49 protein-coding genes and 3 pseudogenes (2 of these 52 cut by a window edge) are annotated in these 57,671 nt (G+C 35.9%); 16 read left to right on the top strand and 36 right to left on the bottom strand.

The window, feature by feature from the left end:
- On the bottom strand, nt 1–642 hold the 5' portion of the coding sequence (locus MKX65_RS09925) for a phosphatidylglycerol lysyltransferase domain-containing protein (RefSeq protein ID WP_160548824.1). It extends 414 nt beyond the left edge of the window; 642 of the gene's 1,056 nt are visible here — the first part of the coding sequence; it begins with the start codon at nt 640–642; its stop codon lies beyond the left edge, outside the window.
- A gap of 178 nt (nt 643–820) precedes the next feature.
- Here MKX65_RS09925 and MKX65_RS09920 point away from each other — a divergent pair, with 178 nt between their 5' ends.
- Entirely contained in the window at nt 821–991 is a 171-nt protein-coding gene (locus MKX65_RS09920) for a hypothetical protein (protein ID WP_340903460.1), read from the top strand.
- A 91-nt stretch (nt 992–1,082) separates the two neighbouring features.
- Here MKX65_RS09920 and MKX65_RS09915 read toward each other — a convergent pair whose 3' ends face one another.
- Nucleotides 1,083–1,769 (bottom strand): ATP-binding protein, encoded by a 687-nt coding sequence (locus MKX65_RS09915; protein ID WP_160548825.1) that lies wholly within the window; start codon nt 1,767–1,769, stop codon nt 1,083–1,085.
- A 131-nt stretch (nt 1,770–1,900) separates the two neighbouring features.
- On the bottom strand, nt 1,901–2,488 hold the full coding sequence (gene plsY, locus MKX65_RS09910) for a glycerol-3-phosphate 1-O-acyltransferase PlsY (protein WP_160548841.1): 588 nt from the start codon (nt 2,486–2,488) through the stop codon (nt 1,901–1,903).
- A 211-nt stretch (nt 2,489–2,699) separates the two neighbouring features.
- On the opposite strand from plsY, the gene MKX65_RS09905 reads away from it, so the two are divergent.
- The 8 genes from MKX65_RS09905 to MKX65_RS09870 all read left to right on the top strand — a co-directional run bounded on the left by MKX65_RS09905 (nt 2,700) and on the right by MKX65_RS09870 (nt 12,854).
- Nucleotides 2,700–4,421, top strand: coding sequence for a glycosyl hydrolase family 18 protein (locus MKX65_RS09905; protein WP_340903458.1), 1,722 nt, complete (start codon nt 2,700–2,702; stop codon nt 4,419–4,421).
- A gap of 98 nt (nt 4,422–4,519) precedes the next feature.
- On the top strand, nt 4,520–4,933 hold the full coding sequence (locus tag MKX65_RS09900; protein WP_340903457.1) for a CoA-binding protein: 414 nt from the start codon (nt 4,520–4,522) through the stop codon (nt 4,931–4,933).
- Nucleotides 4,934–5,261: 328 nt separating this feature from the next.
- The gene (gene parE, locus MKX65_RS09895; RefSeq protein WP_340903456.1) at nt 5,262–7,241 is read left to right on the top strand and encodes a DNA topoisomerase IV subunit B; all 1,980 of its coding nucleotides are present in this window, start codon (nt 5,262–5,264) and stop codon (nt 7,239–7,241) included.
- Nucleotides 7,238–9,685, top strand: a complete 2,448-nt coding sequence (gene parC / locus MKX65_RS09890; protein ID WP_340903455.1) for a DNA topoisomerase IV subunit A — start codon at nt 7,238–7,240, stop codon at nt 9,683–9,685. The genes parE and parC overlap by 4 nt, the downstream gene beginning before the upstream one ends.
- Before the next feature lie 145 nt (nt 9,686–9,830).
- A complete protein-coding gene (locus MKX65_RS09885; RefSeq protein ID WP_340903453.1) occupies nt 9,831–10,700 on the top strand; it encodes an NAD-dependent epimerase/dehydratase family protein in 870 nt (289 codons plus the stop codon).
- A gap of 85 nt (nt 10,701–10,785) precedes the next feature.
- The gene (locus MKX65_RS09880; protein ID WP_340903451.1) at nt 10,786–11,565 is read left to right on the top strand and encodes a hypothetical protein; all 780 of its coding nucleotides are present in this window, start codon (nt 10,786–10,788) and stop codon (nt 11,563–11,565) included.
- 79 nt (nt 11,566–11,644) lie between these two features.
- The gene (locus tag MKX65_RS09875) at nt 11,645–12,124 is read left to right on the top strand and encodes a staygreen family protein (RefSeq protein ID WP_160548830.1); all 480 of its coding nucleotides are present in this window, start codon (nt 11,645–11,647) and stop codon (nt 12,122–12,124) included.
- 100 nt (nt 12,125–12,224) lie between these two features.
- Nucleotides 12,225–12,854, top strand: coding sequence for a hypothetical protein (locus MKX65_RS09870; protein ID WP_340903449.1), 630 nt, complete (start codon nt 12,225–12,227; stop codon nt 12,852–12,854).
- A 471-nt stretch (nt 12,855–13,325) separates the two neighbouring features.
- Here the strand turns inward: MKX65_RS09870 and MKX65_RS09865 are convergent, their stop codons facing one another.
- Genes MKX65_RS09865 through MKX65_RS09850 form a run of 4 tightly spaced genes read right to left on the bottom strand, consistent with a single transcriptional unit; the run spans nt 13,326 to nt 18,480 of the window.
- Complete coding sequence (locus MKX65_RS09865; RefSeq protein WP_340903447.1) at nt 13,326–14,840, bottom strand: TniQ family protein; 1,515 nt, start codon at nt 14,838–14,840, stop codon at nt 13,326–13,328.
- A gap of 1 nt (nt 14,841) precedes the next feature.
- On the bottom strand, nt 14,842–15,840 hold the full coding sequence (locus MKX65_RS09860) for an AAA family ATPase (protein WP_121446691.1): 999 nt from the start codon (nt 15,838–15,840) through the stop codon (nt 14,842–14,844).
- Between the two features lie 26 nt (nt 15,841–15,866).
- On the bottom strand, nt 15,867–17,822 hold the full coding sequence (locus MKX65_RS09855) for a hypothetical protein (protein ID WP_340903444.1): 1,956 nt from the start codon (nt 17,820–17,822) through the stop codon (nt 15,867–15,869).
- Entirely contained in the window at nt 17,815–18,480 is a 666-nt protein-coding gene (locus tag MKX65_RS09850; protein ID WP_340903443.1) for a TnsA endonuclease N-terminal domain-containing protein, read from the bottom strand. The genes MKX65_RS09855 and MKX65_RS09850 overlap by 8 nt, the downstream gene beginning before the upstream one ends.
- 296 nt (nt 18,481–18,776) lie before the next feature.
- Between MKX65_RS09850 and MKX65_RS09845 the strand changes: the two genes are divergently transcribed.
- Nucleotides 18,777–19,583 (top strand): hypothetical protein, encoded by an 807-nt coding sequence (locus MKX65_RS09845; RefSeq protein ID WP_121446694.1) that lies wholly within the window; start codon nt 18,777–18,779, stop codon nt 19,581–19,583.
- A 93-nt stretch (nt 19,584–19,676) separates the two neighbouring features.
- On the opposite strand, the pseudogene MKX65_RS09840 reads toward MKX65_RS09845, so the two are convergent.
- The 11 genes and pseudogenes from MKX65_RS09840 to MKX65_RS09790 all read right to left on the bottom strand — a co-directional run.
- A pseudogene (locus tag MKX65_RS09840) lies at nt 19,677–19,875 on the bottom strand (Tn3 family transposase); the annotation flags it as partial.
- A gap of 58 nt (nt 19,876–19,933) precedes the next feature.
- Nucleotides 19,934–20,842 carry a DUF2268 domain-containing protein gene (locus MKX65_RS09835; RefSeq protein ID WP_445677912.1) on the bottom strand — a complete coding sequence of 303 codons (909 nt, stop codon included), beginning with the start codon at nt 20,840–20,842 and terminating at the stop codon, nt 19,934–19,936.
- Nucleotides 20,843–20,847: 5 nt separating this feature from the next.
- A complete protein-coding gene (locus MKX65_RS09830) occupies nt 20,848–21,204 on the bottom strand; it encodes a MerR family transcriptional regulator (protein ID WP_121446696.1) in 357 nt (118 codons plus the stop codon).
- Between the two features lie 550 nt (nt 21,205–21,754).
- Nucleotides 21,755–22,162, bottom strand: a complete 408-nt coding sequence (locus tag MKX65_RS09825; protein ID WP_340903440.1) for a hypothetical protein — start codon at nt 22,160–22,162, stop codon at nt 21,755–21,757.
- Nucleotides 22,163–22,627: 465 nt separating this feature from the next.
- Nucleotides 22,628–23,266, bottom strand: coding sequence for a hypothetical protein (locus tag MKX65_RS09820; RefSeq protein WP_340903438.1), 639 nt, complete (start codon nt 23,264–23,266; stop codon nt 22,628–22,630).
- 248 nt (nt 23,267–23,514) lie between these two features.
- On the bottom strand, nt 23,515–24,372 hold the full coding sequence (locus tag MKX65_RS09815; protein ID WP_000243342.1) for an HAD family hydrolase: 858 nt from the start codon (nt 24,370–24,372) through the stop codon (nt 23,515–23,517).
- A 108-nt stretch (nt 24,373–24,480) separates the two neighbouring features.
- The gene (gene lacD, locus MKX65_RS09810; protein WP_000949804.1) at nt 24,481–25,470 is read right to left on the bottom strand and encodes a tagatose-bisphosphate aldolase; all 990 of its coding nucleotides are present in this window, start codon (nt 25,468–25,470) and stop codon (nt 24,481–24,483) included.
- A gap of 17 nt (nt 25,471–25,487) precedes the next feature.
- Nucleotides 25,488–26,423 (bottom strand): hexose kinase, encoded by a 936-nt coding sequence (locus MKX65_RS09805; protein ID WP_000603954.1) that lies wholly within the window; start codon nt 26,421–26,423, stop codon nt 25,488–25,490.
- A 178-nt stretch (nt 26,424–26,601) separates the two neighbouring features.
- On the bottom strand, nt 26,602–27,120 hold the full coding sequence (gene lacB / locus MKX65_RS09800) for a galactose-6-phosphate isomerase subunit LacB (RefSeq protein WP_000587219.1): 519 nt from the start codon (nt 27,118–27,120) through the stop codon (nt 26,602–26,604).
- A gap of 53 nt (nt 27,121–27,173) precedes the next feature.
- A complete protein-coding gene (gene lacA / locus MKX65_RS09795; protein ID WP_340903432.1) occupies nt 27,174–27,602 on the bottom strand; it encodes a galactose-6-phosphate isomerase subunit LacA in 429 nt (142 codons plus the stop codon).
- Between the two features lie 17 nt (nt 27,603–27,619).
- Nucleotides 27,620–28,372, bottom strand: a complete 753-nt coding sequence (locus MKX65_RS09790) for a DeoR/GlpR family DNA-binding transcription regulator (protein WP_340903430.1) — start codon at nt 28,370–28,372, stop codon at nt 27,620–27,622.
- Nucleotides 28,373–28,641: 269 nt separating this feature from the next.
- Between MKX65_RS09790 and MKX65_RS09785 the strand changes: the two genes are divergently transcribed.
- The 4 genes from MKX65_RS09785 to MKX65_RS09770 all read left to right on the top strand — a co-directional run bounded on the left by MKX65_RS09785 (nt 28,642) and on the right by MKX65_RS09770 (nt 33,255).
- Entirely contained in the window at nt 28,642–28,953 is a 312-nt protein-coding gene (locus tag MKX65_RS09785; protein WP_340903428.1) for a PTS lactose/cellobiose transporter subunit IIA, read from the top strand.
- A gap of 18 nt (nt 28,954–28,971) precedes the next feature.
- The gene (locus tag MKX65_RS09780) at nt 28,972–30,636 is read left to right on the top strand and encodes a lactose-specific PTS transporter subunit EIIC (RefSeq protein WP_340906208.1); all 1,665 of its coding nucleotides are present in this window, start codon (nt 28,972–28,974) and stop codon (nt 30,634–30,636) included.
- Between the two features lie 15 nt (nt 30,637–30,651).
- Nucleotides 30,652–32,130, top strand: a complete 1,479-nt coding sequence (locus tag MKX65_RS09775; RefSeq protein ID WP_340903426.1) for a glycoside hydrolase family 1 protein — start codon at nt 30,652–30,654, stop codon at nt 32,128–32,130.
- A gap of 147 nt (nt 32,131–32,277) precedes the next feature.
- Nucleotides 32,278–33,255, top strand: a complete 978-nt coding sequence (locus MKX65_RS09770; RefSeq protein ID WP_000398674.1) for an ROK family glucokinase — start codon at nt 32,278–32,280, stop codon at nt 33,253–33,255.
- Nucleotides 33,256–34,512: 1,257 nt separating this feature from the next.
- Here MKX65_RS09770 and MKX65_RS09765 read toward each other — a convergent pair.
- From MKX65_RS09765 to MKX65_RS09720, 10 genes are all read right to left on the bottom strand, one after another.
- Nucleotides 34,513–34,767, bottom strand: coding sequence for a YetF domain-containing protein (locus MKX65_RS09765; RefSeq protein ID WP_223254541.1), 255 nt, complete (start codon nt 34,765–34,767; stop codon nt 34,513–34,515).
- A gap of 113 nt (nt 34,768–34,880) precedes the next feature.
- Nucleotides 34,881–35,318 carry a hypothetical protein gene (locus tag MKX65_RS09760; protein WP_160549868.1) on the bottom strand — a complete coding sequence of 146 codons (438 nt, stop codon included), beginning with the start codon at nt 35,316–35,318 and terminating at the stop codon, nt 34,881–34,883.
- Nucleotides 35,319–35,612: 294 nt separating this feature from the next.
- Nucleotides 35,613–36,200 carry a YitT family protein gene (locus MKX65_RS09755; protein ID WP_116354726.1) on the bottom strand — a complete coding sequence of 196 codons (588 nt, stop codon included), beginning with the start codon at nt 36,198–36,200 and terminating at the stop codon, nt 35,613–35,615.
- A gap of 614 nt (nt 36,201–36,814) precedes the next feature.
- A complete protein-coding gene (locus MKX65_RS09750; protein ID WP_340903424.1) occupies nt 36,815–37,675 on the bottom strand; it encodes a DUF421 domain-containing protein in 861 nt (286 codons plus the stop codon).
- Complete coding sequence (locus MKX65_RS09745; RefSeq protein ID WP_340903423.1) at nt 37,581–39,305, bottom strand: UvrD-helicase domain-containing protein; 1,725 nt, start codon at nt 39,303–39,305, stop codon at nt 37,581–37,583. Before MKX65_RS09745 ends, MKX65_RS09750 begins: the two co-directional genes overlap by 95 nt.
- Complete coding sequence (locus MKX65_RS09740; protein WP_340903422.1) at nt 39,298–41,187, bottom strand: ATP-dependent nuclease; 1,890 nt, start codon at nt 41,185–41,187, stop codon at nt 39,298–39,300. Before MKX65_RS09740 ends, MKX65_RS09745 begins: the two co-directional genes overlap by 8 nt.
- A gap of 1,485 nt (nt 41,188–42,672) precedes the next feature.
- Nucleotides 42,673–44,844, bottom strand: coding sequence for a family 78 glycoside hydrolase catalytic domain (locus tag MKX65_RS09735; RefSeq protein ID WP_340903421.1), 2,172 nt, complete (start codon nt 44,842–44,844; stop codon nt 42,673–42,675).
- Nucleotides 44,845–44,872: 28 nt separating this feature from the next.
- Nucleotides 44,873–45,457, bottom strand: coding sequence for a TetR/AcrR family transcriptional regulator (locus tag MKX65_RS09730; protein WP_340903420.1), 585 nt, complete (start codon nt 45,455–45,457; stop codon nt 44,873–44,875).
- Nucleotides 45,458–45,476: 19 nt separating this feature from the next.
- Nucleotides 45,477–46,622, bottom strand: coding sequence for an acyl-CoA dehydrogenase family protein (locus MKX65_RS09725; protein WP_340903419.1), 1,146 nt, complete (start codon nt 46,620–46,622; stop codon nt 45,477–45,479).
- Between the two features lie 304 nt (nt 46,623–46,926).
- Nucleotides 46,927–47,655, bottom strand: a complete 729-nt coding sequence (locus MKX65_RS09720; RefSeq protein ID WP_340903418.1) for a YwaF family protein — start codon at nt 47,653–47,655, stop codon at nt 46,927–46,929.
- A gap of 141 nt (nt 47,656–47,796) precedes the next feature.
- Here MKX65_RS09720 and MKX65_RS09715 point away from each other — a divergent pair, with 141 nt between their 5' ends.
- Complete coding sequence (locus MKX65_RS09715; protein ID WP_340903417.1) at nt 47,797–48,819, top strand: acyltransferase; 1,023 nt, start codon at nt 47,797–47,799, stop codon at nt 48,817–48,819.
- A 94-nt stretch (nt 48,820–48,913) separates the two neighbouring features.
- The gene (locus MKX65_RS09710; protein ID WP_340903415.1) at nt 48,914–49,456 is read left to right on the top strand and encodes a hypothetical protein; all 543 of its coding nucleotides are present in this window, start codon (nt 48,914–48,916) and stop codon (nt 49,454–49,456) included.
- 398 nt (nt 49,457–49,854) lie between these two features.
- Here MKX65_RS09710 and MKX65_RS09705 read toward each other — a convergent pair whose 3' ends face one another.
- The 8 genes and pseudogenes from MKX65_RS09705 to MKX65_RS09670 all read right to left on the bottom strand — a co-directional run.
- Nucleotides 49,855–51,036 carry an MFS transporter gene (locus MKX65_RS09705; RefSeq protein WP_340903414.1) on the bottom strand — a complete coding sequence of 394 codons (1,182 nt, stop codon included), beginning with the start codon at nt 51,034–51,036 and terminating at the stop codon, nt 49,855–49,857.
- A 290-nt stretch (nt 51,037–51,326) separates the two neighbouring features.
- Nucleotides 51,327–51,524: pseudogene (locus MKX65_RS09700) on the bottom strand (glycerate kinase); the annotation flags it as partial.
- 256 nt (nt 51,525–51,780) lie between these two features.
- The gene (gene tnpA, locus MKX65_RS09695) at nt 51,781–52,263 is read right to left on the bottom strand and encodes an IS200/IS605 family transposase (protein WP_160549971.1); all 483 of its coding nucleotides are present in this window, start codon (nt 52,261–52,263) and stop codon (nt 51,781–51,783) included.
- A gap of 206 nt (nt 52,264–52,469) precedes the next feature.
- Nucleotides 52,470–52,988 (bottom strand): gamma carbonic anhydrase family protein, encoded by a 519-nt coding sequence (locus tag MKX65_RS09690; protein ID WP_340903412.1) that lies wholly within the window; start codon nt 52,986–52,988, stop codon nt 52,470–52,472.
- 31 nt (nt 52,989–53,019) lie between these two features.
- Nucleotides 53,020–53,826: an enoyl-CoA hydratase gene (locus tag MKX65_RS09685; RefSeq protein WP_340903411.1), complete on the bottom strand. Its 807-nt coding sequence runs from the start codon at nt 53,824–53,826 to the stop codon at nt 53,020–53,022.
- A gap of 52 nt (nt 53,827–53,878) precedes the next feature.
- Nucleotides 53,879–55,096 (bottom strand): CaiB/BaiF CoA transferase family protein, encoded by a 1,218-nt coding sequence (locus tag MKX65_RS09680; RefSeq protein ID WP_340903410.1) that lies wholly within the window; start codon nt 55,094–55,096, stop codon nt 53,879–53,881.
- 325 nt (nt 55,097–55,421) lie between these two features.
- Nucleotides 55,422–56,699, bottom strand: a complete 1,278-nt coding sequence (locus MKX65_RS09675) for an SLC13 family permease (protein ID WP_340903409.1) — start codon at nt 56,697–56,699, stop codon at nt 55,422–55,424.
- A gap of 760 nt (nt 56,700–57,459) precedes the next feature.
- Nucleotides 57,460–57,671 (bottom strand): annotated as a pseudogene (locus MKX65_RS09670) (IS3 family transposase) (it continues 954 nt past the right edge of the window).

The following is a 57,671-nucleotide window of genomic DNA, read 5'->3' as shown; positions in this document are numbered from 1 at the left end:
ATCTGTTGCTAATGTAGCAAAAGCGACCACTCGACCTTCCGCATTCGTTAATAAAGCAACCGGATATGAAGAAACATATTCCTCACTGAAGGAGACAACCGAAAATCCTTTTTCCTTTTGGTCTCCTAACCACTCTTCAGAAATGGCACGAAGCTCTGCAAGGAATGAATGCGAATAGGGAGGAGTGATGACTCGAAAATGAAAGTTTTCTCTTGTAAACTTATTAAACTTTGTACGAAGTTTCGCTCCTTGTTTTCCAGCAAGAGAGAAGTTTGTCACATCCACAATACCTTCTTCGCCAAGCTTCATAAAGGAAAAACCAGTTTCGTGAAAATAGTGCATGTATTTAGCACTGATTTGATAAAAAACAGGAGTTAAACGTAGTTCATCACAGTATTCATGAAATTCTTTTATTGCATCCACTATATAAGTTTCATCACCGATGGGATCACCTAATACAACCAATTTATTCGCAATTTTTTTATAAGCAATTAACACCTTTTCATCTACAGCCCAAAACAACTCTTTATCGCGCAACAAAATTAAGTGAGAAGCATGATTTCCTCCGTTTTTTTCTAAGAAGGAAAGTACTCGCTCATCCTTATGCTCTGTTTTACTAAGAGAGAACATGTTATTCGTCATATCGTTCGTTCCTCCTGATAAAATTCACCTCCATAAAGATACCATATTCCACTTTGTTAGAGTGATAAAATTTTTACCAAACCATAAAAAACTGGATTTAAATAAATAGGACTGTCATAATTGAGTAATACTTAACTTTCTATGGATCAAAAATTAAAATATAAGACAGGATGAGAGAATGAAAAAGAATTTATATAACAGCGGAGAAGAAGTAAGCATAAAAGTGTCTGGTGAGTCTGTCGTCATCTCTAAATGTCAATATGTTAAAAATATGAAGAGGTATTCGTACATTGTTGAGGAATACCCAAATACCTTTTTCTTTGAAGATGAGTTAATCAAAGAGACCTAACACAAATAAAAGAAAGGCCCGATGAAAGCAGCTACACAAGCTCTTGTCGGGCCTTTCTTTTCTATATTTATTTAGGGGTTATCTATGACAATTAGTCTACATCTGTTGGAATAGGCAGAGCAATTTGAAAAGTGGTTCCTACGTTTTTTTGGCTCTCAACGGTGATTAAGCCATTATGCTTTTCAATCAGCTTTTTGCAAATCGATAATCCCAAGCCTGTACCATAAGATTTTTCGGTATAAAAGGGGGTAAACAGTCGCGCAAGGGTCGCTTGATCCATCCCAGAACCGTTATCTTTTACAACCACATGTATTCTGTTTTCTAGAACATTGGTTTCTAAAGTAATTTTTCGGACTCGGGCATCCTGGACCTCTATTAGTGATTCAACCGCATTTTTCACTAAATTGACGAGCACTTGTTTGAATTCATTACGACAAACATCTACCTTAAGAAGATCGGGATCGAATTGAGTATGAAATTGAATTCTATATACATTTGCTTCTCTTTCAAAAAGCAATTTCATTTCCTCTAATAACCTGTTCACACACACAAGCTTTTGCTGAGGAGAACTGGCTATATTTGAATTAGCATATGCGGTAAGTAACTCATCCGCACGGTTGATTTCACTTATGGCGAGATCCGCATATTGTTCTTTTTCTATCATCACCAAGTATGGTTTTAATAATTGCAGCAAACCTTTCACGGTTGTCAGAGGATTCTTCACTTCATGAACCATTTCAGCAACCATTGTTTCACACTTTTTCATCTCGTCCGTCATTTCTCTTATCTCCCATCTAGCGTAATTTCTACTCCATCTATATGGTGAATTTCATCGTAATATGTATGTTTTTCATTAAAAAAGTCAAAACCTGCAAAATTTTAGTCAAAAAAAAGACCCTTTGTCGGGTCTTACATCCATTTAATCTTTGGTTCTGTTTTATTGATAATTCGCTTGATATTCGCTCGATGTCGATAAATAACAAATAAAGAAAGTAATGAAACGACGATAATTAACAGTGGTTCCTTTGCAATCACTGCATAAATCACTGCTACAATGGATGCAATAATTGAAGAAAGTGATACGAACTTCGTTATGTATAAGCTAAGCAAGAATACAACGACCATCACCAGAAACATCACTGGAGCACATGCTAAAAGAACTCCACCTGACGTAGCCACCGCTTTTCCACCCTTAAAATTAGCGAACACAGGATACATATGCCCAACAACCGCAATCATCCCCGCTATTAAAGGATCAATTTGACCATCCACTCCGAACATAATCGGAAGGGCCGAGGCAAGTGTACCTTTTAAGATATCCGCAGCGGTAACAATCATCCCTGCTTTTTTCCCTAAAGTACGAAACGTATTGGTTCCACCTAAATTTCCACTTCCATGCTCACGGATATCAATACCGTAAAATGCTTTTCCAACAATTAACCCTGAGGGGATGGAACCAAGCAGGTAAGAAACAATAATTATTAATGCAATTTCCATCATACAAAGACTCCTTCACACTTCATATACCGTCTTATTATTGTACCATGTATCGCTTAAAAAACCATGTCCAATTGGTTTTTTCCATTATATTCTCGTAACTTTTTTGTTATTCAATCGTCATATTTAGAGGCTAAAATGAACGAATGTCGAAACCCTCTTTTCAAAAGATCATCTTTTCGGGTACGATGAAGGTAAGGGAGAGTGAAACATGGCACGTCTAGAAACATATAAGAAAAAACCGGTTGTATCAAAGGGATGGACCATCACAGGGCTCATTGCATCAATACTTGTGATTATCTCTAGTATTCTATTATTCTTCTATCCTTTTGCTTCAAGCGAAAAAACAAGCTACTTCACGGGAGAAAATCCTGTTCTATTTCAAGGGAAACAACAAGGAAATGCGATTATAGAAGGCGAAAGCGTCTATGTATCGTTAGACTTTTTGAAGGAGAATATTGATGATAGTATCGCGTTTGATGAAAAATCAAACTCAATCATCATTACTACCTCTAATAAAGTGGTACAAATGCCTACAGAGTCCTTAACCTATTTTATAAATGAGAAGCCGGTTGAACTCCAATTTGCTCCATTAGTAGATGAACAAGGCCAATTATATGTAGCGCTTGACCCAGTCATTCAGTTTTATCCTGTTACGTACCGTGTACTTGAAAACTCAAATGCCGTATGGATTGAAAAGGATGGAGATACTCTTCAAAATGCTGTGGTTACGAATGAGGATGTTCACGAGGAAAAACTTCGACTGCGTACAGACGCAACCTTACAATCTCCTTATGTTGCAGATGTATCAAACGGGGAAAAGATTTGGATTGAAGATGAGAAGGAAGAATTCTATTTTGTTAGAAAAATAGACGGAGTTGCTGGATTTATATCTAAGGACTTAATTGAAACACAGGATAAGGTAACCATCAATGTAGAATATGAAAAGGAAGCTGTAAATACTCCAACCTTTGAAGGACCGATCAACCTTACTTGGGAAGCAGTGTATACGAAAAACCCAGATACTACTATGATTCCTGTAATGAACGGAGTAAACGTTGTTTCACCAACCTGGTTCGAACTAAAGGACGAAACGGGAACCATCGGGAACCTTGCTTCTCTGGAGTACTCGAAATGGGCAAAGGCACAGGGCTATCAAGTCTGGGGACTATTCTCCAACGCGTTTGATCCTGACCTAACTCACGCAGCCTTTAAGGATTACGAGACGAGACAGAAGATGATTCGAGAGCTCCTACATTACAGTCAGTTATACGAGCTGAACGGAATCAATATTGATATTGAAAATGTAAGAGAAGAAGACGGGCCACTTGTGACACAATTTGTCCGAGAGGCAACACCCTACTTACATGAAGCAGGCTTAATTGTTTCCATGGACATTACATTTATGGCAGAAGGTAATTGGTCTGCTTTCTATGAACGTGATAAGCTTGCAGAAATTGTCGACTATCTTGCGATTATGGCCTATGATGAGCATTGGGGTTCCTCGCCAAAAGCCGGGAGCGTAGCAAGCCTACCATGGGTTGAAACCAACCTACAAAAGCTCTTGGAAATCGTTCCAAATGAAAAGCTGATTTTAGGTATTCCGCTTTACACAAGACTATGGGAAATCAAAGACAGCGGTGAAGTTTCCTCCAAATCCAAAAGCATGGCACAAATCAAAGAATGGTTAACCACTAATAACTTAACTCCTATCTATGATGCAGCTAGCGGACAAAATTATGCCGAGCTTTATGTTCCCGATCAGGCAACTACCTACAAGGTATGGCTTGAAGATGAACAGTCTCTTACCGCAAGAACCAATTTAGCGGTAAAGTATGATCTTGCTGGGGTGGCGAGCTGGTCCAGATATTTTGCGGATGAAACAGCGTGGACCGCTCTACAAACTTTTAATCAGCAAATAGTGAAAAAGTAAGGCGCGGCTAGGAGTTTCTCCTAGCCTTTTATCATTCAATTGGCTATGATTAAAGAATGTAAGGGCATACTAAACAAAAATTAAGAGGAGTGAGTTTGATGCCAATCGAGTATCCGGGCCGTGAAGAATTGGGGCAAATCTTAAAAAAGGCAAAGCGAATCGCTGTTGTTGGAATAAGCAATAATCCAGAGCGTACCTCTTACATGGTTTCTGAAGCTATGAAAAATGCTGGATATGAAATTATTCCAGTTAACCCTACCGTAGATGAAGTGTTTGGTATTAAAGCCGTAGCCAAATTGACTGATATTGAAGGACATGTAGACATTGTGAATGTGTTTAGACGATCTGAATTTCTCCCAGAAGTGGCAAGAGAGTTCGATCAAATCGATGCGGATGTATTTTGGGCACAATTAGGATTAGAAAATGAAGAAGCGTACGAATTTTTAAAAAGCAAAGGCTACACGGTGGTTATGAATCGATGCATTAAAGTAGAACATGCTTTGACAAAATAATTTTTTCTCCTTCACTCTAGTCATTAAGATTAGAGTGTTTTTCTTTTTATTATAGGCTTTATAAACATTTCTGTAATCGAAGAATATTCGTCTAAAATACTTTTGTTTTTAAAATATCCATTTGCCAAATCAAAAGAAATATATACAATAAAGCATAGGTGTCTTAAAAAATGTGATAAAATACGAGATAAGAACATTTGTTCTAAAGTCTTCGTTTCATAATATTTAAAGGATAATTTACTTGTAAGAACGAATAGGTATAAAGACGTTCGGGTCCATTACATAGATAGAGACATGTGGCTGGCACGGAAGGAAAGGGGTATTATACGTGGCAAAAAATCAAGGAACGTTTGAATACAACGATGATGCCATTCAGGTACTAGAGGGGTTAGATGCGGTTCGAAAACGCCCAGGAATGTACATTGGTAGTACAGATTCACGAGGGCTTCACCATTTGGTGTATGAAATTGTAGATAACTCTGTTGATGAAGCATTAGCAGGTCATGGAGACCATATAATCGTAAAAATTCACAAAGATAATTCCATTAGTGTGCAGGACAAAGGGCGTGGTATGCCAACGGGTATGCACAAAATGGGAAAACCCACTCCTGAGGTCATCTTAACTGTCCTTCACGCAGGGGGAAAATTCGGTCAAGGTGGGTATAAAACAAGTGGTGGGTTACACGGTGTAGGTGCATCGGTTGTAAATGCCTTGAGCGAGTGGCTCGTGGTAAAGATTAAGCGAGATGGCTTTGTCTACGAGCAGCGTTTTGAAAACGGCGGAAAAGCTGTGACTACTTTAGAGAAAGTAGGAAAAACGAATCAAACCGGAACGACAATTCACTTTAAGCCGGATGCGTCCATTTTTTCGACGACAACCTACAATTATGAAACATTGTGTGAACGCTTGAGAGAATCTGCCTTTCTTTTAAAAGGCATGAAAATAGAAATTATTGATGACCGTAATGACTTTCATGAGATTTTCCATTATGAAAATGGAATTGAGGCGTTTGTTCAATATTTGAACGAGGAAAAGGACGTCTTACACCCAGTTATCAGCTTCGAAGGGACGAGCGGTGGAATTGAAGTGGATTACGCTTTCCAATTCAATGATGGATATTCGGAAAATGTTCTATCCTTCGTCAATAATGTTCGTACAAAAGACGGTGGAACACATGAGGCTGGTGCTAAAACAGCCATGACTCGTGTATTTAACGAATACGCTCGTAAAATCGGCCTGTTAAAAGAAAAGGATAAAAACCTGGATGGAGCGGATATACGAGAAGGATTTGCAGCCATTATTTCCGTGCGTGTTCCAGAAGAACTTCTTCAATTTGAAGGACAAACAAAAGGAAAGCTAGGAACGAGCGAAGCACGTTCTGCTGTAGACTCGGTTGTTTCTGAGTATTTGTCTTACTTTTTAGAAGAAAACCCGGAGACCAGTACGTTATTGATACGTAAAGCAATAAAAGCGTATCAAGCTCGTGAAGCCGCTCGGAAAGCTAGAGAAGAAGCACGAAGCGGGAAGAAAAGGAAACGCTCTGAGGCTGTTTTGTCAGGGAAGTTAACGCCGGCCCAATCTAGAAATCCTCAGAAAAATGAGCTTTACTTAGTTGAGGGTGACTCTGCCGGAGGATCTGCTAAACAAGGTCGTGACCGTCGATTCCAAGCGATCCTTCCACTTCGAGGAAAAGTTATTAATACAGAAAAAGCAAAATTACAGGATATCTTTAAGAATGAAGAGATTAATACGATCATCCATGCTATCGGTGGTGGAATTGGAGCAGATTTTAATATTGACGATATCAACTACGATAAAGTTGTTATTATGACCGATGCCGATACCGACGGTGCTCATATTCAAGTTCTTCTCCTTACATTCTTTTACCGTTACATGAAACCTCTTCTTGAAGCTGGAAGAATATTCATCGCCCTTCCACCGCTTTATAAAGTGAGTAAAGGAACAGGTAAGAAAGAAATTATTGAGTATGCATGGAGCGACGACGATTTACAATCAGCCATTAAAAAGGTTGGTAAGGGTTATATGATTCAACGGTACAAGGGACTAGGTGAGATGAACGCTGACCAGCTTTGGGATACAACGATGAATCCTGATACAAGAACATTAATTCGTGTGCGCATTGATGATGCTGCTCGAGCAGAACGTCGTGTGACTACATTAATGGGCGATAAGGTTGAGCCTCGCCGAAAGTGGATTGAAACACATGTAGCCTTCGGTTTAGAGGAAGACGGAAGTATTTTAGAAAATGAAAATATTTCTGTTGCTGAGGAGGTTACTGAACAGTGAGTTTGACAGAAAAATTTCGCGATTTACCACTTGAAGAGGTCATTGGTGATCGCTTCGGAAGATATAGTAAATATATTATTCAAGACCGTGCCTTGCCTGATGCAAGGGACGGTTTAAAACCAGTACAAAGACGAATTCTCTATGCGATGCATGTTGAAGGAAATACAAACGATAAAGGGTTTCGTAAATCGGCTAAAACAGTCGGTAACGTTATCGGTAACTATCACCCACACGGAGATTCCTCTGTGTACGATGCCATGGTACGTATGAGTCAAGACTGGAAGCTACGTAATCTTCTTGTTGAAATGCATGGAAACAACGGTAGCATCGATGGAGATCCACCAGCTGCGATGCGTTATACAGAGGCCCGTTTAAGTGCAATTTCGTCGGAATTATTGCGTGATATTGACAAAAGAACGGTCGATTTCATACCAAACTTCGATGATACAGCCAATGAACCGACCGTACTTCCAGCGATGTTTCCTAACCTTCTCGTTAATGGTTCTACAGGAATTTCTGCTGGATATGCCACAGAAATCCCTCCGCATCATTTGAATGAGATCATCGATGGTGTCTTCATGAGGATGGATCAGCCGAATTGTACCGTTGATGATTTAATGACTGTGATAAAAGGACCTGACTTTCCAACTGGTGGAATCATTCAAGGGGTAGACGGAATCAAAAAGGCTTACGAAACGGGTAAAGGAAAAATCATTGTTCGCGGAAAAGCAGAAATTGAAACGGTTCGTGGCGGTAAGCAGCAAATCGTTATTACCGAAATTCCTTTTGAAGTAAACAAAGCAAACCTTGTGAAAAAGATGGATGAATTCCGTTTAGACCGTAAAATAGAAGGTATGTCTGAGGTTCGTGACGAAACGGATCGTACAGGACTTCGTATCGTGATTGAATTGAAAAAAGAAGCGGATGCTGAAGGTGTACTAATGTATTTATACAAGAACACAGACCTTCAAATTGCCTACAACTTTAACATGGTTGCTATCCATCATCGTCGTCCGATGCTTATGGGCCTTACACAGCTTCTCGATGCGTATATTGAGCACCAAAAGGAAGTCGTCACTCGTCGCTCTCAATTTGATTTACAAAAGGCGAAAGACCGCCAACATATCGTAGCAGGATTAATGAAAGCTTTATCCATCTTAGATGAAGTTATCCAAACCATTCGTGGATCAAAAGATAAGCGTGATGCAAAAGACAACTTGATTATGAAATTTGGTTTTACCGAAGCACAATCCGAAGCAATCGTTTCTTTACAGCTTTATCGCTTAACAAACACAGATATTACCGCTCTTCAAAATGAAGCAGATGAACTTGCTAAGAAAATTGAGGAACTAACTGCTATTTTAGAAAGTGAAAGCAAGCTTCTTTCTGTGATTAAAAAAGAGTTAAAGGATGTTCGAAAACGCTTTGCCGATCAACGTCGTACCATAATTGAAGCGGAGATTGAGGAAATTAAGATCAATCTTGAGGTTATGGTAGCAAGCGAAGATGTGATTGTCACTGTAACGAAGGAAGGCTATATTAAGCGTACTAGCCCAAGGTCGTATGCTGCATCGAATGGTCAGGATTTCGGGATGAAAGATTCCGACCAATTACTCGCACAGCTTGATATGAACACAACCGATGTGGTTCTGTTATTTACGAATAAAGGGAATTACTTGTACTGTCCAGTGCATGAACTTCCTGATATTCGTTGGAAGGACCTCGGTCAACATATTGCAAATCTTGTTCCAATTGATCGTAACGAAACGATTATTAGGGTACTTCCTGTTAAAGACTTTGAGAAGGAAGCATTCTTGTTATTCATTACGAAAAATGGAATGGTTAAGAAAACCGAACTGAAGGCATATAAAGCTCAAAGATATTCAAAGCCACTCGTCGCCATTAATGTAAAGGATGACGACGAAGTACTTGATGTTCATGAAACGGATGGTACGAAGGAATTGCTATTAACGACTCATTTAGGATACGGTTTACGATTTGCTGAAGACGAGGTCAGTATCGTTGGCGCTAGAGCTGCAGGTGTGAAAGGAATGAACCTAAAGGATGGCGATTATTTAACAGCTGGTAAAATTGTCGATGATCCCCGTTCTCAAAGCATTGTGATTGTGACTCAGCGCGGTGCCATCAAAAAGATGAAGTTAGATGAATTTGAAATTACTTCACGTGCCAAGCGCGGCGTGGTCATGCTAAGAGAATTAAAGGCGAATCCACACCGAGTGATCGGTGCAGTTATCGTTAGCGAAGAAGACCAAATCTTTGTGAGTACAGAAAAAGGTCATGTCGAAGAAGTTCGTGCTTCTGATCTAAGACATAATGACCGTTACTCAAACGGATCCTTTATTATTGATGAAACCGATGCTGGCAAAGCAAAAACTGTATGGTCGGTTGCTCAAAAAGAAGTTAACGAAGCTACAAAAGACTAAAAAAGCTCATCATAAACGTGTAAAAGACCAAATCCCTACGATTTGGTCTTTTACTTTTTAACAAAAAGGGCAGAAAGGTGAATAGGCGGTAGTGATTGAATATATATAAATATGATTTAAGTAATCTTGAGGAGGAGGTAATCGAATGAAAACGGCTTTAGTATTTGGGGGAACTAGATTTTTCGGAGTCAATTTAGTTCAAGAGTTGCTTAACAAAGGGGTAAAAGTTACGGTGGCAACAAGACAAAACAGTGAGGTTCCATTTGAGAACAGAGTTGAAACACTCAAAGTTGACCGATTTGATTTAGATTCTGTGAAGGAAGCTGTTAGTGGGAGAACTTGGGATGTTGTATTTGATCAGATTTGCTTTAACGCTAGAGACGCGAGAATTGCCATTCAAGCACTTACTGACAAAATTCATACATACATTTTCACTTCCACGATGTCCGTTTATCATTTTGCTGAAAATGTGGTAGAAGCAGACTTTGATCCATATTCATATCCAATTTCTGATACACCACCAGACAAAGTTACCTATCAAGAAGGAAAACGACAGGCGGAGGCGGTATTTTTCCAAGAGGCAGATTTTCCTGTGATTGCTGTTAGAATTCCCATTGTTCTCGGAGAGCATGATTACACGGAACGTTTACTTCTACATATTAATCGAACAAAGGAAGGGTCTATGATCGGATTTCCGAACTTACAAGCCAAAATGGGATTCATTCATCAAAAGGAAGCAGGGAACTTTCTTGTCTGGGTAAGTGAGCAAAATTTCAATGGCCCCATCAATGCCTGTGCAAACGAGGAGATATCAATGGCAGAATTGATGATACTTATAGAAGGCGAGGTTGGCAAGAAGGCCATTCTGCCAAGTACTTTTGACTCGTCTGAACACTCACCATATGGTATTGAAAACAACTGGAATATGAGCAACGCTAAGGCAAGCGAGCTTGGGTTTCGTTTTAGTAATCTATCAGATTGGTTACCAGGACTTATTAAACATTTAGCAAACTAATTTTTTGTTATATTTGTTTTTTCTACATCTTTTTTCCACTTATGGGCAAAATAAAATACTGATATTGCTCAGGGAGGAATTATAAATGAAGAAAGAGCTATTGTTTGCTTTTGCTGCCTTCTTTTTTATGTCACTGTCCGCGATCACAGGCGTATATGCAGTAGAGGAAGCTAACATGCTTGAAAGTGTCATCGTAAAAGAACAAATGGATGTTACCGGAGATGGAAAACTTGATACGATATATGTGAAGGGGGAGCCCTTTGAGGAAGGAGCAATCTTCTTACGTTCTATAACATTGGAAATCCTTTCGGCAACTGGAAAAGACCATAAAATCAATCTTGAAGGTGGATACGAACCACGAATAGACTTCAAAGATCTGAACAATGATGGCGTAAAAGACTTATTTCTAGCGGTTAACACGGGCGGAAGTGGCGGATTATCTAATCATTATTTATATACAGTTAAGGATGATCGGTTAACCGATTTAACCGTACCTGCACCACTGGTTATTCAGACTTCTTTTCTAAATGGATATAAAGCCAATATGACTATAGAAAATACCAATGAGTCGTATCAGTTTGACTTAAGAAATAGAGCAAAAGATTACGAGCGGCTTGGATTATATCATAATGGCAAACTAAATGAACCTGCAGAGCTCATGGTCCTTCCGTTTGGAACGCTAAAACCTGTTAAAGTGACTGGGAATCAAATGGGCTTAAAAGGTTCCCAACGAATAAGTGGTGCCTATAATGCCGATTCGATTGCGTATGTGGAGTCATCTTGGGTGTATGAAAACGCACAATGGAAGCTCCTTGATACGAATGTTATGGAATTACGTAGGAATACAACGAAGAAGAAAAAATAGGCTGTTGTCACATTTAACATTCAATCACATAAAATACAGTAGGAAATACTACTTCTTCATCCAGGGGAGTGAGGCTTACATGAGTAAGTTTGATCCGGCTATGTTAAATGTGACATACTTTCCACCAGCAACACCCTTTAAACCTGTAGATGAGAGAAAATATACCTTAACGCATTCAGACGTAACAGGTGAGTTATTTTTAACAATTGGATATTGCTACGATTATGATGCGGTAAATAGCAAATTTCGAGATGAAGTGTTAGCAGAGTGGAAACCAGTTATGGGTCAATACACATTATTAGGGAAAGTGTATGTTACGAACGGAGAATTCGACGAAAATTATGCGTTGATTCGCTTTCATATTTTCCAAAAAGAGCTACCATTAGCACTCACAGCAATGGTATATGGTGACCAAAAATTCTATCAAAATTATCCATGGTTATTAGACTCACCGATATATATACAATTCGAGTCTTCCTACCCACAATATAACCAGTACATGTACTTCGGCACTCCTAGATATTACTTAACAACCGCCCTTAAACAGCGAGTTGTATAGCCTCAAACCTGACATTCCGTTAGGTTTTTTTGTTTTGGGAAGGACTTCTCACCAGTTAATCGAATATATAAGGGAAAGTTTATTGATGGGTGGGATAATGATGGATAAGAACGAGTTAATGCAAACACTTGAGAAGATCAGCATTGAGATTCGGTTAAGTGGTTTGCAAGTGGACTGGATGCTAGTAGGTTCTGCAGGTTCTGTACTTCAAGGCTGTGAATTGGAAGCAAATGATATCGACATATATACAAAAACTGAGAGTGGGGTAGAGCTATTCGCCAAAATCTTTGAAAAGTATGCCCACCAGGTAAAATGCAACCAATCTATAGATGATTTACATTGGAAATCATCTATAGAGGTGCCTACGTTTACGCAAACGTTTCCGTGGGGCTTTTCTTGGAAAAAAGGGAAATGGAAGATAAATGGTTGTGAGGTAGAGGCTGTTCATATCATGAACTCGGCTGGAATACCCGATTCAAAGGATGGAGAAGGAATTTGGGAAGGTGGGCAATATATATGGGAACTGGCAAAACCGATAACGTTAAATGATTTTACGTTTCAAACCGTACCATTAGAAGTTCAGTTAGAATCCAACTTACGCAGAGAACGTACCGATCGTGTAGCAGCTATCATACAGGCTCTAAATCGGAATGGCACAAATCAAACATTTTTACAGCAAGCGTTATCAACCAAGCACTATGAACAAGTTAAAAATCAATTGGAATTATAAGTTGTGTATGATGCGCTTAGTCATTTTTGACTGAGCGTGTATTCAAAAGATAAGTTTTATATAATAATATTATGTAAACTTAATTAATAATATTAAGATCTGGATAGATCGAATATAGATCGTTAGTATTTTGCTTAGAGTTATAAAACACTTAGTAGACGCTAAATAACTAAATCAAATTATTATCTAGATTACTAACAATTTGATTTACTGTAGCGCAGATTAACATTATAACAGTAGTCTCAGATTAAAAATTCAAATTCCGTCTCACTATTTTAAGTATACTTAGTTATTGAGACCCCTTCCGTCTCTCTTCATAGAACTGTGTATAATAGATATTATGTAAACTATAAAAAAACTTAAACAGAACGATATCATCAGGGCTCCCCTTGTCTGGCGACACAAATATACCCTTCTTTGGCGACACAAACTTCCCCGCCATAAGCAAATAAAAAAATGTCCAAACAATTTTTATGAATTATTTGGGCATTTCAACTTCTTAAGTATATTTTCAATAGTTTTGTCTTTGTTTGGCCATATGTGAAATTCGGCAGCTTCATTATCTTTAAATGGATATACAATAGTGTAAAATGGTAAATTCTTGTATTTCATAAATGGTCTAGAATAAAAGTAATGAACACTTTTACCCATATCATTGTGTGCTACTATCAACCAATTTAATAAGTAATTATGTAACAGATGTGCAAAAAGCCTATTGAAAGTATATTTCGTTATAGTCAAATTATCTGGGCTTACATAATGAAGAATGGATGGTTCATTACCATATATCGTTTCATCTTTCTCGTTATACAATCCAGTCATTAATTCAATATAAATATTAAAAAAGTAATCGGAATCAGATCTAGTATAAAAATCCACTTGATTTTCAGCGATTTTTCTTTTTCTATAAGTGTGCACATGCCAATTAATCTCATGGTCTTCTATATGTCCTCTCCAATGGGCATATGCGGAAACAAAAGGACAAATAGATTCACTATACGTAAAGCTTCTATTATAAGATTTTATACATTTTTTGTGATCTTTAAGAATGGTTTTTCTAAAATGTCTTGCAATGGATTTATAGGTAGCCTTTAATGTGAAGTACAATTCTTTATTGGGTCTTTTATGTCGGGGTGTAAATATATATTTAGAAAGCAATTTCTTATCAAGACATTTTATTTTGTTGATATTCTTACTTGACTTATAAACTATATGCTTTGTGTTTTCTTCTTTTGAATTAACAGTGAGGTATAAATATTCAAAGGGATTCTCATAATTCGTTAAATCTATACAATCACTTATATGAATGCGCTTTGTCTTTTCGCTGTGAGCATTTAATTCAAACAATCTGGTAACTAGACTAGAATCTCTTATATCATGTGAATTGGAGCTCCAGGTCTTTGCAAACATTCTAGCCATATCTTCGTTTATGAATAAAAATCCGCACTGACATTGAAAAGGATGCTTGATTTCATTTTTTATGAGATTATATTCATTTTTCCAACCCCCGCCACAACTGGGGCATATTGATGATAGTGGCTTATTATGAAGTGGACAAGTATTAAATAGTTTAAATTGATGAAAAGTACTATGATATCCTATTTTTATACATTCAGGGCAAAACCTAAACGTGTCAATATAGAAAACCTTATAATGATGTTTTTGAATTAAAATTTTTAATATTGTTGCGCTTTCTTCAATTATATTTGCTTTCAAATTAAAACCAAGTATATCTTGTAATCTCTTTTCATCAAAACCTTCTAAAGTAAATAAATCTCCATCTTTTTTACTCCAAACATTGCTTCTTTTATTCTGGATAGATTCTGAACCAAATATCTTAAATAAATCATTAATTGTAACCTTGTTTGCAAACATAAACTTATGAAATATGCTCCAAGCTGATTCATAGGGATGGTACCAACTACTACTCCAGGCAAAAGTTCTCTTGAGATTTTCTTCGGTATGATTGTAAATTAATTTTTTCATCTTAGCCCCCTTTATTTAAAAGATCACTATAAATTTCTGATTCAATGTAACCCGAATATTTCACTGCTTCTTTAAAATGGTTTTTTGTCAAAACCTCTACATTTTTACCATCAACTCCATAGTGAATTAATATATACTCTATAGTCCTTGTAAAATATTGCATAGGAATTTCAAGACCTTTTCGTATATTATGTTTTTGTCGGATTTCAGTAAAAATATCCATTAATTCTTGAGTATAGGTTGATAATCGTAATCCATTCGAAAATGCTTCTGGAAAGTAATATCTAGTAAACGAGAATCCGCTGTTATCAGGAAATTCTGACTCCTCATCATACCCTAAGAGACAAGCATGTATATCGTCATAACTCTTTATTCCAACAAACTTATATTCGTGCACCATAAACCGACCAATGATTTGGGCCTTTTTTAATTTTATAAAAGACGATCTTTGGCCTAATAATTCTTTTTGCCCTACTAATATAACGGTTAAATCTATTTCCGCTCTATCTAATTCATTGTGGATATCCATTAACCAACCATACTGAATCTCATGAAGCTCCTGCGCATCATCAATAATTAAGATTACTCTGTTTTCTTGTGATGTTTGTCCCTTTTCAATTAGATAGCTATACAATCTCTCTCTTTTTGCATTAGTTTTATTACTAAAAGGATCTGAATGTCCAACATCCTTAAGTAAATCTTCAAAAAAAGTATTTTCACTAGCAATTTTTTTATGTCTACAATTGAATTTAAAAACAGGAAGCTTTTCACCCAATTCATCTGGTAAGGCTTTTAATATAAATTGAATTGCTCTTGTTTTTCCAAGCCTGGGCCGTCCATAAACAATTCCACCAGGTGCTCTACTAAAAATCCACCTAGAAATAGTTTCATATAATCGATGTATTTCATTTGTTGCTAGTAAATATCTTCCTGTTTTTATGGGATGGACTTTATTTTGTGTTAAAGGCCTTTTTATAATATTATTTACTTGTTCGGACACATCTTTTTCCCCTCTCTAGTTTTATTTTAGTATGTTATTGTCTTTTTGAACCTTCTGTTAAGATTCTTTTTATTTGATACCAAATTGTTATTATTGATTATTTCTTCATTTTTACCGGTATCTTCATCTCCGTAACTTACATAAACATCTGGTGTTGGAATATCATCTATTTCTCTTCGTAACTGAGCAAGCTTATTTTTGCTACCGTTTTTATTATTAGCTGCTTCTTTTTCGAGGTGTCTAAAATATATCTCTATTGGATTATCGAAGCTTGTAAAATGTAATATCTTTCTATTTTTAAGACTATTGATAGCCTTTCTTGTTTTGAGAGAATGTTTTTGGAGACTCCATTTACCATTTGCGTTTAGAATTCCAAACTCACTGCCATCAGGTAGAAAAGCTCTTACCGTCCTCAAATCCTCTACATCGACAAAAAGATCGAGTTTTGTACCAATTAAACCTGGTGTTCGTGATAATAAGTCACTTCTATACGTTACACCTTCATATTCAATATAAGGTCTTTGGCCAGATACAATATTTCCTCTTACAACACGTTGGGCTTTCATAGTAAAAAACGCTAATTCACTTCTCTTTTCTTCCGACATTTTTCGAATAATAGCTCCTTTCATTATTCTTTGTTGGAGTGCTTCAAGAGGTGTAAGATTGCTGATACCACTATGCGGAGTTCCGTTATATTCAGCAATTAGTGTATCAGCTAATTCGATAATATGTTGTTCAGATATTTTATATTTAATTGCATTACTTTCTGCATTTTTTCGTCTGGGATCATTTGGGTTACTTCCTGTTGTACTTGGAAGACGATGAAATCCATTTTCTTCAAGAATTCCAAAAAACCTCTCTACTAAGCCTCTTCTTTCAGGCATGCTGACTGGACCAGCATTTGTGAAACAACCCACAATTTCACTTAGTCTATCATTTACAATAGTTGACAAGTTAGCTCGAGCGTTATCATATAAAAACTCATCCCAAAGCCCCCATTCACATTCAGGTATAATCTGGGAAGGAAATCCACCAGATGGTGAGTATGAAAGGCCAGAAATAGTAAAGTTAGGTTGTTCCTTTGGGGTTATAGCATTTTTTACACAATGTAATACATCGGTTGAAGAATATTCTCTATTTAGACAAATATGATGTCCTAATATCGCCCTTGTTGCTTCATCAATAATAACCAAAAGCCAAATCCGATCCATTGTCTTTGTTACTTCATATCCTTCAGGAGTCGTAAATGTAATTGCCACAGCAGAATCAATTCTATGACCATCAAATTGTACCCGTTGATATGGTCTGGTAATTACTGGGTTATTTTTATTGCCAATTCCTGTAGAACGGGCATGTTGAGCTGCTTGATCCCCATGCCTTTTTGAAGCTTCTGAAAAGTAGGTAGAATGTAGTTTCTTTACATATCGTTCCAGAGATCGCTTTCCTAAATCTTTTGTAATAAAAGGATATTGATTCAACTTTATTCCAGCTTTTCGGCAGGAATCTATAAACTTTTTGTGTAAGTTTTTAATGCTAATTACGGGTTCCTCTATTGAATATTTATTTCTTTTTAAATAATGGTTATCAATTGTATCTTTAATAGTTGGGTAAGTTTCTAGAAGGAGTTTAAATGCACCGGTCATTTTTGTTGTGTCGTTTAATTGTGGCAAGCTTTTTCTGTGATATCCATTGACTTTTTTATGAGGTATTAAAGCTCTGTAACCATAGATTAATCCGTTATCATCCTCTGTAAGACATCTTCTTACAAAATTGTTTAACTCTTTGGGTTGGATTCTTGTTTTTTCAACAATTGTTTTAATTAAAACTTCTGAATTGAGGTATAGTTCCACAGCCTGTTTTCTTCTATAAAATATCTCCTTATGTTCATCTGTTAGTTGGTCGACATTAACTAAGGGCCAATTTTTAGTATCCAATGATTCTGGTGGAAAATTCTCACTTTCTATGATTTTACGTTTAGTCATTCAACCACACCTCCGTAAAGGGACCAATGATTTCACAATCAATATTAGCATTCACTTTGCCATGATAGATTAAATAAAATAGGCTTGTATATATTTGTTGATTAGAAAGGAAAGATAGTTTTTCAAATAGTTGTTTCACTGTACTCTTCCCACTTTTAAGAACCGCTAATATCGGTTCGTGATCTTGTAAATTATATGAATTAAATTCTCTTGTGTAAGGAATGATTTGTCTCTTATTATCTAATAAGACTTGGTTTTTTCGAATGACCAACTCGGTTAAAACTTCATGTGAGTAACCATTCATTTTGCACCAATCCTCTTGTACTTGAATTTGTTTAAGGGTTCTTTCGTATTTTTTATTTTCTTTGTCAAGTTCTGTTGAATATTTAATCTCGCAAAAGGATTGTTTCCCATCTTTCCATTTAATCCACATATCAAAAACTGACTCAACCTTTTTCCCTTCTAGTAAATATTGAATTCTTAGAGGTTGTTCGCAAAAAGCTTCAACTTCAGGGTTGGTTTCAACTAAGATCCAATTCTCATATTCTAAATCACTATAAAAATGAACATACCTTTGTTGCTTATAACTGAAGCCAACCCAATAATTGCTGCCATACTTCATACTTCTGCGCATTTTGACAGGTGAATACTCCAGCATACATCATCCTTTCAATTTTTATATTTTAAAATCGACACTATTTCCTATTTTTTTATTTTCTTTCTTCTACTTTTGGTGTGTCGAATCCTTTATCGAAAAAGCACTAGTTTTAATAGTTTTTAAATTTATTTAGTTGCATTTGTCGAAAATGGTTTATTAATAGTATCAAAATAAACAAATTTTATTTTAAAACAACCAAATGACGATCGTTTGTTCTATAATAAAAGTAATCACTTAATGACAGGACAACAATATGACAGCATCGCTTCTAGTGTAAATTTAAAGGAGGACTTTGAATGAGACTAAAGTTTAAAGAAAAACACGTAACAGTTCAACCAATGGACCTGGAATTTTTCACTTCACCTTTTACTGGACATCAACTAAAGAGATTCCAAGTAACTGTTTCAGTTACGGAGCAACAATTATCTGTCTTTGAAGATGAATTAGATTATGTAAAAGTATATGGTATAACTGAAGTAGATGGTGATGGAACAGGAATAAGAAAATACAAAATAAGTAATACTTCATACAGCTATAGCAATAATTCTGATGGTAGAATGTATTTCTTTACAATATCTGAAGAAGAAAATGTCAAAATTGATAGGCTTTTGATTAAGGATATAGAACTAACTCCATATGAATACGAAGAGACTTTGAGTGATGATGCTATTATAATAAATGCCAAAGTTATTGTTACTAAAGACATTGCGGATCGAATTGAAGGCTTGAATGAGAATGAAGAGAAATACTTTACGGTCATTCGTGAGGGTATTAACGAGAATCCTATAAAAATGCGTTTTGGTTTAAATATTTGGTCTGAACATGAGGACGGTTCAATTAAGTATCGATTAGTCATTGTGGAAGATAAGTATGATACTGAAGATGATGTTCGAAGACCACTTAATTATCCTGAAGCACAAAATATTCGATCTTTGACTTTGTACCACAAAAGCTATATTGAGTTATTAGCCGATTTATTTGTAGACAAAGGCTTATTGACGAAAGAAGAAATAGAAGGGTTAAAAGAAAAAGCTAAGGTAGAAAAGAATAAAAATCTACGATATATTTATCAAGTTGTGGACGTAGATAAAGAAAGCCTATAGATTATGGCAGGATAGGCATTTTGTACTTACCCTGCTTTTCTTTATTGAAGTTCATCTTTGTGAGATCCGATTTTTTCCCAAAAAGTCATTAAAAATGACTTTCGTATAAAAAGAAGAAAATTGATCACTTGTAAACCGATAAATAGTTGCTCCTTTACCCGTCCCATAATGGGGATTTGCTTCAGCATGTAACGATGAAATTTACACGTATTTCATCCGATGATGTGGTGCTTCCATCTCCCCAATAAGTAGCTAGAGCAAGCTTATGCTGAAAATTTACCAAAGTTGCCTGTTCTCCTATTTATAGAGAAGAAGCACGAAACTTCAGTTTATCCTTATATATCACTCCATCAAGAAGAAAATAGGCCAGATCCATTAATTATCTCGTCACTAGAAAATAAGGTTGTTTCATATATTGTTTTATTTTGCTTTTTCATGAAAGATTGAACAACTTCATAACCTACCGCATAACCAGCACAAAAGGAAAGACCTACAGGTTGATATCCCTCTTGTTTGGCAATCTCATCACCAAACATATAGCTACTTACTTCAGCAAATCCTTTAATTTCTAAAGCTTCTCCAATAACAAAGATCGAATACTCTAAATCGTCTTTGTCCATACTAGTCACCCAAGGTCCAAACTGTTCTGTTCCATACAGTTCTTTCGCAAAAGAATCGGCCAAGCCTTCTATGACAAGATAATCTCCCACTGTTACATTTCCATGATCCCAATCAAAATAAGAAAAACGAATATTGTGATGAAATTCATGAGCAATAACAGCAGGAATTTTAGGTAAATTATAATCATTTGGATAAATATTCACCGTAATAAACCCAGGAATGCCTCCGAATCCTGTATATCCCTTCTGAAGTTTTAATTTATATGGATCTGCAACATACAATCCAAACTTTATTTCATCAGCATTCACTTTCAAACCTGCCTTATTAGCATGTTCTATACAGGTTTTGATAGTATTCTCAGCTACCATATAGGCATTATTATTTTTTAAGATAGATAACCCTTGTTGAATTTGCTTATCGTTAGAAATATCTGCGTAACCTAGCATTTTCGTGGCCATTAAAACGTCATAACCATTTTCTTGCTTTGCCTTTAAAGGAACATTTATTAAATTCCACATTTCCTTAAATGGCGTCATCATCGTATAACGAAAATAATTTATTCTTTCTTCCAAATCCGTAATTGCAAGTAATTCTTCGTATTGTTCTAATGTGTTGATTAATTTATAGGTCATGCTCATTTCAATCACTTCTTTCGCAAATATCTAGTATTGTAATTTTGAAGCCAGTTTATATTCTTCATAAGATTTTCTTTGGAGTCAGTTAAGTCTAAATAAAACAATATATTCTCTAGGTCCGCAATCATTTGAGTTAAATCATTTTTAATAACGCTTAATGAAGGTTGCTGGTTTATTAAATCTTTAAGTTTATAACCTGTTATTTTTGCAGCAAGGATTTGTACAATTTTCTCTAAGTCTGACTCGAATAAAACCAACTGACCGTTGCCATTCTTCTTTGCTTTCAATAGATTTAAATTAGAATAGTATCGTATGGAACGTTCAGTAAGTCCGGTCATTTTGTAAACTTCCCCTGTTGTAAGCAACGTAATTCACCTCCACATTACAAGGTTAAAGTATTACGCTACGTTAATGTCAAGTAAAGATAAGTCTAGCCTTCAGCGTACATTAAAAAAACCGAAATCCCTTAAAGTAGGAAAAATCGGTTTTATCTATGTCGAAATCTGCTTAGCGTATGTTTTCCGCGGTTTGTTGGTATGACCCCTTAATTCGTCCTCTATTCGTTTCTCTATGTCTAAGATGGTTTTCCCATCTGTTCCAGGGGTTTTAGACCCTTTATTTGATTGTTCGATAAGCTAATTGAAATATTATTCCTCGACGTGATAATGTCGTATAGATAATGGAATGTTTCTTTATTTTTAGCCTGTTGATGTAAGTCTGTAAAGATGTCAATCATATCATAATAATCCCAGTATCGTAAAGCTTGCACTGTGGCATCATTCCTTTATGAAATGATGTTCCCACGTTCTTACCCGACCGGTGCAATGCACTTTTAAAAAATATTAAAACTATCGCTAGACTCGGGGTTGTTCCTCCACCTTGATTACTAAGGCTTCACCAGTCATCCCCCTACCCTCATAAGGACAAATGCATTTCGTCATAAACTTTTTCCAGCCCCTCTATTAATTCTTGGGCCTGCTTCAATTCTTCTGTAGCAGCCCTGTTTTTTTCCTGATATTGAACAATAACAGCTTCTTTTTTCTCTAACTTCTCGGTTACTTCTCTTACAGAAGATTCCCTTAAAACAACGGATCGTTGAACCATATTAGTAATTAATTCGTAGATTCTTCTTGTATGTACTTCTAATTCATTTAAGTCTTGTCGATATTCTATTGCATCTTCTTTTACAGAATGTGCTTCGGCTAACGCAATAAGTTTTTCAAACCATGCTTTCTTTGAAGCTTCATCTGATGCTCCAAATAAACTTTCTACTTTATCAAAATACTCGTCACTAATTTTTACACCCCATGTTTTATCTGCCATTTTATTGACCTCTTTTCGACGGTTATCTTATTCAAATCAATTATATTACTATGTTAACTAGGTTAATAAAGTTAACTAAAAAGATATATTTATTTCATTTATTGTATCATTCCAATTCCTCTTCATCTATCGTTACAAACGAGAAGAATAGATTTAATTGTTTCTGTTAAACTAAAACTTTAACCTTTTCTCAATACATTACTAACATCTCATTTTAAAAAAATATTAACCTTTTAAATATTATATTATCGATTGATTAACCATATTAACCTAGTTAACTTTTATAAAAAAATAAAAAACTAATAATAAAATAAAATAGCCACTTATTCATATGAACAGGGGCTATTCAGTGCTTGAGAATCGCATTTAAACGAAGCTATCTTTTATTTTGTGCGTAATTGGTCACTCGATGCAAAATAAACGCATTTATTTTTTCGGTGATATTTCAGAGCTACAGTATTCATTTTAAACTCTTCTTCTTTGGTGAACGCTTTCAAGTGCTTGATTAATTGTTCGTTCTACCCATTGGCTCATGGTGATATTCTCTTGTTCGGCTAATTGCTTTACAGTGTCCAACATCTTTATTGGTAGTTCTAAATTCGTTTTACGATAAGCACTCCGAACAACCAAGAAGCCTTCAGCAATCTCAATCGTTCCCTCTTTTATAAAAGGAATAAGCTGGTCTAGTTTAAAAGGAACAGAATGATGGAGGGATATTTCCCCTGCTTTCATCGAAATATACACACCCTGCTCCTGTTCCCGAATCCCTACATTTTCAATTCCCCAAGATTCATACAAAAAGTCAATAAACGGATATAAAATATCCTCCCCTTTAGGAATCTGGATATGAACGTAGCCTTTATAATCTAGTATATCTTTATGGATTTCATAACAAGGTTCTAGGCCATACTTTTCAATTCCTTCATTATATTCTACCCATTTTTGATAGTATGGAAGATAAAATCCCCAGTTTAGATCCTCGTTTTTCATCACTCTGGCAGCTGTACTATCTTGAGATTGAAAGTACTGAAACAGCGCAATGTCATGAATAGAATCATAATATTCATTTTTCCGAACACGCTCAAATTCCAAAGACTGAAACAATTCTTTTGCTTCTAGGAATGCCTTTTCTGAAATAACATAATTCGTTCGATAATTTCCATCACAAGCTATGTGTTATTTATAATTATCGAACACATCATAATAATATACAAGAAAAGGAGGTTAATCATTATCTCAAATGATTAACCTCCTTTTCTTGTATATTACAAATCTCTCATGAAAACCAGTTTTTTCGGAGTGTCACAGTGACCGGTTTTTTGATTCTAAAAATCTCAATAAACTTCGGGCGGTCACAGTGACAGTACTTTAGATTTAAGATAATGGTATACTCCATCTTCATCGCAGGTGAATTCCGTTACATCATCCGCGATTTCTTTGATATGTTCTGGAGCGTTTTTCATAGCGACAGCATAACTAACAAACTGTAACATTGGTAAATCATTATCGCTGTCCCCAATAGCGAGAGTCTCTCCTCCGGACAAACTAAAATGCTGCAGCATCTGTTTTATCCCTGTTGCTTTATTCACGTTTGCAGCCATTAATTCAACATTGTGTTCAGTAGATGAAGAGGTAGTAAAATCCATTACCTGCTTAATTTTATCAAGTTCATTTTTCCAACTATTTATTTGTTTTTTTGTTCTAGCAAAGAAGTAGAACTTTGAGAATTCATTTCCTTCTATTTTATCCATCCATGCTATTTCTTCTTTAATGGAATGCTTACGAGAAAGCCACTCGTTCATACCGACACTGTTTGGTTTCGGTTCTTTTACTTCATTTAAAACATATTGTTGATCTTGTTTTAATATAACTCGGGATGCTCCATAAGGGTAAAGCTCATAATATACTTTATTTTCTCTAGCTTTGTTAATAATAGTTTCCACCAATCTAAGTGATAGTGAATGTTTAAATATAACTTTTTTCCCTACATACCCTGTCGCACCATTTGAGGTAATTAACCCATCAACTTGAAAACCTTTTGGGACTAATCTTTCTATTTCATCCGCATCTCTACCTGTAGCTAGAATAACGTATATTCCTTGATTACGTAATGCATCAATGATTTCCTTTGTTTGAATTCTCACCTTATTTTGGTGATTTAATATGGTACCATCCATGTCCAAGAAAATAGCCTTAGGTTTTAATACCATAATGATTCCTCCTTATATAATTATGTCTAGATACTTCTTTCAGCCATATTGAAAAATGGTAAAAGCAGAGTAATATCATATACTCTGCTTTACTCAATGAGTTTTTAATTAAATATTTTCTACTTTATCAAACCATGGACTTGCTGTTTCTTTTAAAACGGCATTAAGTTCTTCGATGTTTTGTCTGCCTTCTGATCTTAGCCATTCTCGGCCATCTTGTTCACCTTTTTCACCGAAAACATTAACACCATTCTTCCAGGTTGCTCGTCCGCATAATACACCATTAAAGGTAGATCCCGCCTCTTTTGCAAATGTTAATGTATCTTGGAATAACTGCGCTGAAACACCCGCACTTAAAAAGATGAATGGTAACGTCGTAGCATCACTTTGTTCTTTAAATAATTGAAGCGCTTCTTCCCTAGAATGGATAACTTCATCTCCATATCCTTCTACGAATTTCATATTAACAGGAACCTCGACTTTCAGGACGTCCACTTTGTATTGTGGTTTTGAGAATTCCTTCATTGCATCAATCACTTTATGAGGTTTCACCTTGGCATATTCTTTTCCTTTTACATCATCGTTATTGGCATCATAAGTCACAATTTCTAAAAAGAAGGGGATTTCTTCAGCCTCACATTCTGAACCAATTCGCTCCATATATACATGTTTATACTCATTAATTTTTTCTTCTTCATCTACATCATAGTAGAGTAAAAATTTAATAGCATCGGCACCAAGGTCTTTTAGGCGTTTAACAGACCATTCCTCCAATAAATCAGGCAGGCGTCCTGGCTCTGATGCATCATAGCCTGTTTTTTCATAAGCCATGATGAGTCCGGCATCTTGATGTCTTATTTTCGAAGCGGGTAAGCCATATTCAGGATCAAGTAAGATCGATGAAGCAAAAGGTGTCAGTTCCTCCGATACCAATTTTTTATACGTAATGATTCCTTCATCTCCAATCTCCTGATCACTTGCATTAGCAATCATTTTCTTAAGAGATCCACGTTGGTCAATCGCAAGTGCCCCGATTACTCCGTTTTCATTTGATAATCGTTTCAATGCTTCTAATTTATTCTTTTTTAATGATAGCATAGTAGTAGTCTCCCTTTTTAGTAGATTTCGTTTATCTCAACTAAATTAAAATAGTGCAGAAAGTGGTTCAGATTAACGCTTCCGGTCCCAGCTTCTATTGTGTTCAGCATCCCTGCCGTCATCGAGGTTTTGATGGCGGTTTCAATGGATTCACCTCTATTTAAAGAAACAGCTAACCCCGCAACTGTCGCATCACCTGATCCTACTGGATTTACCACATTAATTTTTGGTATAATTGCGTTATAGAATCGATCCTTATATTTAACCAAAGCACCTTTACTTCCCATTGAAACCATCACGCATTCAATATCGTTAAATAATTCATGCGATAATACTTCTTTTAAGAGATTTCTATCATTATTGACCTCTTTCCCAATAAGCTGAGACAATTCAGTATGGTTTGGTTTAATGGCAAAGGGCTTTTCCTTATGAAGAAGTACTTGTTTTAAGGATTCTCCCGAGGAGTCAAGTATCACAGGAACGTCTTTTTTATGACTGATGACTAGCATTTGATGGTAGAAATCATCGGGTAACCCTTTTGGCAGACTTCCTGAAATCGTAACAAATGAGGTCTTTGATAATAGACCTTCAAATTTATCTAAAAATGCTTTGCCTTCTTTTAGGGATAGGGTTGGACCCGATTCGAGGATCTCTGTTTGCATTCCTTCGTGAAGAATGGCAATACAATTTCGTGATTCTTTTTCAGTCTTTAAAAAGTCATTTTTAATACCAGCTTTTTTTAATTCTTGGTTGATAAAATCACCAAGGGTGCCGCCAATAACACCAGTAGCCAGAACATCTTCTTCTAATTGTGAAATAACCCGTGTAACATTTAATCCTTTTCCGCCTGCGGTTTTACTCACATGTTCTATTCTATTAATCTCATTTAATTTAAATTGTTTAAGAGGGTAAGAAATATCAACTGAGGGATTCATTGTGACTGATAAAATCATTTCACTGCCTCTTTCTCGTGTTTTTTCTTTTTTAGCTCTGTTTATGATGAATGTTGATAAATTGCCTTTGGGCCATGTGATCAGCATTTTTCTGCATAAATGGCTGAACGTATGCCCCGAAGGCAATTGCAGCATCAACAAGGATGTTTAACAAAGCCTTTCATTTCATTGCTTATCATCAATCGTGATATTCGCCCCTATCCCATTTTTCTAGGAACTCGTCAAAAAAGTGAATGTCTCCTGTTTGATGATCATTTTCTGGTTCAAGGGACATAATTTTTTTCACTAATTGGTTGTTTTCCTCTGTTTCATCATATTTTGCTTCGATAAAGTGATCGACAATCTCTAGGATTAAATGTTCTCCAGTAATTTTGCCTCCAACGCCAATGACATTTGCATTTAGTTTTTCTTTAGCATATTTGGCCGTGGCAACGTCTCTTACCAATGCTGCTCTTGCTCCTAGTACTTTAGCGGCTGAATTTGTAATTCCTACACCTGTTCCGCAAATCACTACACCTAAATCAGCTTCTCCGGTCGTAACCGCTTCTGCCACCTTTTTCCCATAGATAGGATAATGTGTTCTTGTAAAATCATACGTCCCCATATCAACAACCGTATGTCCTTTAGATTTTAAATGGTCAGAAACTGCCATTTTTACATCTGTTACAATATGGTCACAACCTAATGAAATAATCATCTTATACTCTCCCTCATTCTTTTAATGTAATCTCTCTAAATGGTTTATACGTTTTACATCATTTTGTTTAACATATCTACTCGGATTTGATGGCGTCCCCCTGAGTACTTTGAGTTAATAAAGGCCATCACAATACTTTCAGCCAAGCCTTTACCTACAACTTCGGCCCCCATCGTAATAATAGAAGTGTTATTATGGTCCCTTGTCATTCTTGCTGATCGTTCATCAGAGACTTCCGCACAAACGATGCCTTTTATTTTGGTTGCTGCCATAAAAGAACCCGCTCCATAGGAATCGATCAGAATAGCAAGTGAATCGCTGCCTTCTTTTACTTCATTTGCGACTAAAACAGTTGAATCTACAAAGTCAACGGCTCCATTTGGTGTTTTATCTATTACATCGATGTTTTTTTCTTCTAAGAAAGTTTTTATATGATTTTTCAACTCTAACCCAGCTTTATCTGATCCTAATAATATGTTCATGTCCATTCACCTCATATTTAATAAATTACTTTTACAAACTCTTCTAGCTTAAGCTTCTTTTCTTCGGGAATTTGATCATCGGTTATTAAAGCAGTTACCCCATCCAAATGATAGAAGCTAAAAAAGTCCTGTCCCCAAATTTTGCTATAATCAGCAACAATGTATTTTTCGTGGGCATTATCTAAAATAATGCTCTGTGTAATTCCTTCCTCTTCATTAGCTGTGTAAACTTCATTCCCATGGACGCCATTTGCGCCTATAAAGGCTTTTTTTACATTAATCTTTTTTAATGTATTATTCGCGAAGCTTCCGACAAAGGCTCCAGTTCGAGCTCGATAGCTTCCAGCAATTAAAATAAGATCATAACCTTCGTTTTTATTAAAACGGTTGAAAACATGAATGGAATTGGTCACGATTCTTGCAGGAAATACCGTCAAGAAGTCATACACATACTCAATCGTTGTACCTGGACCGAGAAAAATTGTGTCATTTTCTTCGATTAAGGAGGCAATCGTTCTAGCAATTTGTTGTTTTTCTTCTATATTGATGCCTTGCTTCTCAATATGAGTCAGCTCTTTATCAGAAAATCCATTGACAGCTTTTGCTCCCCCATGAATTCTCTCAACTTGACCTAAATCCTCAAGCAGCTGTAAATCTCGTCGAACAGTCATTTCTGTTACATTTAATAATTCAGTGATTTCTGAGACGCGCACCATTCCATGAGTATTAATTAACTTTAATATGGTTTCTAGGCGTTGCTCTTTAAGCACACTGTCACTCCCTTCTCGATTTGTTTTAAAATGTTTGATTTTGTTCCTTTTCCTAGAATTTATCACCCGAAACGATAAATGTCAAACAAAAGAATAGTGGTGATACAATTAGCGAATAATATATTAACAGTTAATGAAAACGGTTGACAAAAAAATAATCGCTGATTTATAGTTTAAATGTAAACAAAAATAAACAAAAAGGAAAATAATAGAACATAATACAAACAAAAACAAAGCATTTCTATTATTTTCAGTAAGGAGGATTAGATATGAATAAAGAAGAAGTGAGCATGGTAGGTTTCGAAATTGTTGCATTCGCCGGTGAAGCACGTTCCAAATTATTACAAGCTGTTAATGAAGCAAAAAAAGGCTACCTAGATGCTGCAGAAGGACTAGTGAAAGAGGCGAAGGAAAGCTTAACAGAAGCACATAATTCCCAAACCCAAATACTAGCAGCAGAGGCTGGCGGGGAATCCATTGAGTTAGGCTTTATTATGGTACATGCCCAGGATCATTTAATGACTACCTTACTATTAAGTGATATTGTTGAACATTTAATTGACATTTATACGAAGGGATGATTATTTATGAACTCCATGATGAATTCCTTAATTACACAAATAGAAAAAATGAAACCTTTTTTCGAAAAGGTTTCTCGTAATATCTATTTAAGAGCGGTTAGAGATGGCTTCATTTCTGGAATGCCGATTGTCTTATTCTCAAGTATCTTTTTACTGGTAGCATACGTGCCGAATATTTTTGGTTTTTATTGGAGCAAAGAAATTGAAACAATATTAATGAAACCGTATGCATATTCAATGGGAATATTGGGCTTAGTTGTCGCGGCTACTACAGCAAAACATTTAACTGACTCATTTAATCGGGAATTGCCAAAGAATAATCAGATAAGTAATATATCTACGATGCTAGCGGCTATTGTTGGATTTTTGCTGTTAGCTGCTAATCCAATTGACGGTGGTTTTGCAAGTGGATATATGGGATCAACCGGATTACTTACAGCATTTATTACTGCTTTTACTGTAGCTAATATTTATAAAGTATGTATCAAAAATAACGTGACAATCAAATTACCTGAAGAAGTTCCGCCAAATATTGCCCAAACGTTCAAGGATTTAATTCCATTTGCAGTTACAACGATCCTCTTCTGGCTTTTTGACCTGGCATTTAGAAGCTTTTTCGAAATAAACTTTGCGCAGGCAGTTATAGAATTCTTCAAACCTCTCTTTTCAGCGGCTGATGGTTATTTAGGTCTCACGATTGTTTATGGTGCGATAGCATTATTCTGGTTTATCGGCATACATGGCCCTTCAATTGTAGAACCAGCTGTTGCGGCAATTTATTACGTTAATATTCAAGCAAACCTACAAATGTATCAAAACGGGGAACAAGCAGTAAATATTTTAACACCTGGTGTTCAACAATTCGTTGCTACTTTAGGCGGAACTGGCGCAACTTTAGTTATTACTTTAATGTTCGCTTTCTTAGCAAAGTCAAAACAACTAAAAGCTGTTGGTAAAGCTTCTTCCATCCCGGTTCTTTTTGGTGTCAATGAACCAGTATTATTTGGTGCACCGATCGTTCTAAATCCCGTTTTCTTTGTACCATTTATACTTGCACCGATTGTAAACGTTTGGCTTTTTAAATTCTTTGTTGATGTTTTAGGTATGAATTCATTCATGTATGTCTTGCCTTGGACAACTCCTGGTCCACTTGGAATCATCATGGGTACTGGATTTGCCGGTTTTGCCTTTCTCTTGGCCATTCTATTATTAATAGTAGACTTTCTTATTTATTATCCATTCTTCAAAGTTTACGACAAGCAAAAGGTTCAACAAGAACTTGAAGAAAATAATCATCCTGTCAAAGAAGTAATTGCTCCGAAAAGCGAAACAGTTGTACTTGAAGTTAAACAAGACATAATAACAGATGAGAAAAATGTTTTAGTCCTTTGTGCAGGCGGTGGTACAAGCGGATTATTAGCTAATGCCTTAACAAAGGGTGCAAAAGAATGTAATGTTTCTATTTCAGCTGCGGCAGGAGCCTATGGATCACATAATGATATTTTGAAAGATTATGATTTAGTTATTTTAGCTCCACAGGTTGCATCAAACTATGAAGTGCTAAAAAAGGATACCGATCGTTTAGGAATCAAATTGGTATCTACAGGTGGTAAAGAATATATAGATTTGACTAGGAATCCTGAAAAGGCATTAGCTTTCGTATTAAGCCAATTAGCATCATAAGAGGAGGATATTAAATTGGAACATATCAAAAAACAAGCATTTCCTAAAGACTTTTTATGGGGAGCGGCTTCTGCAGCTTATGAAATAGAAGGTGCATGGAATGAGGATGGGAAAGGTCCTTCAGTTTGGGATGTCTTTTCTCATATTCCCGGCAAAACACTAAAAGGAACAAACGGTGATGTTGCAGTTGACCATTATCACAGATATAAAGAAGATATTCGTTTAATGGCTGAAATGGGTCTGAAAGCGTATCGATTCTCTGTAGCATGGAGCCGGATTTATCCTAAAGGGTACGGTGAAGTGAATGAGAAAGGACTTCAATTTTACGATGATATTATTAATGAATTAATCGCCAATAAAATTGAACCTGTATTAACCATCTATCACTGGGATATCCCTCAAGCTCTAATGGATGAATATGGAGCATGGGAATCAAGAAGGGTCATTGAGGATTTTAAGAACTTCACCATTACCTTATTTAAACGGTATGGAGACCGGGTTAAATATTGGGTTACATTAAACGAACAAAATGTCTTTATTGGTCACGGATATGAGGCCGGCATTCATCCGCCGGGTGTACAGGACAGAAAACGAATGTATCAGGCTAACCATATTGCGAATCTTGCTAGCGCAGCTGCTATTAGTGTATTTCATGATTATGTACCAGATGGAAAGATTGGTCCAAGTTTTGCTTACTCGCCATACTATCCATTAGATTCTAAGCCAGAAAATGTATTAGCAGCAGATGAAGCGAATGATTATAACAATTATTTTTGGATGGATGTCTATGCGTTTGGCAGATATCCTAAGAGAATGTGGCGATACTTGGAGGAAAATGATTTACTGCCTGAAATTGAAGAAAGCGATTGGCAGTTACTTGAGAAAGCGAAACCAGACTTTATGGGAGTAAACTACTACCGGACAGAAACAGTTGTTGCCAATCCACTTGATGGAGTTCAAATGAACCATGCATTTAATAACACGGGTGAAAAGGGAACAACTCCTGAGAAAGGGATTCCTGGCCTGTACAAAATAGTAAAAAATCCGTTTACAGATGCAACAAATTGGGACTGGACCATTGATCCAACTGGTTTACAAGTAGCAATTACCAGAATTACAAGTCGATACAATCTTCCGGTTCTTATTACAGAGAATGGATTAGGGGAATTCGATACGGTTGAAGATGGCAGAATTCATGATGACTATCGAATTAAATATTTGCGTGATCATGCGAAGGCGATTCAAAACGCTATTGCGGATGGTTCCGAGGTGATTGGCTATACACCTTGGTCTTTAACAGATTTACTCAGCTGGTTAAATGGTTATCAAAAACGATATGGATTTGTATATATTGACAGAGATTTTGATGATAACGCATCAATGGAGCGTATAAAAAAGGATAGCTTCTATTGGTATAAAGAAATCATCAAGTCTAACGGGGAAAAATTAACTTCTGATGTTCAAGCATTAATTTCAGAAGGGTTAGCGAAGTAATTTCATTAGAAAATTTTTATAAACAGAAAACAAAAGGACTGGGTTTTTTCTCGCAGTCCTTTTCCTATCCAAGTAGGGTTTTCCAGCTCCTAGATGACGCAAGCAACTAAGTATTTATGATTAATATTCAACGATAGGATGATGAAAATGGAAGGTTTAATCTTTGCAATTGATTTGGGTGGAACATCAACAAAATTGGCTATTCTAACGAATGAAGGAGGTTTTGTGCATAAATGGCAAATTCCAACGGATACAAGTGAAAAGGGTCAAAATATTTTGCCTCATATTAAAGAGGCTTTTTATCACATTTTAATAGAATTAGATCTGAACTTAGAACAATTTATAGGTGCAGGGATTGGTGCTCCTGGTCCTGTAATGAATGAGGGAGTTATAACAAAAGCGGTTAATTTAGGATGGACCAATTTCCCGTTAAAAAGCCAATTAGAAAATCTCCTATCTATTCCTGTCTTTGTAGGCAATGATGCAAATTGTGCTGCCTTAGGAGAGATGTGGAAAGGAGCAGGAGAAGGATTAAAGGAATTAATATGCATCACATTAGGTACCGGTGTCGGTGGTGGTGTTATCACAAAAGGAAATATTGTAGAAGGAATAAAAGGTGCTGCTGGTGAAATTGGTCATATGACAGTAAAATTAGAAAACGGCCAAATGTGTAACTGTGGTAAGACAGGATGCTTAGAAACGATAGTCTCTGCAAATGGAATCTTGCATGTAACCAAAGAAAAGTTAAAATCCTGTAAAACAGAAACGAAACTAAGAAAAATAAAAGATGAAGAGTTAACTGCCAAAGATGTATTTGATTTGGCCGCTCAAGCTGATGAACTAGCATTAAAAATAGTGGATGAGGTTTCTTTTTATTTAGGTTATGCACTAGGAACCTTGAGTACCGTTATAAATCCTGAAGCCATTATCATTGGCGGTGGAGTTTCCAATGCAGGTGAAACATTAATTAAGCCAGTAATAAATTATTATCAAAAGTTTGCATTTCCAGCATCATCTTCGAATACGAAAATATTACGGGCAACTCTTGGAAATGATGCTGGAGTTATTGGTGCAGGTTGGCTAGTTACAAATGCAAGTTCAAGCATTAACCTTTTTACTAGATAATCTCAACTAGATTACTATTGATATAAGAGGAAAAGAAAAAACTTTTCCTCTTATACTGCAAATCTTAACTACTTCGGGTTGACCACTGTGACGGTTCCGGAGAACCTTCCCCCGCATTTCTTCAAAGTGTGAAACAAGGTTTTTCGGGGCGTCACAGCGTATCGAAGGTCCCCCCATTTATGCGTAGAGTTCAGCTCCTGATACAACACCTATACCTTGAATGCTGAAAATGAAGGCTCCTTTTATTTGAACAAATAAACCTTCGATTTTTCTTTTTAAGATTTTAATTTGGTCACTTAAAAAGTGTAATTGGTCTAGTTTTTGAGCCAAAAGGAAGATTTCTGTTTCTACCTTTTCTCTAGGCTTAGAAATGGATGTCTTGGCAAAATCTAATAGAAGTTGAATACATGAATCCCTTAGCTTTAAGTTTTCACGGACCGAAAGGTCTCGTTATTCCTGTTCCCCAAGCTCTAGAATGTCACTAGGATGCGGATAATATCGCATGAGATAACAAGGAGCTTTCCCAAAATTTTTAGAAAAGGGCCGGACATGTTTTCACTTTCCATCTTTCCATATAGATTTACTCTGAAACTTTCGAAAGATATGTATGATCCATATATACAAGAATTAGATTCTCGGTGGAGCTCCTTTCATTGACAAGTTCCCTGCGGGCATGTATTAATTTTTGTAGGTCATGAACCTTCCCTGTAGGCAGTTCATTAAAGGTGCCCCGGCCATTAATCATGGATTGTAGAATAGCCATAAGGTTCACATTATCTGTTTTTGACCAGTTTAAAAGGGCTTTTCTTTCCTCCACAGTAGTACAGCAATAATCGTACGAACATGATATCCTTCTAACTGACAAAGAAGAACTAGGTCCTAATAGTGACCAGTAGTTTCAATTCCTAAAACAATTTCTTTCATGTAATATCGATCTTTTACCGTTTTAATCTGTTGCCTTACCAGATCCAACCCTATCAATGAGTCAAAATTAAAAAAAATGGGACTTGGTCTTGCTTCGACCTAGTTACCACTTTTTCATAGACTTATTAATTGTTTATGACCTATACTTTTAGTAGGGGTAGCGTCAGGAAAATGCGGATTTACAACGTAAAGGATATCAAAATATAAAAAGTCTAATTTCTCGGTGTTATAAGTGAAAAATTAGGCTTTAGTTACTTCATTAAAGCGCTTGATTGTTGAAGACTAAAGTTTATATTCATCAAGAAAATTGATGTGCTCTTATCCTAACAAATTTTATTTAGGACTTACATGTATGCCTTCACTCTCTCGCCAATCTGCATAGAGTATACGCTTTACATTATTATATCCATTAGTAGTTAATTGGTTATCTAACCACTGTTGATCAAATCCGAGTTCATGTAAATTATCCCATAAAATTTCCCCATCTATAATTAACGATGTTGGGACGTCTACTGGACTTTCTGGAAGATTGAGATCTTGCTTGTCTGGTTTTTGATACTTGGAATTTAATAATAGTGTTGTGTAAATAACTATTTATAAAGAGTAAAAAATGAACAAACGCCAACACCTTGAACTTAGGGTTTGGCGTTTTCTCTATACGAATTACAAATAGGCCATTGACCCCTCTCTATTTGGGATGGCTAGACTTCCATTTTATAGTCTAATAAAATTTTCCTTAAATCCTGTCTCGGTATTTCCAAATTAATTGTCACCCGTATAAGTTCGTCCTCTTTATCACTTTCCCGATCCGACAATTCGATTTCGCGATCAGATTGAGTGGACAACTCCACACCTTCCCTCACATCGGAATTAACGTCTTCTTTACCACTTATTGATTCTCCATACAACATTTCCCACTGTTCATATAAGTTTTTTGCTGTGTGATATTCATCAAGATCAGCTTCTGTATCTATCTGTAATTTTTCTTTCAACCCACGACATGACTCTTCCCATTCCTCTAAGGTCTTCAAATCAAATAATTTTGAAAACCTTGGTTTCATTCTTTCCCAATGCAAATAAATGTTATCACACCATTTCAGCAACTCTTCACGATATTGTATTTCTTCTACTTCTTCCACTCCTCTTCATCTCCCGACCATAATTTTCATCCATAATATTCAAAAAACAATCGACATGTTTAAAAGTACAAATAGGTAAATTTCGTTAATGCTTCTGGTTATGAAAAGGTAAGTGGCCTCCGGTAATTGATAATAGACTTATCAAAAGTAAATTATTCAAAATGACACAAACCTTTTATTAAAACATCCTTGTTAGTGATTTTTACCTATTTGATAATAACAATTTCATCATATGCTCCGCGATTGTCCAATGACTAGACAGTTGCCTAATTGTTATTAATTGGAATTACTTGGTCAATAATCATTGCTTTTAAAATTCCAAGTGCAAAGGCTTGTAGTTATTCCACCAGATGAAATAGTTATAGCCGAAAGAAAGAAAGTTTCTGTTGAAACGAATAAACCCCCAAGACAAATAACAAAAACATCCATAATGAGAATGATGATCCCAACATTAATTTTAATGAATTCAGAAAAGTACTGGGCTAATAAATCTGTTCCACCTGTGCTTGTCTCGAAGCGAAGCATAAGACCAATGCCAAAACCAATGAATACACCACCTGTAAATGAACTAAGAATTGGTGAAAATTTTATAGGAACTTGATTAACGTTATGAAAAAGGTCAATAAAAAATGATGATAAAAGCATACCGTGCAAACTATTAAAAAAATATGAACGATACTTAAACCAAGCTAGAGCAAAAATGGGGATGCTCAATACCATTATCGTGAACCCGGCGTTTGTATTTAATAAATAACTAATAATTAAACCTAGGCCAATAATTCCGCCATCTAAAACTTTGTTTGGTATTAAAAAAGTATTTATTCCCAACGCTATTGACATGCTGCCTACAAGAATAGCAACTGCTTTCATAAAATATGGCATTTATTAAGAACTCTCCTGTCTAAATGGACGTGTTCTATGTATATGCCAAAAACGTTAGCATTATAGACAACTTTTACTTCACTGAATATAACTTCTGAAGTGCAAGTAGACGCAACATAAGCGCAAAAAAACGATAACTAATAACCCTAGCCCTTGTAGGTCAAGTAACCCTGTTTAAAGGAAAATGTCTATTAATGATACAAAAAAACTACCCGAGGTGAGGCAGTTTTTGCAGATAGACATTAAATTTATTCAATTATAATATATGATATAGGTGCATTCCCAGTTTACTCCCTTTATTTTACACTAGGCGATAACATAAATACGATTTTGATACTTCTGCTCTTTCCCTACTAACGAATAGGTATCACGACTTCCTTCTAGAGTATTTACATCATTTGTAGCAGAATATTTAGTTGAAAAAATTTCCTAGCGTTTTTAAATTTAACGGCTGAAGAAAAACTTTCTATATATACATATACCCGAATCAATTTTAAAAAAATATTTTTCCAAAGATTTTATTTTCAAGATTCGACTTAATGATATTATATAAAAAAATGGTACTACTTTTTTGTTATGTGTCTTAAGATCATCCAAGATAGCGAAATAAACCATTATCCTTTTAAAATAGGCATCACTTTATCAATAGCTTCTTGTAGTTTTTCACTATTTTTACTATACATTTGCTTAGCTTCTTTTGATTCGGTTCCAAGAGCAAACAGCTCTAAGTCTGCTTGGCACTTTTTCATGGTCGAAAGAATTAAAGGTCTTTCTTGAGTAGATGCGACTTGTAATTGATCGTCAAACAGGTCAACTGTTAACTCTCCATAGGAATTAACTTGTCCAAGAAAAACATTTTCTACCGTTACACCAAGTTTTTCTAATTCAGTGTGTAACCAAGCACGGCTTCGTCCAATCGTCGCAAGTGGTTCATCCATTATCACACCATCCATAATAACAGTCTGAGACTCTTTAATTGAAGCAACCGTCAAGTTTAGATCCTTTGCTGTTAATGGTTGGTTTTCTTTCTTTAACATGACGGATAAATCCCCTGTTGCCTCTAATACAGCGAATTCTACATCAGACACCTGATAAACATCCTTCTTACGAAGTAATTCTAATAATTCATCTGTCGTGTATCTTTCCTTTTTTAAATTATCTTCCATGATTTTCCCATCTTTTATAAAGACAGTTCCTGTTCCTTCTACAAAATCACGGAACTTTTTACTTTTTAAGGAAAGCAAACCAGATAAAAAGGGTATTGTTGCAAAAATGACAATTCCAATGATTCCATGAAAAATGTTCTGTTCCAGTCCCATAGCAACTTCAGCACCTATACTTCCAATGGAAATACCAGTTACATATTCAAAGAAAGATAATTCAGAGATTTGCTTTTTCCCTAACCATTTTGTAATAAAAAATAAAACAACAACAAAGAATATTGACCTTACGGAAATAGTTAATTTTGACCTCATCCTTGCCATTGCTAGCAACATGAATGAAGGTGTTAATTTGTTCTATTTCTTCAATTTCATTCTCATTATCCACACTTTTTTTGGAAATTGCACAAAAATCTCTAAGATCTTTAGTCACCTGTTTACTACCTTTTATGTAAGGAACAAATTTACTGGTGATGAATCCAGCTATTTCATCATGAATTTGTTGGCCGTTTTTTGCGTTTACTACCCATTTTGCAATTAATCTGTTTAAATTAATAACAATTTGCTCGTTTTTCTCCGCTAAGGTCTGTAAAAGTGCTTTTTCAGAAAACCATTTATTGTCCTTCTTTATATCTTCAATTCTGAGTGCATGCAACAGGCAATTGATTATGAGTCTACGATATTCATTGACATCGGGGTTTTCAATCCGATTAATAGCATCTATGTACTCCTGCAGCGAACTATAACTAACTCTTATGTTTTTACTATTTCCTTTATTAAATGATGGATAATAGCTAGGAAGTGTTATTTGCCCTTCTTTATGAATTTTACCAACTCGACCTATAGCTTTAAAGACCTTCCTGTCTTTTTGAAGAAGGTTGTTCTCAATAATCAGTTCAGCGAAAGTTGGCAATACTTTTTCAATGTTATTATCGTTAAGCACTATGATGGTAGGTTCAATATTTTGGATGGCCTCATTACCTGTGATTCTTTGTGGGTCAACGCTTACATTGTCAATACATTTTGCAATTGCTGATGATAATCGCTTACTCTCAGTTAGGGAAAGGGACCTCTTATCTGGCTTCCAACTTGATTCTTCGTTTGGACTTTCAAATATCGCTTGATTTGTATCACCAATCCGTTGAATTATTACTTTATTAATATCAAAGACTTGGTTTAACAATTTCATTTGAATCGGTGAAGTATCTTGCATTTCATCCATAAATAAAAATTTAAATCTTGCTGAAATCACATCACGAATTTCTGGGAATTCTTTTATAAATTTAAATGCCATAACATATGCATCTCGATAGGAAAGGATCCCTTTCTCTAAAAGACCTTTCTTTAAATCTTTTAAATATTGAAAAGTGGGTGTTGTCTCACTATAGACATCTTCTAGTTTTTTCGCTCCCAAATATATAATTCCGTCTTCTTCATATTCAAAAACGAGCTTTTGCAATAGGTCTTCAAGTGGAAATTTACGTTCAATATTTTGTCTGTATCCCCGTGGAATTTTATAAAACAATTTTTTGAAATTTTCAAGATATGTATCCACATCAATACTATAAACATTACCTAGAAAAAAATGTTTGTACGAAGGAATCGCCAAATACTTGTTAACAAACACCTGTATAGTTGAAATATGATTTGGATATTGAAACAACTTGCTTCCCTCTTGTTGTGAACTTCTATTTTTAATTTCATTTACTCCAACATTTGTATGAGTTAATACACAAATGCCCCTATTGTTTTCTAGGGGAAGTTTCTCTTCAAGAATTAAAAGTTTGGCAATTAAAGAAGTCGTTTTCCCACTTCCAGGACAGGCTTTTATATCCACCGTTTCGAGATTTTTTATCACAGTCCTGTGGCTTTCATTAAACGTACTTCCGTTAGGAAAAAGAATTGTTTCAATACAATCTATATCCTCATTCGTAATCTCAACCAATTTTGCCACCTCCTTGGGAAGTCGCATAGTTGATTGCATTAACCAAGTATTCAATATATTTATCTTCCAATATAAGCTTTTTTAACCATTTTTTATCTTTATATTGTTCAAGTAAACTAGCAAAACATTGTCCTATGATTGCTTTAGAGACTTTATTGTTCTTTTTGGTTATGATGTTTTTATAAATATCATAGGCAACTTGAAAATCATTATATCCATTTTCATTCCAGGTGGCTTCAAGGTTTATTATCTCCTCTTCTACTGTTTCGCCTTTCTTATCTGTTAAACCATACTCGTCACTATTTTGAATCTTTTTTGCTTGTAAAACTGCCTTAACCAGCAACGGCCGGAGTCCACTTAGTGCTATATCATGTTCTAATGTCCAAAATGGTGAAATGAATGTTTTAACCATTTGACCATCTATCCGTTGCTTAATACTACTTACTTTTTCTGTCCGTTTCTCATAATAGGCTTCACCTAGTCCTTCATCGCCTATGTACGCTTCAGTATCAATATCCAAATCTGTTATACATGCTACAGGGATCGTAAATTGCCCTTCTTTAATATTCTTACGTCTGAAAATCCTTGAGTACCTTAAAAATGCCGTGCTACCTACATTTAATACGGTTACGCCATACTGTGAAAGAGGTTTGTCTATTACCCTGCTTAATGCTGGAATGATCAGGTTTTCTGCATCTCCCTCAACCATAATCACCCCTTGAGCAAAAAACATATCGGCCTTTGTTGCATCCAAAAATCTTTCTAGAAATAAATAATCTCCTTTTAACAATTCAGTTTCATCTGGTCGCATTGAAAAAATATTGTCATTGTTACAAATAAAGAGATTCTCTAATTTGATTTTAGACGACAATACTGTGCTGTGTGTGGTTAGTAAAAGTTGAATGTTCGAGCTTTCTGCTTCTTCCTGTAAATATTCAATAAGTCTTATTTGAGCTTGGGTATGTAAATGCGCTTCTATTTCCTCAATTAAAGCTATCTTCAATCCATCGAACTCTTCTCTTTTTAACAATAAAAGTTCTGTAGCGATAAACAAAATGTTGTTAGAGCCTAATCCAGGTTTTTCGCTAGAAAACTGTAAACTTAAACGTTCAAGTATATATCTTAGTTTTAGGTCCGAAACTTTAAAACCTGATTCAAGAACATTATTTTTATTAGAGAACTTTTCAAGGTAACTGTTAATTTCCTTTAAAAGATTTTTGCCTTCTTGATCTGGCAGCTCACTTTGGTCCATATTTTTTCCTTTGAAATATAAATCTATTTTATTGTTAGCTTCCTTAAAAGTCTCGACTAAAAAGTGACTATCTTCATCTTCGAAAGCAGAGTGGCTACTCAGTATTTGAGATAATCTTGAGTTTTTTCTTGGTGCAAGTTCGGTATTTGCATCTCTTAAGGGTTTTAAATATGTAGCCTTTATTCGATTTCTAGCCTCGCTGTTTAATAACTTTGCACCCTCGCCCTTTCCTGCTTTAACATCATAAAAAATTTTCTTACCCTGTCTTTTTGCGTTATATGTAAGATGAAGTACATATTCCGTTTTTCCATTATTCTTTTCGAATGACAACCATTCTAAGAGATGTTTGGCTTCATCCAATGATAAATCTCTTATAATACAAGAAATCTCTATAGTAGATGCCCTATTACTTTCGGAGGTGGATCCATTAGGGATATGGAAATCATCGATTTCTATTTTATTGAAATCGTTACTTTGAGTGCCAAGCACTAGTTTAATAGCGTCTATTACCGTTGTTTTCCCAGAATCATTTTCCCCAACAAATAAATTAAATCCCTTATTTAATTTTAAATGAAGACCTGATTTCCCAAACTTACGAAAATTTGTTATCAAAATTTCTGAAAGGTACATTTCTCCTACTCCTTTTAAACTATTATTATTAAGTTTAGCTATAAATAAGAGCCTAGTAAATATTTATCCATTTATAGAATACTTCGGGCTGCTTTCAGATGTCATGCTTCATCATAGTAATTATTACAGTAATAGATGTCGATTAAACTACCTATTACAACAACAAAAGGGAAACCCAGTATCAACTTACAGGCTTCCCTTTTAGTATGATTGACGGAACATGTTTGAACATTTATCTTTCCATGTATATATCTACTATATAGATTTCATATTCATCTTCTTTAAGTATGTACCGAACATTATCAATATCTGTAATAAAATTTGCCTTCATATCAGCCTCTTGTTCTATTATTACGACATTAATCCTAGGGTGCTATGACGGATTTTAGGTTCAGGCACTGGCTCTTTTCTTATTTTTGCCTGTTTAATCTTAGGATTTGATTTTGCAAACTTTAACAAAGATGAGTTAAACATTGTGATATCTACGATCCATTCTTTTTTAGGGTATTTTTGTGTCTGATATAGGTTAACAGGGTAAGTTTGTGTCTAGAATTAAGGACACGAAATCACCCTGCTTTTTTTAATGAATCTTGTTATATCAAGCCTTTAGGACGTATTTTAAATAGGTATATTTGTGTCGTCAGACACCCCTTTTACATCGGGCAATACAAGTCATATATTTTTTATAAAACTGACTGTCTTTTTAAAATGGCTAATGGTTGCTTTATATGTATTAATACTTGCCCTATATATTTTTTCTTTTAAAACACTATCTTCAACAAATAACAAATTAAAGTTTCTTTTATTGGATTTTCCTATGTTAACTAAGGTCCCTTTATGTTTAGAAGTAAATATAGTTAGTAAATCTCCTAAGAAGTTTCTTCCTTCCTGCTCATAAAGATCTAATTGAAATAACGAGGCAATTATTGAAACAGGTTATATAAATGCAGAGGTAATACTGCTTTTTATCAACATCCGCAGTAACAGCACTCGGCTCATCTAAGCTGACTATATCTCTTAACCATGTTCTTACTTGTCTTCTACAGTTCCTAATCTCGGCTGGGAAAAAGTTCTTCATGCATCCAACTAATTAATTCTGATCCATTCTTATAAAAATCTGATTCAGTCCGATCAAATGATCGAATGGCATCAAAAGCCAAGACACGACTTTGAATAATAGAGTATATGGTTACAAAGCATTAATTCCAGGTTATAGAATTAAGGTATATGAAAGGAAAACAAATATAAATAGGTATGCTGAGGATGATAAATTACCAATCTAAAAAGCGATTCTTTTTCAGTAGGGGCTTTTGCACGAGATAATGTTCAATTTTAATAAAACGAAAACCATCTTTATATTTTGATTTGTATAAAAATGGTAATATCTGTATTTGTAATCTTAAGCTTTTTAGTAATACTACACTCATTTTTAAACACAAAAAATCGATAGGACAATCCTATCGACTTAGATAACATTATTACTATTTATTTCTGTGAACAAATTTGATATTTTCCGCTCCCAACAATTTTCTCTTCATTTCCTATTTTTAATTGTGCTGTTACATTAACCGGAATATCAACTTCTGCTATTACCAATTTACCGTCCAGTTTCCACTCGACCGATATTCTGCCATGAACACAATCATAATGGCCCTTAGCCCAATCCAGTCCACAGTCTAAATCAGGGCAGATGGATAGGTGATCATACCCGATGCCTAAATTTCTTATTCCTAGAAGATTACGATACTCCCAGTCTCCAACACATCCAAAAGCATAATGATTAAAAGAACATTCGTCCCTTGTTCCATCTGGCTTTATAGCATTCCAAGATTCCCACATGGTGGTTGCTCCATGTTCTACTTCATACAACCATGAAGGACATTGGTTTTGATATAACAGACGATATGCAATATCGTTTCTACCATTTTCACTCAAAACATCGAGTATGAAGGGTACTGACATAAAACCAGTATCCATACAATTATTGTTATCTTCCACCAGTTCAACCAACCGTTGCAGAATCTGTTCCCGCTTATCGTTAGATACCATATTCATTTGAAGCGCCAGTACATAAATGCCCTGCAGATCATTTTTCAATTTTCCGTCTGTCATTAAGTATTCTTCTTCAAAAGCTTCTCTGATTCGTTTTCCCAACTGATTGTAATATTCAGCACTCTGCTTATAACCCAAAACTTCGTTGACTTCCTTCATAATATCTGTCATGGATGCATATAGGGTCGTAGAGACGGTATGGCCTGTTAGAAAAGAAGATGCTGACCCGTCTGCAAAGCCATCTTCATTCACAACGCTTGGAACCAGCCAGTCTCCAAAATGGAAACCTGTATTTATTAAATAGTGCTGATTTTCGAGTTGACGTCCACTCATGCTTGCTACTTCAGGTGGAAGTTGTTCATCAGCCAATTTTTCTACGAAATTAATCCATTTCGTCATCGCATCATAATTATCTTCAAGAATTTTCTTATCACCATAAACCTGATATAACTGCCAAGGTAGTGTAACGATCACATCTCCCCAGCCTAAAGAGCTCATCATGCTCATATGCACATAGTTCTTAACCATCGGTACAATATTAAGTACTTGTCCATCCTCCAACTGCTCCAATCGGACACTCTTTAACCATTCTTCAAAGAACTTTTTCATATTTTGATTGAAACAAGCCGTTTTACCATAGACTACAACATCCCCGGTCCATCCTGCCTTTTCTCTTGTCGGACAATCTGTTGGAATTCCTATGGTATTTGATAGCTGACTCCAAAGAATGTTCTGCTGCAAGCGGTTCAGTTTATCATTAGAACAAAGGAAGCTTCCACTCATTTCGTTATCTGAACTGATGGCCATTCCTTTAAACTGTTCTTTCTTCCATGTACCTTCTAATCCTCTTATTCTTACATAGCGGAATCCATGATAAGTAAAACGAGGTTCAAATATTTCCTCACCACTCCCCTTTAAAATATACTTATCTTTCTGCTCTCTGGTGCTATTGGAAAAAGGATAAGTAAAATTCCCTTCTTTATTAAGCTCCTCCGTATGCTCAAAGGTTACTTCTGTTCCAGCTTCACCTTGCATGAAGACCCTAAGGTGACCCGCAAAGTTTTGTCCAAAATCTATTACGGTATCTCCTTCAGGAGTGATTAGGATTTCTTTTACATCCAGCTCTGCAACTGTACGGATGGGTTCATTTCTTTGAACCTCTAGGTTATCATATCCGTAATTCATGACGTGAACTGGTTTCCAGTTGGAAATGTCCATATTCACGCCTACATCTAGCAAGTCTTCAAAGATTTGAAGATTGATATTCTTTAATTTTTCATTGAAGCGAACATCATAAATTAACGCCTTTGCTTCTGAATGTGTAAAGATATACTCTACCTCGGGTGTGGTTAATTTCGTATTAACAGGGGTTACTGTAAATCCAGCGATTTGGCAGGCATAGTAGGATAACAAGAAGTAGTCTGAATTATGGAGAAAAAGTGCAATTTTATCTGCTTTTTTATAGCCTTTTCTTTGAAAATAGCCTGCTAAGTTTTTAGCCTGCTGATAAAATTGCTTGTAGGAAAGCTCTCTTCCATGGTAGGAGCTAATGATTTTTTCTGGCTGGAATTTTGCATGTTCAGCTAATTGTTCAAAAACAAACATCGAACCATCCCCTTTATTATTTATTTGATTATTTCACTACTTTTAACAAATAATCTGCATAAACATTTTGGAGCTCTTCAACGTTAAATTTACCGTCTGGTTGATACCACTGCTGAATCCAGTTCATGGAACCCAATAGGATCATTCGCGCAATTTTCAGTTCAGTAATCGTGAACTCTTTCGCTTTCATTCCCTCCTTTATAACCGTGTCAAATTGATGAGCATACTTTTGACGTTTTAATAATATCGGTTTTAATTGTTCGCTAGAAAAGGTTTCATCTGGCTTTAAAATCATATTAAAGGTTTCTTTTTCTTTGATGGCGTAAGCAATATGAGTCTTAATCATATTTCGCAAACGAGTTTCATAGGAAACCGGTTCCTCTAAGTGAGCTTGTAGCTCTTCAATCGCATTTGTTAAAACGAGTTCGTGACACTGGTAGATTAAATCTTCCTTATTTTTAAAATAGTAGTAAAGGGCACCCTTGGTCATCAGTAGCTCTGCCGCTATTTCCTCCATTGTCGCACCATTGTATCCTTTTCGATTCATTATTTTGATAGCAGATAGAATAATTTGTTCCTTCTTTTTCAGTACTCGTTTCTCTGATAGTTTCATAAGCTCTCCTTTCCGGATGCTACAAGTCTAGCTGCTTGGCGATGATGGTCTTCATGATTTCAGTACTGCCGGCATATATGCTTGCTACAGGAATATCACGGTAGCGTCTAGCAATCTCGTATTCTTCCATATAGCCGTAGCCGCCATGAAGCTGTAGGCATTCGGCCGCAACTCTTTTGGCCATTTCACTAATCCACCATTTCGCCATCGACACTTCCTTTGTTAGCTTTTCACCATTCATATGACGTATTGTAATTTGATTAAGGTATGTTCGACCTAATTCTATTTCTGTAGCCATTTCTGCGATTCTGAATTGTGTATTTTGAAATTTGCTTATGGTTTGACCAAACGCTTGCCTTGTCTTTACATAATCGATCGTAATTCGAAGCATTTCTTCTGCCTCAACCTGACATTGAATCGCTACAACGAGACGTTCCTGCTGAAGATTTTCCATTAAGTAATAAAATCCTTTTCCTTCCTCACCTAACAGGTTTTCAACTGGGACCTTTGCATCCTCAAAAATAAGCTCACCAGTCTCACCACTATGCATTCCGATTTTATTTAGCTTTTTTCCTTTCTTAAAGCCTTCTGTACCTTTCTCGACTAAGATCAGACTAATTCCTTTATGTACAGGTGTGATTTGGGTATCTGTTTTGCAAACAACGACAACAAGGTCCGATGAAATAGAATTTGTAATAAATGTCTTTTCACCATTTAAAATATAATAATCTCCTTCACGTCTCGCCGTTGTTTTAATATTAACTAAATCTGATCCCGCTCCAGGCTCTGTCATTGCAATGGCGGTAATTACCTCTCCGCTTAAACACTTTGGCAGCCATTTTTGTTTTTGTTCTTCTGTGCCTATTTTCCGAATGTAAGGGCTTGCAATTTCGGAATGCAAACAAACACCACTTGATAAACCTTGCCCTACTCTTTCAAGTTCCTCATTCAATATAACAGAATACATGAAATCTAATCCGAGCCCACCATACGCTTCATCCATCCATGGACAAAGAAACCCATTGTCTCCCATTTTTATCCAGAACTCTCTTGGAATTTCACGATTCTTTTCCCATTGCTCAAAAAACGGGTACGCTTCCCGCTCCAGCATTTTACGTAACGATTTGCGAAACAGCTCATGCTCATCAGTTAAGAATGTTTCCAATGGTCACCCTCCTATTTCAGATAATTTATAATAGTCTGAAATTTGTTTACTTAAATCTATTATAATCACTGCCCACATATAGTCAATCACTTTTTAAACAAGGTTCAAATTTTAAATAAAAAAAATTTTGTTTGAATGAATGACCCTTAGTTACTACTGTACCAAGATAGAGAAGCAGGTTTAATTTTTGAAAGTATATGCATAATTTATTTTTTACATACCAACTAATGATTCAAATTTACCTCTTTAAAGAAGAGTCCAATTTTAACCAAAGCTACAATTAATCTAACTTTACAAAACCAAATTAGATTGATTTCCCTAGTAGCTTCCATCGTTCAAATAAAAGAAAAGGCAAATAGAGCAATATACATAACACGAGTGCAACTACCTCAAGCGAAATAATATACCAAGGCCATGGACCAAGAAAATCAAGCAAAGAAACAGTGTCAGGTTTTCTGGCTAGAAACATGTAATTTGCTCCTGTTATTGCGTTTACCGGGATCACAACCACCATTAGGATATTTAACCAAAGCATCGTCCTTCCAACTGATCTCCAAGTCGGTCTAAAACCTTCTACAGCAGTCATAAAAATAGCCGTTAACACAATTCCCCCGTGTCCGACAAAAAAGTAAAAATACCAAAAATGAGGAAAAGCAACTTCAAGCACAGGAGTTAATAACGCTTGCAGTGCACCAAGTGTACCTGCAAAAAAGACGAACTCATACAAGTAGAAATTTGGATAAAGTAGCAGCAAAATCGATAAAAGCAGGGTTAATGTACATAGATGAAACGGGAGGGATTGCTCCGGTGTCCAATTACCGGTATTGATGTACCATAAATGTAAACCTATATGTAATAAAAGCATTAGCAAGGCTAATCCGTAACGGAAAATACGATTCCACCCGGGTTTGCGAAAATGTACTCTGAACCAAATGACTGTCCCTACGACCAAGATAATAAACATTAGTGCTATTACATGCTGAAGCGAATACATTTCGAATGAATTGCCATAATGACCAAAGAATGATTTCATTCCATTAGCCCCCCTCCTATTATGTTGTATCGGTAATTTTATGATTTGTAATCGGCTCCCAGAGATTTATTCATTTGGTTCAAACATCTTTAAATGGTAAATAATAAATTCAATTATTGAACGTGTTTTAAGGAGCCAGACATGGAGAGAAACTATTCGATTGACTTGATTAAATTTTTTGCCATATTGTCTGTTTTAGTGATCCATGTATTTCCAAGGGATAACCAAATTGGATTATTTATTCTCGATAACGTTTCAAGGTTCGCGGTTCCATTCTTTTTTACTGCTTCTGGTTATTTTTTCGGTAATAAGATGAAAAACAATAGAGATTCTAAAAGGGCCTTTACAAGGTATATAATAAAACTTTTAAAACTGTATTTATGCTGGCTATTCTTTTATATAGTGATAGATATACTTATGACTTCTATAGGAACTGGTAATCAAAGAAGGGAATTGAAGGATTATATTAATCATTTTTCGTTTCCTGACCTCGTCTATTACGGCAAAGGTACGAGCGGATACCAGTTATGGTTTTTAACCGCATTAATTTGGAGTTTTGTCATCCTTTTTGTTTTTTATAAGTTAAAAAAAATCAACCATCTACTACTTATTAGCTTACTATTAAACATAATAGGTCTTTTCGGACAATCATATTCAGTGTTTTATGCTTTTCCTATAAGTACACGTGATTCTTTATTTATTGGCCTATTTTATACAACACTAGGTTTCTTTTTTGCGTTTAATGAAAGATTAAAAAGGACCATTGGAAAAAGTGTAAAAATTCAATTAATAATCATTTTTTGTCTTCTTACAATTCAAGTGACAGAGGGGTACTTATTAGAAAAAGTACTTTCAGCCGCACACGGGGAATATTTCCTATCTACAATCATCTTAACTTTCGTTCTTTTTTGTTTTGCATTAAATAATAATAATTTAGGAAAGAATTTATTCATTACTGAAATAGGCGGAAGATCCTTGGGTATATATGTAGTTCATGTTTTTTATATTGAAATATATGATCTAAGTTTATCTTATTTAAACATGACTAACCTTGCAGATAGCTTATTAATTAAGCTATTCAAGTTATTTATTATATTTTCTATATCGTATCTAACCTATGATTTCTTACAGTTCTTAAAAAGGCGTTTAGGTCAAAAGAAGTAATTCATCTCTTATGGGGTCCATTCCAAATTCTTAAATGAGGTAGCTGTCATGAAAAAGATAGGACTTGGACATCCTCTAAATGGGAGGTGTCTAGATGATCGTTTATCACGGTTCTATACGGAAATTTCATCATTTCGAAAATGAAACAGTTGTTCAGAAAAAGTTACCCAACGATATTGATACGATTGGCACTTGGTTTACTTCTGATATCCATTCTTCGAAACCTTTTGCCATCGGAACGGAGACAGTTATTGAAAAATCGGATACAGAGTTTTGGGAAGATGGTGAACCGAAAGTCGTTCAATATGACAAGCCTGTCCAAGGATATGTCTATAAAGTATATGTAGGTGAACCACATATAAAGGATTTTGAATCGTATAATTTGTTTATGGAAGAACGTGATAAGTATTGCGATTATCTAGGAAAAAAAAGAAACATTACCTGGCTAGATAAGGCCATTCTTTTAAATAAAGAAGAAGCAAATAAAGCTCTCCGTCAAAAACTTATTAACCATCATTACGATGGTTTTGTTATTCGAAACATGAACCTGGATAGTATAACGACAGACTTATACTGCTTTTTTGGAGAGGATATTCTTCAAATTGCTGATGTTATACCAGTTGACTCAATTGATTAACACGGATGCTTGTACTATTTGATAACAAGATAACCTTCTTCAATCTTTGTTACTTCACCAGTAACACTAAATTCCATTGCATAATTAGAACATCCGATCAATAATAGTTTCAAATTTTAAGTTAAGGGGATTGTTTTATACCGAATTTAATAGCAATGACGCCTTTCCCCTTTTAGGGTTCAAGCGCTTCACCTACTAGCTCTTAATCCCCCCAACCCTTTTCATTAAGAGGCTCAGGGGTTGCTTCTGCAGTACCCAGGCTCCAAGACAAAGTCGTTACACCTCCAAACCTGTGTTTCCAAGTTTTACATAATCCACTTTAACTTCCTCGCTTCCAGAATATTATTTAAGGGTTAATAAGTACTTAAATAGTCAATCTTAAACCTTTTAGTCGAGACCTATCGGGATGCTACATCCTTTGTAATCACTGGCTCGTTATCCCTATTTTTCTGTACCAAAGGATTTACAAAGAGTCTAAATATTACTAATGCACACCCGACAGACACTGCACTAACGATGAATAGTACAGAATAACTTGTGTATTGTGAAATCCAGCCCAACACAATTGATCCAAGTCCAATACCAAGATCCGTAGCAGTAAGTAAAGAAGCATTAGCTACCCCTTTACGCTCTGGACGAGCAAGTCGTACGGTGGCTGCTTGTAAAGCAGGTGATGCTGAACCGAAACCGATCCCGTATAAAACAGCAGAAACGAGTATTCCCATTAATCCTTCCGCAAGACTCAAGGAGATGAGCGCTATGATTGTAATACCAAGAGCTGGTAAAATCACAAACTTCTCTCCATGTCGGTCTGAAAGTTTTCCTGCAATCGGGCGACTAAGTACAAGAGTTGCAGCATACACCAGAAAAAAGGCTCCCGAATTAACAGCAAGAGAATTCGTAAATAACGGAACAAAAGCTGTAATTCCACCATAGGCAATATGTAAAAAGAAGACTGATATGGTGATGGGTAGGACCGATTTTTCAAAAAGCTCTATTTTTTGCATCCCCGTTTTCTTCGGTTGGAAAGGTATCTTGGCAACAAACATCAACAATAGCGCAACTACAGAAAGACCGACCGCAATGAAAAACAACGCTTGATAGGATATATTTTGTGTTATCCATATTCCGCACACGGGCCCGATCGCCATGGCGAGGGTCATGGCTGTGCTAAACCAGCCCATTCCTTCCCCTCTTCGGGTAGATGGTATGATATCTGTAATGGCGGTAAAAATGGCCGTGGTTGAAACCGCCCAACTCAATCCTTGTAAGATCCGTAAGCCAAGTAAAACTAATACTCCGCCAACCCAGCTATAGAAATACATAGCCACTGTAAAAATAAGAAGTCCCCATAAAATAAATGGCCGTCTACCGTAACGATCTAATAGTCCTCCGATGATTGGTCTAAGAATGACAGCAGATAGCATGAACGCACCTACGACCAATCCAACCTGGCTCTCACTTCCGCCAATGTGTTTTATAAACAATGGAAGTGTTGGTAACAACATATAAAATCCAGTAAACAGGAAAAGCATCGCCACGGTGATTAAAATAAAAGGCTTCGTCCATAAACGTTCCAAGTAGTTATCCCCCCTAGAGTATTAGTTAAATAGATTGAACCTTGAGGTAAAGTACCAAACTTATACAACTTTATTATGCAATATATGAAAAAGCTACTGGTAACACTTTTGTATCAAATGTTTGCCTAATCCTATCGCAATCATATATTTACCAAGTATGAGCGGGTAATGAACAAATTTTTCATAAAAAAAAACAGTGTAAAGACACCGCTTTGCATACAAAAGGTTTACCTATAGGTTGTTTAGAAACCTTATAATAACTATAAATGTATAAAAACATAACTACATTCCTACCCTGTAGCAATAGCATTTTCAACTGTTCTACAAAGGTTATTCTCACCAGAAGATAATGCTTCAACTATCGTAGAAACTCCATTTACTATTCCAAAGATGGCTGTAAAACCCTTATCATACAAATCCTCTATTCCATTCCCTACTCGTCCAGCAAAGGCAATGACCGGAATTGGATAGCGGTTTGCTACTGAAGCAACACCAAACGGATAGCTAAAGCAGCTTGATTAGCTGTCATGCTTTCTTTAAAAGAATCCGGAGCTAAAACAAAATTTCATACCCACCCTGTCCTTTTCTCAAATTTTTATTTTTAAAAATAAAAACCACCCGTGATAACGGGTGGTTTTCTCTGCGGCTGAAAGCCTTTGTTACTGACCAAACCCTAAAGGGCTACTGAAGGGTTCGCCAAGTGTACTACTTCTACTGGCCAGACCTCAAAGGCCTTCTTCCCTTTTAACCTCGTTTCTTTTTCCTTACTTCTTCACCCGTGAATGGATCAATGTATTCCATCATTGTTAATTGTTCTGCGACTATATCATCTTGTATTTGATTACGTATATATTCTTCAATTACCTTTTTATTTCTTCCAACTGTATCTACATAATATCCTGTGCACCAAAATTTACGATTACCGTACTTGTATTTCAGGTTTGCATGTCGGTCAAATATCATTAAACTACTCTTTCCCTTTAAATAACCTACAAATGCAGATACACTTAGTTTTGGTGGGATGCTCACTAACATATGTACATGATCCTTACATGCTGTAGCTTCAATAATCTCTACACCTTTTCTTTCACATAATGTGCGTAGTATTTCTCCAATATCCTTTTTGATTTTCCCATAGATAATCTGTCTTCTATACTTTGGTGCAAAGACGATGTGATACTTACAATTCCAGGTAGTGTGTGCTAAACTATTATTGTCTTTAGACATGGGACTTCCTCCGTGCTGGTATTTTGGTTGGCGAACCAAAAATATTTTAGCACCATGGGGAAGTTTTTTTAATACCACGCTGAAAGCTTTTTGGAACCCCGGGCCTAGCCCGGGGTTTTCGTTTCCATAATAATAAGGGTGACCTCGTGTCACCCTAACAATTATCGCACTAGACAAGGACGTTTGTTGCCTTTACATGCATTTTTCTACAAAATATTATTTTCCTTAAACCGTTTTCCATTGCTGCGATAAAAAGCAGCCCCATCTTCTGCACGTTCGATCAAAGTACTTGGTGCTTCTTTCAATACTTTTGCAGGTACACCAGCAGCAAGCATTCTCTCCTCAATCATTTTATTCTCAGTAACAAGGGCTCCTGCTGCAATAAAGGATTGCTTTTTTATGATGGCTCCATTAAGAATGGTACCATTCATACCAATGACAGCACCTTCTTCAATGGTACAACCGTGTATTACACAATTATGTCCTATGGTTACATTTTTCCCAATATATGTTGGATAACCTGGATCAGAATGGATAACCGCCCCATCTTGGACATTTGCCCCTTCATCGATCGTAAGTTTTTCATTATCTCCTCTAATAACTGCATTAAACCAAACTGATGCATTTGCTTTAATTTCTACATTTCCAACTATCTGTGCCCCTGGTGCGATATAGGCAGTTGGATCAATTTTTGGCATAAACTCATCTAATCGATAGATTCCCAACCTAGTAGCCTCCTTCATCTCTATTAGCCTTTTACTCTCCTATCCATATGGGAGAACGCTTTTCTAAATAAGCTGAAACCCCTTCTGCAAAATCACGACTGCCGTATACCATGGCTATGACATCTTCAAATGTATCTTCAGGTGTATTTAACCTTTTGCTCTTATTGATTCGGTTCATGGCTTCCTTCGTTGCATTCACTGTTAAAGGAGCATTCTTAGTGATCTTAGTAGCGATTTCTAACACTTTATCAAAGAAGTTTTCTCCCTCTAAAATGGCTGTTAACGCGCCATATGCAAAAAGTTCTTCAGCTGAAATAACTTGAGCGGTATAAAGCAATTCTTTCGTTCTCATAGGACCAAGTTCAGTAACTAACCTTTGGTAATTGTTTAAACTCAAGCAATTCCCCAGTGTGCGAGCCATTGGTGCTCCAAATCGTGCTTTCGGTGTAGCATATCGCAGGTCACAAGCTAGGGAGAGAAGAAGCCCTCCTCCTACTGCGTATCCATTAACTGCTGCAATCGTAGGCTTTGGAAATTGTGCCAACTTATCTACGATTTTATCGATTCTACTTTCGTAATTAATACCATCCTGTCCAGTAAAGCCATTAAATTGACTAATGTCTGTTCCTGCTGCAAATGCCTTTTCCCCCTCTCCGCGAATAACTAGTACGCGTGTGGCGGTGTCAGTTGCAAGTGCCGTTAAATGTTCTTCAAGCTGTTGATACATCTCCCAGGTCACCGCATTAAGTGAATTTGGTCGAGATAGAGTTAATTGAGCAACAGCACCAAAACGATCAAGTTTGACGCACCCAACCTCAACTGTTTCATTTACTGACATAATTTGACCCCTCCAATTTAAATTGATTTTTCAAAATTCCTATTGGTACATACTATTTTATCGTGTTTTCTTTTTGAATTTGAGTATCAATGATTCCTCTTTGTAAAAATGATTGAATGTCATCATCAGAATAACCAATCTTCTTTAACACTTCTTCTGTATGTTCTCCTAAAAGTGGGGCAGGTGTTTTAATCTCAACCTTTGATTCTGAAAACTTCGTTGGAGATCCAATAGTTTTCATTTTTCCTAATAGTGAATGATCCAATTCCACGACCATTTCTCTTTCGAGATAATGTTCATTGTTAACTGCTTCTGCAAAGTTATTAATTGGTCCTGAAGGTACTCCTGCTTGTTCACACTTATTTATCCAATAGCTCGCATCCCTTGTAGTTGTAATTTCTTCTATTTCTCTTTCAAGCTCTTCAACATGATCATGTCGAAGCGAATTTGTTTTATATCTCTCATCGTTCAGCCATTCAGGTTTGTTTAGAACCTCTAAACAGAATTTTTCCCATGTTCTTTGGTTAGCACATCCTATCATCATATAAGCATCCTTCGCCTTAATAGCCTGATATGGGGCGGATACCCTATGTCTCCATCCAGACGGCTCAGGAATTACTCCGTTAGCAAAATAAGCTGCTGCTTCCCAAGCAAACCAAGGAAGTCCGCACTCTGCAAGTGAAATATCAACTTGTTGACCTTTTCCTGTTTTTAATTTGTGTATATACGCTGCTAAAATTCCATATGCAGCGGTAATTCCTGCTCCTATATCATAAACAGCGACACCTGACTTTAATGGTCTGCCTCCAGGAAGTCCAGTCATGCTCATTAACCCTGTCATTCCTTGAGCAACTAAGTCAAATCCACCTTTATGTGAATATGGTCCAGTTTGACCAAAGCCTGAGATTGAACAATAAACAATCCCTTCATTCAACTTTTTCATAGATTCGTAATCAATTCCTAAAGATTTTGTTACCCCTGGGCGATAATTCTCAACAATAATATCAGCCTCTTTAGCTAACTCATTGAAGATCCTTTTTCCTTCTTCTGTTTTTAAATTTAATGCAACACTTTTCTTGTTTCTGTTGATCTGAAAAAAGCAAGTTGATTCACCGTTAACATATGGCCCCATTTGTCTAGAATCATCGCCGCCATTAATTTTTTCTATTTTAATAACTTCTGCACCTAGATCAGCTAACACCATTGTGCAATAAGGTCCAGCCATGATTTGGGACGCATCTAATACCTTCACTCCTGTTAAAGCAGTCATCTTCTACATCACTCTCGATTCTTTTAAAAATATTAGTTTCCTAGTTTGGAAACTACTTAAAGCCAATCATCAAGTTCCAAATTTCATGACTCTAGGGTCTCTCTCTTGAATGCTTTCCCGCATGTTTCTCTCATACTGAGAACTTCACGCAATTTAGTTAATAAAGCAACATAAAACGAGATTTCGGATTGTATACTGCATATCGTATATTGTATACAGTATACAACATACGATAAGTGTAATTATCTAGTTCAATAAAGTCAATTAATTTTCTGATTATTTAGTAAAAACAAACTTCCTTTCCATACTTTTTTGGATCTACTAATCATCCCCATGGTACCCCAATTAAAACAAATATCAACCAAGCTAGCCCTGGTCCTAAAACAACAACAAATCCAGCAACTGTTACTAGTTTCGTATAATATTCTCTTTCACTCATTCCTTGAGTGTTCGCAACTAATAATGCTCCACTTGTTGAAAATGGACTTAAATCTACAATACTAGAAGCAATGGAGATTGCTGCAATAACTCCAACTGACGAAACGGTTGGATCCTGAAGGATTGGTGCTGCAAGTGGTATAATGGCAGCCAAGAATCCTGTTGTTGACGCAAACGCAGAGATGATTCCCCCCACATATGAAGCTGCTAAAGATGCTACTACTGAACTTTCTACTGAAGCTATAAGGTCTGTCATGTAATCCAATGCTCCGATGCTCTTTAGTACGCCAACATATGTCACGATACCAGTAATCATGAAAATCGCTGTCCATGGTAAGGTACCAATAACCTTTGCATTTTGTTTAGGAGCCATCAATGTAAGAATCAAACCTACAATGAGTGCAGAAAAGCCCATGTCCATTTCTAATACAAGAGCCATTACAATAAGAGCCACAATCCCCAATAGTGTCATTGCTCTATACCAAGTTAACTTCACTTCTTCACTAGCCGCACCGTCTTCTAATGTTGCAGCTGTATATGCCTGAGAGGAGATCTTGTTTTTAAGCAAGCTAATTCCGCCCATTGCTACGTAAATAATGATCGCTGCTAATGTACTATATAGTGTGGTATTTATGAATAAAAGCACTGGTTCATGTGGAATTGCACTTGTTTCCATAACCCCTTTAACAATTAAGCCAAAAAGGTTTAGTGGAGAGAAGGCACCAGCAGTTGAAGCGATAACAACTAAACAACCCATCATAACTGGATTTATGTTGTTCTTTGCTGCAATCCTTAATGCAATTGGAGCTATGATCATTACACAAGCAGTAGCCTGTGTGCCAATCGATGCCAACAGAAGTGTGATAACAAACATTACCCATGGCATCAGTCCAACATTTCCTCTGACTAATTTCATTCCCCACTTGGTGATTAAATCAATCGTTCCGTTGTTCTGTACAATACCAAAGAAGAAGGTAACCCCAGCAAGGAGAATGAAAAGATTTCCAGGATATCCGGAAAATATAGCATCCATTTCCATGCCCGCCACTACTGATCCAACAATAAAAGCTGCCACAAAACCTAAAAGACCTATGTTTATAGGTAAGACCGAGCCAATAACGAACATGAGTAAAAGAATTAAGATTGAGATTAATTCAATGCCCATATGTATACCCCCTAAGTACAAAATGTAATATTGCATTATTAACTTTCGAAATTGCAACAGCATCGGTAAATCATGAAAAAAGCGATACAAAATTGGCTAAGTGATAAGGTCCATCCCCTTTGGAACATTTCACCCTTTTCATAAAATTGCTAACGCTTACATTTTTTCTTACATTCAGTGCAGTAATCTTTTAAAGAAAGGATACGTTCTTGTACTCGTTCACTCGCTACCTTCATGTTTTCAGCCACCTCCTCACTACTGTATCCTGTATACACTAAGTACAACTTAATATTAAGTTCACCTTTTACTGAAGTCAACGAAATTTTCAATCTATTTAGAAAATTTTTTTTATCATGTTAATAGTATTAAACAAAGAGTTTTTCTAGAATAATATAATTCTCTTGTTTATATCCTATGAATTTGTTTTTTGGGGGTTAATCCCTAAAATAATTTTTCGAAATACTTTTCTACATAAAAAAAAGCAACCATAAACTGAACTGACCTAGCCAAATGAGACATATATAAAACACCTATCCATATTAAATTTAACACTTTTTCATTAATTTGATATTGGTTCTTTACTGGAAATAGTTCAGGCACTTTGTCACTTTACTTGGAGCCTCTGCGGGCATAGATTCTTTAGCCAGGAAGCCAGATATCTCAAAGAAAAATCTGGCTTAGCCATAATAGGCTATCATGCCCGCATCTCCAAATAAAGTGCACGTCTTTTCTACATGCAAAGTGGATAACCCCGAATCCTTTAAGCTGCCTTTAATCCAAATTCTATTGGAGTTAAGTAGCCTAATTTTGCTTGAATCCTACCCTCGTTGTAATGATGAATGTACCCATCTATTCTAGAAATAACTTCTAAATTAGATAGGGTATTAAACTTACAATATTGGAATTCCTCTGTCTTTAAATTTGAATGAAATGATTCAATCACCGCATTGTCCCAACAGTTCCCTCGTCTGG

This window comes from Robertmurraya sp. FSL R5-0851 (genome assembly GCF_038002965.1).
Classification (GTDB): Bacteria; Bacillota; Bacilli; order Bacillales; family Cytobacillaceae; genus Robertmurraya_A; species Robertmurraya_A beringensis.
This window is presented reverse-complemented; position numbering and strand designations above follow the sequence as displayed.

Excerpts from the sequence above, each read along its gene's own strand:
- MKX65_RS09805 (WP_000603954.1), bottom strand. The coding sequence starts at position 26,423 with ATGATTTTATCAGTCACAATGAATCCCTCAGTTGATATTTCTTACCCT.
- MKX65_RS09675 (WP_340903409.1), bottom strand. The coding sequence starts at position 56,699 with ATGGGCATTGAATTAATCTCAATCTTAATTCTTTTACTCATGTTCGTT.
- MKX65_RS09755 (WP_116354726.1), bottom strand. The coding sequence starts at position 36,200 with ATGCCATATTTTATGAAAGCAGTTGCTATTCTTGTAGGCAGCATGTCA.
- MKX65_RS09680 (WP_340903410.1), bottom strand. The coding sequence starts at position 55,096 with ATGACTGCTTTAACAGGAGTGAAGGTATTAGATGCGTCCCAAATCATG.
- MKX65_RS09845 (WP_121446694.1), top strand. The coding sequence starts at position 18,777 with ATGAGACTAAAGTTTAAAGAAAAACACGTAACAGTTCAACCAATGGAC.
- MKX65_RS09885 (WP_340903453.1), top strand. The coding sequence starts at position 9,831 with ATGAAAACGGCTTTAGTATTTGGGGGAACTAGATTTTTCGGAGTCAAT.
- tnpA (WP_160549971.1), bottom strand. The coding sequence starts at position 52,263 with ATGTCTAAAGACAATAATAGTTTAGCACACACTACCTGGAATTGTAAG.
- lacD (WP_000949804.1), bottom strand. The coding sequence starts at position 25,470 with ATGCTATCATTAAAAAAGAATAAATTAGAAGCATTGAAACGATTATCA.
- MKX65_RS09915 (WP_160548825.1), bottom strand. The coding sequence starts at position 1,769 with ATGACGGACGAGATGAAAAAGTGTGAAACAATGGTTGCTGAAATGGTT.
- MKX65_RS09850 (WP_340903443.1), bottom strand. The coding sequence starts at position 18,480 with ATGCTGGAGTATTCACCTGTCAAAATGCGCAGAAGTATGAAGTATGGC.
- MKX65_RS09720 (WP_340903418.1), bottom strand. The coding sequence starts at position 47,655 with ATGAAATCATTCTTTGGTCATTATGGCAATTCATTCGAAATGTATTCG.
- MKX65_RS09865 (WP_340903447.1), bottom strand. The coding sequence starts at position 14,840 with ATGAAAAAATTAATTTACAATCATACCGAAGAAAATCTCAAGAGAACT.
- MKX65_RS09855 (WP_340903444.1), bottom strand. The coding sequence starts at position 17,822 with ATGACTAAACGTAAAATCATAGAAAGTGAGAATTTTCCACCAGAATCA.
- plsY (WP_160548841.1), bottom strand. The coding sequence starts at position 2,488 with ATGGAAATTGCATTAATAATTATTGTTTCTTACCTGCTTGGTTCCATC.
- MKX65_RS09875 (WP_160548830.1), top strand. The coding sequence starts at position 11,645 with ATGAGTAAGTTTGATCCGGCTATGTTAAATGTGACATACTTTCCACCA.
- MKX65_RS09900 (WP_340903457.1), top strand. The coding sequence starts at position 4,520 with ATGCCAATCGAGTATCCGGGCCGTGAAGAATTGGGGCAAATCTTAAAA.
- MKX65_RS09750 (WP_340903424.1), bottom strand. The coding sequence starts at position 37,675 with ATGAGGTCAAAATTAACTATTTCCGTAAGGTCAATATTCTTTGTTGTT.
- lacA (WP_340903432.1), bottom strand. The coding sequence starts at position 27,602 with ATGAACATATTATTAGGATCAGATAAAGCTGGGTTAGAGTTGAAAAAT.
- MKX65_RS09785 (WP_340903428.1), top strand. The coding sequence starts at position 28,642 with ATGAATAAAGAAGAAGTGAGCATGGTAGGTTTCGAAATTGTTGCATTC.
- MKX65_RS09825 (WP_340903440.1), bottom strand. The coding sequence starts at position 22,162 with ATGGCAGATAAAACATGGGGTGTAAAAATTAGTGACGAGTATTTTGAT.
- MKX65_RS09815 (WP_000243342.1), bottom strand. The coding sequence starts at position 24,372 with ATGGTATTAAAACCTAAGGCTATTTTCTTGGACATGGATGGTACCATA.
- MKX65_RS09730 (WP_340903420.1), bottom strand. The coding sequence starts at position 45,457 with ATGAAACTATCAGAGAAACGAGTACTGAAAAAGAAGGAACAAATTATT.
- MKX65_RS09685 (WP_340903411.1), bottom strand. The coding sequence starts at position 53,826 with ATGTCAGTAAATGAAACAGTTGAGGTTGGGTGCGTCAAACTTGATCGT.
- MKX65_RS09905 (WP_340903458.1), top strand. The coding sequence starts at position 2,700 with ATGGCACGTCTAGAAACATATAAGAAAAAACCGGTTGTATCAAAGGGA.
- MKX65_RS09735 (WP_340903421.1), bottom strand. The coding sequence starts at position 44,844 with ATGTTTGTTTTTGAACAATTAGCTGAACATGCAAAATTCCAGCCAGAA.
- MKX65_RS09740 (WP_340903422.1), bottom strand. The coding sequence starts at position 41,187 with ATGTACCTTTCAGAAATTTTGATAACAAATTTTCGTAAGTTTGGGAAA.
- MKX65_RS09770 (WP_000398674.1), top strand. The coding sequence starts at position 32,278 with ATGGAAGGTTTAATCTTTGCAATTGATTTGGGTGGAACATCAACAAAA.
- MKX65_RS09880 (WP_340903451.1), top strand. The coding sequence starts at position 10,786 with ATGAAGAAAGAGCTATTGTTTGCTTTTGCTGCCTTCTTTTTTATGTCA.
- MKX65_RS09780 (WP_340906208.1), top strand. The coding sequence starts at position 28,972 with ATGAATTCCTTAATTACACAAATAGAAAAAATGAAACCTTTTTTCGAA.
- MKX65_RS09835 (WP_445677912.1), bottom strand. The coding sequence starts at position 20,842 with ATGAGCATGACCTATAAATTAATCAACACATTAGAACAATACGAAGAA.
- MKX65_RS09870 (WP_340903449.1), top strand. The coding sequence starts at position 12,225 with ATGGATAAGAACGAGTTAATGCAAACACTTGAGAAGATCAGCATTGAG.
- MKX65_RS09920 (WP_340903460.1), top strand. The coding sequence starts at position 821 with ATGAAAAAGAATTTATATAACAGCGGAGAAGAAGTAAGCATAAAAGTG.
- MKX65_RS09710 (WP_340903415.1), top strand. The coding sequence starts at position 48,914 with ATGATCGTTTATCACGGTTCTATACGGAAATTTCATCATTTCGAAAAT.
- MKX65_RS09715 (WP_340903417.1), top strand. The coding sequence starts at position 47,797 with ATGGAGAGAAACTATTCGATTGACTTGATTAAATTTTTTGCCATATTG.
- lacB (WP_000587219.1), bottom strand. The coding sequence starts at position 27,120 with ATGATTATTTCATTAGGTTGTGACCATATTGTAACAGATGTAAAAATG.